This window comes from Metabacillus idriensis, from assembly GCF_050483325.1.
GTDB classification, from domain to species: Bacteria; Bacillota; Bacilli; order Bacillales; family Bacillaceae; genus Bacillus_P; species Bacillus_P idriensis_A.
The window spans coordinates 115,344-173,014 of the sequence record NZ_JBCMYF010000030.1 but is presented as its reverse complement, the minus strand read 5'-3'; the positions used below and the strand labels follow the sequence as shown (position 1 = coordinate 173,014).

The following is a 57,671-nucleotide window of genomic DNA, read 5'->3' as shown; positions in this document are numbered from 1 at the left end:
AATGACGACTTTAACACTGTAATGAATCGGAATTGTGCTGAATTTTTTATCCCAGTCATCTTTCACATTTACCCAAACCTTTGGATATTTAATTCTTAATCGATTACCAAAACCTCCCACATCAACCTCATACTCTTCTTGCATTTTCTTAATTGTGTTACCTATCAAGCCCTTGATTTCCTTTTCAATTTCTTTTTCAAGCTGCTTTATATCTTTATTTTGAAATAACCTGTACGATTTTTTCCAATTTTCAGCGATTCTTCCTTCTGTTTCAATTTTTACTTTAAATATAATTTGATTCCCTTTTACAGTAGGTTCAATTTTGCTTTTCATAGACTCAACTTGATATTGTATGGGTTCTTTAGTTTTGGCTTTTACTGACCCGCCTTTACTTTCTCCAGTTAGCCAATTAATCCCTTCCAGTTCTTCTTTATTAAAGAAACCAACTAATTTGTTCGTTTTCCCATCTATGACAGATGCACCATCAAATTTAACACCTCCTTCTGCAGAGCCAATTCTTTGGATGAGAAAGCTTGAATCAGCCTCCATCTTTGCCAAAATATTAATTAAAGAGGTTGGCTTCAGAACTTTTGTAGTTAACTGCTGATTGGCTATTTCCAATATGCGAAAGGATGGAATAATATTTGGCTCTTGCAATTCAAGTGTTTCTTCCGCTCTTCCATTTGCGATAAAGATTAACGTATTGCCTCGGATATCAATATCCCGGTAATAAAGATCAATTAATTCCCTAATACTGTTATACCTGGCCAAATCCTCACTAATAATGACTACTTTTTCATGGGCTCCAAATATAATGCCTTCCCTTGTAAGCGTGGTCTCCCAGCCAATCGGTTCAAGGGAATCACCTGTCGCACTGACATTAATATATGGTTTTTGTGCCCCCCCGCCAGTGTCCTGGCCTTTATTGTTTGATTGTGGAAGGATAAGCTGGAGAGTCGATTTTATCTTTCCATCTTCCCCTGAATCAAGTGATGCCCCTGCAACAAAACTCAAGTCTTCAATTGTGTTATAACTCCAGCAGCCAGCAAGGAGAAAAAGAATAAGAGTTTGCACCAAAGATAAGTAAAACATTTTTATTATTCTACGTTTTTTCATGCTTTTTTCCTTTCACAATTGATCCGAACAGCAGCAAGATTGGAACCGCGCTAAAAAAATATAGGGCAAAGTTACCAAGCAATGAACCCATTTGAAACATTTCATTGCTATTCTTAGGTATCATTGAAAAGATAAAAATAAATGGTGCCAAACCAAAAATAACCGTTTTCATTTTTTTATTAAAAAGCTGCGAAAGCCCTATTGCCGCTGCAAAATAACTGACCGTAAAGGTTGCAAACAGCTGCATGATCCATATGACAAGCAGAAGAGAGTCAAATCGTTCAACAAAAAGACCGGGATATTCAAAACTTCGTATAAATGTCAAAACAGGCCATGTCTGGGTTACTACTCCATCTGTTGATAAAGAACCCACCACCATTACAAATGTAATGACATAAAAGAGCAAAGGAAAGATAATTCCAATTAAAGTGGCTTTAACAGCGTGTTCCGGATTTTTCATAAACATTAAAAGAATCATGATTACTTCAAACCCAATAAATGAAAGTGATGTTGTAGCGAGTCCTTTCATAGTTGGCATCATTCCCATACCAAGTACGGGTCTTAAATTATCAATCTCAAATATTTTTAACCCCAAAAACATAACAAGAATAAAAAAAAGGACCGTGACTGGAAATATTAATTCAAACATTCGGGCAATCGAATTAATCCCTCCGACAATTAGATATATACCGATCCATATAAACGGCATAATAATGGCCCAAATGGGTGTTCCCTGAAGTAGAAATAATCGTGTTGTTTCTGCCATTGCCCTTATTTCGAAGCTAGAAAGCGTAAGATAGTAGAGAATAATGCATAAGCCAAGGACCGATCCTATCCACTTTCCTGCTATATCTTGGCTGAATTGATAAATACTTTTTCCTGGATGCCTTTGAGCCAGTTTAACTATAATGATAGCCATGATCATGACAATAATACCGCCCAAAATAATCGTGATCCATCCATCAGGGGTTTTCACTTTCTCGGTAACCGTTCTAGGCAAGGTCAGGATGCCAATGCCCAGAATAAAATTAGTTATCATCACGACCGCTTGAGGTGTAGTAATTTGATCAATTGGCCTTTGACTCATGAAAAATCTCCTTTCAGAACGAACTCAAAAATGCACCTCTATGTTTATTTTTTTCTTAATGAATTTTGAGTCTGCATTAGCTTAGGCCGGCGTTTCATAAGTGAGATTGGCGCGCGTATCATAAAATCTTTCCAATCACTTAGCTGATAAGGTACTGCAGGACTTAAATATGGGACCCCAAAGCTTTTCAGCTTCACAAGATGACTGCAAAGCAGCAAGAAAAACAATACTACGCCATAAAGTCCATAAATAGCTGCAAAAAACATTGCTATAAAACGAAGCATTCTTAACGCTATTCCAGTACTATAGTGAGGCAATGCAAAAGAAGAAATGGCCGTTACTGCCACAACAATTACCATAATCGGACTGACAATACCTGCTTGTACAGCTGCCTCACCAATTATTAATCCGCCTACTATCCCAATGGATTGACCTACTGGTTTTGGCAGACGAAGTCCTGCTTCACGTAAAATTTCAATTGAAACTTCCATAATCAAGGCTTCTATTAGCGGAGGGAACGGAACCCCGTCTCTGCTTGCAGCCATTGAAATCGCAAGTTTGGTAGGAATAAGCCCTTGGTGAAATGAAATAAAAGCAATGTATAAAGAAGGGGCAAATAAAGAAATAAACGCTGAAAAATAACGCAATATCCTAATTAAGGTCCCTGGTATCCAGCGTTCATAGTAATCCTCTGGAGACTGCAATAACATATTAAATGTTACCGGCACAATTAATGCAAAAGGGGTTCCATCAAGCAGGATGGCTACCCGGCCTTCTAGCAATGCGCTCATGACACGGTCGGGACGCTCTGTATTTTGAACTTGCGGGAAAGGACTCAAATAGTTATCTTCAATTAGCTGCTCAATATAACCTGATTCTGGAAGGTCATCAATATTAATCTTTTTTATCCTTCTTATGACTTCTTTTAATAGTTCAGGATCAACAATGTCGTCAATATATGTAATGACTAAGTCTTTTTTAAATCTGTCACCTACATTAAAGTTAACAATCGAAAGCTTTTTCGTTTTAGCAAGTCTGCGCAATATGGCAGTGTTATCCGTTAGATTTTCTATGAATCCGACTCTTGGACCTCTGACTAAAGCTTCAGAAAGGGGTTCTTCAATATTTCTTGTTTTCTCTTTTGAAGCACCTAATAGAACACCTTCCTGCGACCCTTCAATTAGTAATCCAATGGACCCGGACATCACTCCGGAAATTAGTTCAGCTACTGATTGTACTTCATATACATGGCTAAGGGGCAGGAAATTTTTCATAATAAACTCTTTTACAGATTGTTTTGATACTGCCTCTTCTGCCTGACTGTCCCAAAATTCAAATGACATCAAACCGTCTAAAATTTTATCGTTTATAAGTTCCGTATCTGCAAAACCAATCACAAAAACAATACAGGCTTTGATGTTTGTTTTTCCAATCTTAAATTCACGAAAATGAATATCTGAGTTATGGCCTATATCTTTGCGGATTCGAATTAAGTCCTGTGCGAAATTCCCAGTAAAAGGATCCTCTGTTAGAGAATCAGCTTCTTTAGCCCACTCATTCATTAAACCTTGTCGTTGTATCTGTTTTTTTGAGATCCACCTTTTCATGCTTCTCACACTTTCTCTAATGAATGAATCCAGTCAAAAAACTTCATAATGCCAAATGGGACCAAAAAACAAATCATTCCTTGCACAAATACAATTAAATCAGGTAAGAAAGCTAAAATTTTGTTTAGGATTTAGGTTCCCTCCATTTATTGCTATTTCGTTCAGGAATATATCTTTTTTTATTCTTTCCAGTACTGGAAATATTAAACGAAGAATCGTTTTCAATATAAAACTTAAAATTGCCTTATTTAGTGAAATGGAGGGACAAAAAATTCTTCTCTTTTATTTTATCTTTCATATCTATGAGTACATTTGGAAAAACATTATTTTGAAAAATCCGCTTTGACTAATCAGCGATGAATTTTTTTAAAGAAGCAACACAAATGAAATGAAGCCTTAATTTCAATAAAGAAATTAAGGCTTCAAAAATGTCATAACATTTATAAAAGATATTCATACCTTTTCTCAAGGTAATTTTGGACAACAGTTAAAAGGGAACAAATTCCCCAATAAATGAGGGCAACAAGAATATACATTGTCATGTAATCAAGCTCTCTGCCGCCGACAATTTTAGCCTGCTGAAATAGCTCAGGCACTGTGATCATGGCAGCGAGTGAGGATGCTTTCGTCAGATCAAGCAGCACGTTTGAGAGCGGAGGCAGCGCAATTCTGAATGCCTGCGGCAAAATAATCCCTCTCATCGTCTGCCAGTAGGAAAGTCCAAGCGATTTGGACGCCTCCCACTGTCCCCGATCGACAGATGCCAAGGCGGAACGGTTAATTTCTGCCATGTAGGCGGCACTGTTAAGGCTGAAGCCGATTAAAGCAGCCGTAATGGCTGTAAACTCGATGCCGATGATCGGAAACCCGAAATACAGAATGAAAAGAATAACAAGGATCGGAACACCGCGCATAAATGAAATATATATTCTTGCAGGCCATCTGAGAAACGAGTATCTTGAAGTTCGGCCGAGTGCCAAAAAAAAGCCGAGCACTAAGCCGATTGCCATGCTGACCAAGGAAATGAGCAGAGTGTTCCAGATCCCCTGGATCACATATGGAAAAGATTCCACAGCAAGTTCATAATTAAAGACGTATTCCCACTGAATATCTCCCATTGCACTCACCTTCTTTAGTTACCAGTTACTCACAAATCAACATCCGGTTTTTTAGACACATCCGCTCCATCAAAGAATTTCTTTGAAATCTCGGAAATCGTTCCATCCTCAAGCATTTCTTTAATTGTTGCATCGATATTCTTTTTCAGATCGGTATTCCCTTTTTTCATAATGATGCCTTGACTGTTTGGGTTGAATTTGATGTCAGGATGAATTGTAATGTTCAGGTCAGGAAACGCTGCAACGGCAAGGCGCTGAAGGTAGTAGTCATTTAAAATAACATCTGTTCTTCCAGTTGAAACATCTCTTAAATATTGATCATTTGTAGCATTGTCATAAATGACTTCTTCTGCTCCGTACTTGCGTGCAACCGCCATGTATGTAGTCGTTGCTTCTCCAGCTGCTTTCTTCCCTTTTAAATCTTCCAATGATTTGATGCCTGAAAGATCATCTTTGCGGACCATCGCAGTTCCATAGGAGAATTTATAGGGATCGGCAAAATCGAACTTTTCTTTTCGTTCATCATTAATCATAATATCGTTTGCGGCGATATCCACTTTTCCGCTTTGGATAGACGTCAGCATGCCGTCAAATGCCATCTCTGAAAATTCCACTTCCAGATCCATTCGTTTCGCCATTTCACGGACGACCTCTACCTCATATCCGGTCAGGTCATTTGTTTCTGAATTGTGATAAGACGTCGGATAAAGCGTGCCAGAAGTCGCAACCGTGAGCTTGCCTTCTTCTTTTATTGTATCCCATGCCGTTTTTTCTTCTTTTTTCTCAGAAGAACTGCTGCATCCGGCAATAACTAATGCAAATGCCATCATCAGCAGCATGGCACTCAGCTTGTTTGCAGTAAATAATCTAGTCATACGAATCCACCTTTTTTTCTATAATCCTATAAAAGATAGCATTACAGCAGGGATTTCGCAATTTTTTTGTTCAAAAAAAGCTTACAGCAGCTGTAAGCTTAAGCATTCATTATCTTTTGATCGATCTCTCTAGAGCATAAAGATCTTCTTCCATCGTCTGCATTCTTTGTTCAACTAAACTTTTTGCATCTTTGATTGCCTGATTATAAAAGTGCGGTCCGATGGATTCTTTAATGAACTCTAATAGATTTTCAGCAGCAAGCTCACCAATTTCATCGCCATTTTCCCGGTAGTAATAGCGCTGAATATCTTCAATCATCATCATTTTTTCTTCTTTTGTAAATTTAATAAACATGTTCATCAGCCTTTCTTGTTCAATTCTTTATTGATCATAACAAGAAAAAAAACAGAAATGCAGACTGGTATTTTCAAAAATTGTGTGTACAAAAAGCGACGGGACTGCTAAACGATTTCCTCGATAATGGACTCGCCCTCTGTCTGATCCCGGTCAAACCACTGCCATTTTTCATGCAGTCTGATACTGCCGTCAGGCAATACTTCTGGCCTGGAAAAACAATGGCCTCCCCTGATTTCATTGTTTACATTGACATGATTATACTTAAATTCCAGTGTTCCATCATCTTTTACAAGTCCGATTAAAGTTCCTTTAACGATTTCTCCCCCGCCATAGGCTGCTGTAAGAATTTGTCCATTTTGTTCATAATTGAAAACAGTTTTTGAGGAGACCTCCCCATTTGCAGTATTTTCTACTGAGACAAAGCGGCGGTTATGGTAATTAATCATACGGATTCTCCTTTTGAAAAAATGGTTGTTTTCTCTTAGACTGTTACTTTCGAATATTAATGTTGTCCGTTCCTTGCAGCGAGAGGAACTTGCTTTCCGCGGGGAGCGTGAAAGCCTTCTCGGCGAGCCTGCGGGGTCTTCCATTTCGCTCTATTTTCCCGCAGGAGTCAAGTTCCTGCAGCGTAGATCCACTTACGGTTTTAAACATTTAGTCTTAAAGCAACAATGTTTACCGAATGAACCTAGAAAATTTATGCCATTCTACCATATAAAATAAATGTTTCCAATTATTTATTTCAATTTTTCTAAAATTACGTATAATAAACAGTACTGAATGTATAACATATTGCACGTCTGCTGCATAAGGAGAGGTTTTTATGAAAGAAATCGTGATTGGAATTATCGCATCCATGTTTTTTGCCGTAACTTTTATTTTAAACCGGTCAATGGAACTTTCAGGAGGAAGCTGGCTATGGAGCTCGTCTCTCAGATTCTTTTTTATGGTTCCCTTTTTACTGGTGATTGTCATTTACCGCAAAAACATTAAACAGCTGTTCGCAGAAATGCGTAAACATCCGCTTCAATGGCTTATTTGGAGCTTTTCAGGATTCGTCCTGTTTTACGGGCCAATTACATACGCTGCTGCCTATGGTCCAGGATGGCTTGTCGCCGGTACATGGCAGCTGACGATTGTTGCCGGAATCCTGCTGACACCCTTTTTCTATGAAAATAGTCATTCAATTAAAACGAGAAGACGGATACCAATACAGGCTCTCTGCTTTTCAATGATAATTTTAGCAGGTGTTGTCCTGATTCAAGTGAAAAACGGGACCGATATCAGTGCTAATCAGCTGCTTGCAGGGGTCCTTCCAGTTGTTATTGCAGCTTTTGCCTATCCATTGGGAAACCGAAAAATGATGGAAGTATGCGGAGGAAGACTCGATACTTTTCAGCGGGTGCTTGGGATGACCCTTGCAAGTCTTCCCTTCTGGTTTATCCTTGCAGCCTATGGATTCATAAAAGCCGGCCCGCCATCTGCAGAACAAATCACACAGTCGTTTATCGTCGCCGTTTCCTCTGGTGTGATTGCCACTACACTATTTTTTATCGCGACAGATCGAGTAAGAAATGATGAAGGGAAGTTAGCTTCCGTTGAAGCCACCCAATCCACTCAAGTGCTGTTTGTTTTATTTGGTGAAGTGCTTCTTCTCGCGGCTCCGCTTCCGGATGGACTAACACTGATAGGTATTTTCCTCATTATGCTTGGCATGCTGCTGCACAGCTTTTTTTCCTCTCCTAGCCGTGTGAAGGTATTGGGCAAATCGAAGACTGCACCTTAAACTTTCAACGGATATAACCTATCAATTAGCATACTGATCCGCATAGGGGTCGGTATGTTTTTTTGTTGTCTATCAGGGTTACTATCCCGCTCCGCCACAACTTATTATTGGATCTATGCCCCGTTAGCGGAGTAACATTCAAAGCTGCTTTTTCAGATTAGCTTTCATTAATAATGAGATCTGCTGCTCATTTGTAGTTGAAATCTGGTCCAGCTGATTAACAATTAGCTCTTGTCTCTGTACAGGATGGTTTTGGCTTAACTTCGCTTTCCCTTCTATTTTGCTGATTTTTATTTTGAATCCCTGAACTCCCTTGTTCATACCTGAGAGATACTCCGAATCTACATTGTGCAAACGGTATGAACTGTCAGGAGTTTCGTACTTCGATACCATGTCATGCAAAGAGTTCATTAACTCATGTTCATCCTCTAATAGTTCGACTTCTCCGTACACATGAACGGTCACATAATTCCAGGTTGGCACTGCTTTATTCGTCTCATACCAAGATGGAGAGATATAACAGTGCGGACCATGAAAAATGGCTAAGACGGTTTGATTTTTGATATCCGTCCACTGTGGATTTGGACGGGCAAAATGTCCATATAAGGTTGAATTCTCCTTGTTCAAAATTAACGGCAGGTGTGTCGCAAAGGGCATTCCATTATGCTGAGAAAAAAGAGTCGCAAAACTATGCTCCCTCATTATGCCGAAGGAAATTGTTTCGTCTTTAATAGTAAACTGTGCAGGTATATACATCCTTTTTCCCCTCTCTAAATCTATACATATCTATTTCATCGGACGCATGGTCATTCCTTTACATCTTTATATAAGAAGAGGCAAAACTTTGTTAAGTAATCGCCCCCAGATGTTAACCAGCTAGTTAATGAATATCAATATTCCCTGCATATTGAGCAAATCCTCTATCAGTCTCCAGTTCTACCACAATCGCATATTCCCCTTTTTCCTTTGGCAAATAGAAGGAACGATTTTCATCTAATTTCAATTCAATCTTTTCTTCATTTTTCCATACTGAAACATCCAGCTCTTCCACCAAAAAATCTTCACTGTCAAATAGAAGGTCTATTCGCTGTCCTGCACTAAAGGACAACTGTTTTTGTTCTCTTGCGAATGAGAGAAAATCCTCTGTTTTTTTCTGCAGCTGCTTGCTGTTTTCACCTGTCCAATCTACATTCGCTTCTTTTAGCTCTTCTGATTGGATACTTTCAGAGTTTGAAAGAGTAACAGAAGGAGGAGTAAAATCATATTCTTCCGCTATACATCCTGTTACTAAATACATTAGAAAAACACTTGTGATTACCTTCAATAATTTTCCCATAAATCCTCCTTAGTTTAAAACCAGCAACTATTTTATTTTTATTACCAATTATTTCAAATAATCCTCAATTGCACAATGACTATCTTTAAAAAAAGAGGCCCACCTTATTATAGATAGGCCCATTCAATGGAATAACCCGCAACTTCTATGAGATCTGTTAATTGTAGTTCATTAAAAAGCCCATTGGTCTGGGATTAAAGCCACCTATTTTCAGCAGCTTCAGCTTCATAAAATGGTTTCATTGCAGGTTTTAATGTAAATATACATAAGATTATAGATAACATCATCATTATTAATACACCTGAAATGACAACTGTCTCAATTGAAGTGATCTGAGCTGCCACTCCCATAATGCCAGTGATTGTTATAATTAATATTGCTTGCAGTAAGCTATAGACACTCCCAATTCGCCCCATGACATCAACTGGTATATTGTTTTGATAAAATGTAAGAAAGCCTGTATTAGCAAAAGCGATAAAAAAGGCTAGTATAAAAAAACCTGCTGCTGCAGCGATAAAAGAATTTGAAAAGGCATATATAAGATATCCAGCTGATACTAATAAAGTACCTAAACCAATCAATAAGGATGTTTCCAGTTTTTTAACAATTAAGGAGTTAATGGCAGATCCGACTATAATACCAGCTCCTGCAATTGTGACCAAAAAGCCATACTCACTGTCTGACAAAAATAGCACCTCTTTGGCAAAAGTTGCTTCAAGAGAATCTGCGGCACTCGCCATGACCACCATTACACAATTAAACAAAAAATATATCAGCATGATGTAACGGGATTTCAGGCTAAATTCAACGACAGAAATCCAATCATTTTTTATTACTGCAATCGATAACCTATTATTTGAAGATGATGCAACTATATGTTTTTCAATATCAGGCATTAATCGTGTAATAATCCCTGATATAAATAAAGCTATTGCGTTTATATATATTGCAAATATCGGAGTACCAATAAAAAATAATAATCCCGCAACGGCAGGTCCTATTAAAAATGCACCTGATGTAACTAGACTATGCATGGAATTAAATTGTTTTCTTTTTTCTTGAGGAATTAACTTTGTTATATATATCATTGAAGTTGGACCAAACATAGAGCTCGCCATATTTATAATAAATACAACTGAATAAATTAGGGATATGGATGACATAAAAGGTAATAATGCGATAAATACAGCACGGAATAGATCAAGAAAAACCATAAGTTTTCGTTTGTTTATTCGATCAATCATACTCCCTGCCCAAAAGTTCGTAACCAGAGATGCCAATGGCTTAATCATATATAGCACAGATACGGCAAGGGGTGAATCGGTCATATCCAGCACGATTAAATTTAGTGCTATAAAATAAATCCATTCGCCAACAGTTGAAACTCCGATTCCCATTAATAGAATGAAGGGATATTTCCAAGAAGCAAGATTTTTAATCAAAATCATTCTTTCCTGTCTCCTCTCTTTATCAAGCAAAAACCCTTTATGCAACTAAGCGAAATACAAAAAAATCTCGTCCCCAAGACCTAAGTCTTGGGGACGAGATTTTATTATCGCGGTGCCACCCCAGTTTATTAATATGTCGCCATATTAATCTTATCAAGTACAATCATTCTATACCTTAGCTCTATAACGGGAGCTCCCGTCACACTATCCCCAAGAGGTTCCAATATGACACTCAGAGGCTTGTTTCAATAAATCATTCTTGCTCCTTCCCACCAAACGGAGCTCTCTGGAAAGAATGGACCTTATCTACTTTACTCTTCACCGCTTTTATTATTAAATCTATAATACTAAGATTTACATTATATGTAAATGAAAAATTCTAAAAAACAACATTTAATTAGGTAAGGTATACATACCTTTATGTGAACAAACATCCTTATGACATTTAACTTCCCATGTCATTGTTCTATTCAAACCTCCCAATTTCTAATTTTCGCTTCCTTTTCACCTGGTACAGAAAACTCTATACTGTCTCCTGGGGTTATGTTAACTATTCAATCTCACTTTGGTCAAGAGGGAGGAATGCAGCTATTCTATTTATTTTTCAACAATTTGTTCGTCAACGATATGGAGCACAAATCCCTTTAACTCGCTGATTATAGATTGCCCGATAACTAATTGATAATTTCTTGCAAGACCGTTCAATATAGCAAGGTACTGGCTTTTCACTTTATACTTAGAGGGAATTTTGAATAAACCAATCTCTATATTTTACTTCCTGGATAACTTGAACAGCTGACTTTTGAGGAAGTACTAAACACAGTGAAATAAATAAATATAAAATAACAAGACACTACTTATTAAACATGACACCAACCCTCCATTTCCAATTTAATCAAATTACATAAACCGATGCTTTGTTGGAGATTCTTATAAATGGTGTAAGGAATTTTTAGTATTGATGATTAAAACAAATTGATAATTAAGGAGTTGCAATATGTCAAATGTTAATCTTGCAGTAATCTATTATAGTTCAACTGGAACAAATTACCAACTGGCAAAATGGGCGGCTGAAGGTGCCCAAGAAGCAGGAGCAGATGTAAAAATATTAAAAATACCAGAACTTGCCTCTGATTCGGTAATAGCCTCAAATCCTGCTTGGGCAGCTCATGTAGAGGAAGCCACCTGTGTTCCACCTGTTTCATTAGTTGATTTAGAATGGGCAGATGCCATTATTTTCAGTGTCCCAACACGGTTTGGGAATGTACCAGGTCAAGTTAAGCAATTTTTGGATACAACTGGTGGACTCTGGTTTAGTGGAAAGCTTGCGAATAAGGTAGTGAGTGCAATGACTTCTGCACAAAATCCACATGGAGGACAAGAAGCGACTATTTTATCCTTATATACAACAATGTATCATTGGGGAGCTATAGTGGCTTCACCAGGCTACACTGACCCCGTAGCATTTTCAGCAGGTGGAAACCCATATGGAACAAGTGTAACCGTTGATCAAAACGGAAAAATGGTTGAAGATGTACAGGCTGCAGTTAAACATCAAGCTAAACGTACAGCAACTGTTGCCGAGTGGGTTAAAAAAGCAAACCAATAAACAAATAGTTTTTATCACTCTCCTAATTTCACTAGATGACTTCGGTATTTCTTCCGAAGTCATTATTTGATTTCTTTATATAATTAACAATTTAATGTGTCGAACAAATTTTATAATTTTATTGTTTGGGTCACCTACAAATGAATCTCATGTTTCTCCTTGTAATAACCCATACGGGTGAATATTCAATGAATGAATAACGCAGTTTATTTATAGTGGAGAAGGATAATACACTTCTGCATGTGAACTACTGTAAATAAACAATTCCTCGTGTCGACTTTTTTCACTTTTTTCCTGATTCATTCTTCCCAAACAGAAATAGCTTTGTTAAGTTTCCACAGGAATATTAGCAGAGTGCTCAGCAGGATGCCTGGACCTCAGTAATCTATGCTTGGTTTGTCATCCATATCGTAATTTGGCTTATCTATAAAATCCTTGATGATAAAAGTTTTGATTTAATTGCGTTCATGATTTTTTTGGAAAGATAACTTGAAATTGTTTATCGGTTTATGTGATTTTGTATTTTCCCTCACTGTTTTTGGTGGAAATATCGAAATCATTCAGGTGTAGTTGTTTTTTTAGTAATTGGTAATAGTTTTGAAGTTAATGGAGGTCAGCGTTAATTAACAGGATTGAGTTTTTGGGAGAATGGTTCTTCCCCTTATTTAATTCTGATTAATAGAGAAATTAGAAGTTATTTGACGTACTATAACGCTTTTTCAGATATCAATGGAACTAAAAGAAGATGATCTCTGTTTAGTACAGAAATCATCTTCTCCATGTTGCATGATTTTTTAAAAATGTCCTTTACAAAGGGTATATTATATATTTATTGTTGACATTTTTAAAATCATTTTATTATAACGGTAGCCGAAGCAGAACATAGCACCCGTGGAGTATGATCAAGAGTTCTTTGCGCTAATTAACCAACAACATTCGATATTACTTCGATATTGCCGCGAGTTGCTTTGGCATATGGGCAAACTTTATGAGCTTCTGCAACGATTTCCTCAGCCACGCTAGTTTCTAAGCCTTTAATAGTGATGTCCATAGTAATTGCTAGGACATAACCGTCGTCCGCATCCTTGCCGAGGATAACTTGAGAAGCAATTTTTATACCTTCGGTTTTAATATTCCTTTTTCTAAGAATAGTACCCATCGCACCTTCGAAGCATGCCGCAAATCCTGCAGCGAACAATTGCTCCGGATTCGTTCCAGCTCCGTTACCACCTAATTCCTTGGGATATCTCAAGTCCACATTAAGATTCTGATCGCTGGAAACCGCTTTACCTTCTCTTCCGCCTTGAACGTTTACAGTAGCCGTGTATAATTTCTTTTCCATTTTAATCATTTTTAGGACACTCCTTGTTAATACTGAATTATTTTATATTCTTCTTTGTACGCTGATTAACCAACAACGTTCGATATTACTTCGATATTGCCGCGAGTTGCTTTCGCATAAGGGCAAACCTTATGAGCTTCTGCAACGATTTCTTCAGCCACGCTAGTTTCTACGCCTTTAATAGTGATGTCCATAGTAATTGCTAGGACATAGCCCTCGTCCGCATCCTTGCCGAGCGTAACTTGAGATGCAATTTTTATACCTTCGGTTTTAATATTCCTTTTTCTAAGAATAGTACCCATCGCACCTTCGAAGCATGCCGCAAATCCTGCAGCGAACAATTGCTCCGGATTGGTTCCAGCTCCGTTACCACCTAATTCCTTGGGATATCTCAAGTCCACATTAAGATTCTCATCGCTGGAAACCGCTTTGCCTTCTCTTCCGCCTTGAACGTTTACAGTAGCCGTGTATAATTTCTTTTCCATTTTAATCATTTTTAGAACTCTCCTTTTTATACTGGATTATTTTATACGCTTTGTGCGCTGATTAACCAACAACGTTCGATATTACTTCAATATTGCCACGAGTTGCTTTCGCATAAGGGCAAACCTTATGAGCTTCCGAAACGATTTCTTCAGCCACGCTAGTTTCTACACCTTTAATAGTGATGTCCATAGTAATTGCTAGAACATAGCCGTCGTCCGCATCCTTGCCGAGCGTAACTTGAGATGCAATTTTTATACCTTCGGTTTTAATATTCCTTTTTCTAAGAATAGTACCCATCGCACCTTCGAAGCATGCCGCAAATCCTGCAGCGAACAATTGCTCCGGATTGGTTCCAGCTCCGTTACCACCTAATTCCTTGGGATATCTCAAGTCCACATTAAGATTCTGATCGCTGGAAACCGCTTTGCCATCTCTTCCGCCTTGAACGTTTACAGTAGCCGTGTACAATTTCTTTTCCATTTTAATCATTTTTAGGACACTCCTCTTAATACTGGATTTTTTTATACTCTAGCCATACCGCTTTTGCTTACCGAATAGGCTGAATAGGCTTCATAAAAATTAAAGTTCACTTTACTTACTTACTAGAAGGTAAGTTTTATTTATAAAATAAACCGTTCTTATGATTTTGCTAAGAAACGGTTTAACTGGTTTAGTACATCGACTAATACATCCTCGCCCAGAACACGTCGATATAATAATGCTCCCTTAATGCTGGATAATATAGTTACAGCTAAGAACTGAAGGTCTTCAGAATCATTTATGCTTTTTTCTTTTTGCGCCTCTGCAACAATTTCTTTAAGAATTGAGAGTTCTAATTTACTGACTTCCTTAATTTTATTTTGAACAATATATGGCAGAGATTCATAATCAGTCTGTAAAGATGAAATCGGACATATTTCAGTCCACTCGAACCGTTCAGCCTGTTGTTGAATGAATTTTTTTAACTTCTCTTCTGCAGAAACCGAAGAATTTTTAATTGACAACAAAGAGTTTTGTAAGCGAATAGTAATCCGTTCGGTAATGGCAACCCCTAAATCCTCCTTTTTCTCAAAATGATAATGGATACTTGCCTTGGTCACGCCTAATTGTTTAGATATATCATCATAGCTAAACCCTACATATCCTTTTTGTTGTACTAACTTTATTGCTAAGTCTAAGATTTGATTTTTTCTATTTTCCATATCCACATATTAACTTACTAATAGGTAAGTGTCAAGGTGAAAGTTCGCAGGTGAGCTGAAATAATTTATTTATAACCAATTTTCATTATAAGAGATTATGTTGGATAACAACATTTCATTATTTAATACCTAATAATTCATTAAAGACACCCACATTGCATTTATTCACATGAGCAATCAATAATTCAATAAAACCTTTTGCGGCTGTCCCAATGTATTTTTGTTTATGGTGCACAATGGTGACTTCCCTAATAATAGCTGGATTTTTAATCTTTATTGCCTTCAATACCCCTTCATTTTCCAGAGTAAAAAGTGTACTAGATATAATAGTAGCACCTATCCCTTTCTTTACTAGATTCAAGATTGACTTTGAATCAGTTGATTCAATGATTGGTTGGATATGAATTCCTGCAGCACTACACGCAGCATCAAGTGATTTCCTAAAACAGTGACCTTTAGGATTTAATATTAAGGGTATATGCTGAATCTCTTTAAAATCTATAGCGTTTCTATCTGACCAAACATGATCCCTTCGTACAGCTAAGAAAAATTCTTCTTCGTATAATGAAATATTTGTTAACCTTTCATCTTTTCCTGGCATAAGCGTCAAGGCTAAATTAAATTCATTCTGTATAACCTTTTCAACCACATCATCTAAAGAAAAAATCTGTATTTGTACATCAGGATATTTGAAATGAAATTCCAATAATACTGTGGATGCAATATGATTTAAATCTCCTGACAAGGCTCCGATTACTAGTTTTCCTCTTTTTACATTTTGAAGCTCTTCTATCTGTTCTTTAGCACTTTCTAAATTAGCGAATACCTTTTTGCAGTGTTCATGGAGAATTTTTCCAGCTTCTGTAATTGCTATTTTCTTCCCTAAACGATCAAATAAACGAACACCAAGTTCGGCTTCTAATGCTTTCATTTGGTAGCTTAAAGTAGGTTGCCCAATTCTTAGTTTTTCAGCAGTCTTTGTAAATTGCATTTCTTCACAAAGTGCCATAAAATGTTCTAATTGTCTTAATTCCAATATTCACCACACACCCCTTAGATATCTGTAAATCCATTTTAAAGTGAAATTCATATAATATACTATTAGAAATATTTTACAAAACTCCCATTTAACAGTTTAAAACTTACAATCTGATTTCTAATTAAAGAGACAGTTCACCTATCCTTAAATACGTGAACTGTCCCTAATCAAACTATAACTTTTCTTTTGACTTAATAAGTTTCAAACTGACAGCTTTATTTACTTTCATATGAAACGACGGAGCGAATCATCGGATTGGATGCATCTAAACCTGCTGCAAATGGTCCAATCACCGACCCTTCCTCTACTTTAAACCAGTCGCCTTTGTAAAGCTTCCAAAAGCGGTCAGAGAATGGGCTGCTCAGATCAAAGCCAAGGGTCGGCACATATGGGTCTGGACCTTGGGTGCTGTATACAAGGAAATATTCCTTCGGTACGTATATGGAGTAAGGGCTAAGATCTACTCTGACCCAGCCAGGAACAACATCCGATTTTGCAGGAATGGATTCCGTTAATTTCTTTCCAGGCCCTCCTTCAGGTCCAGTCGCATCATATACATCTACTTGAAAATTTTCCCCGCCCGGATTCCACCAGCGTGGGTCGATATAAAACAGGCCGGCAGTCAGCAATGCTTGTTCCTGTCCATCCTTCAATGACATTTTTAATGCGGCCTCGTCCTCACCAGAGATCAATAAGACATTTTCAGCCGAGCCATCATCATAGCTGATTTCACCTTCTGTACCGATATAAGGCTTTAAGTGTATATCAATTGAACGGATGGAATTGCCCTTAATTTCAATCCGTTCCCGGTAGGTATGAAAATAGGGGGCACTCACTTCAAGCGTATATGTTCCTATAAAAGGGGTAAGCGAGTATTTGCCGTTTGCACCTGTTCTTACCGGGGCGACAGCGGCGTCTTCAATGAGTTTCACCGTGGCTCCCTTAATCGTTTTTTTGGATTTGCTGTTCTTGACTGTTCCCTTGACGACACCTTTATCTAATGGGGATAACTGTATAGCTGCATGGGTCAATGCATCTTTCGTCACTCTCGCCGTTTGAATCTTTTGCTTAAAGCCATAGGCCTCGGCTTGTAGGTGGTATTCGTCTGCTGGGAGCTTCATGCTAAAGCTGCCATCAGTTGGATCAGTCGCTAAAAGCCTTCCATTTTCAACAATCTGTATGTGCGCGCTAAGTGGGATGAGAACTTGTTTTTTATGGGTGCCTTGTTGCCTTGTAGCCTCCTCTAAGGGTTCAAATGCAGTCGTTGATTGGGAGGGTTGATAGACGTCGCCGGAAGGCTTGGCTTCTATGGCCGCATCGTCTAAGTACCACCCTAAATTTTTCCCACTACTGTCTGAATGGAAACGGTAAGCTACATAAACAGTTTTCCCTGAGAAGGAAGACAAGTCGACCGAAACGGCTTCCCATTTTGTCTCTAAATGCCCTTCGTTTGTTTTCGCCACATGCCAGTTCTTCATGTCTTCAGAAACGAGCACTTGGCCCCAATCATCCGTCCCTCGGACGGGCCAGGATGGAAATCCAAAGGTCTGTTTAAAGTTAAGGAATACCGCTTCTCCTTTCTTGACTTGGATAGGAGGCATAGTTAGTATGGATTCCTCGTTATAGTTATAACTCCAGTAATTATCGATGCTATCTCTCCAGTCCGGGATCGAGGTAGCGTACGCTTTGGTCCCGGAAGGCACTTTCAGGACAGGTGTCATGACCTTCCCCCAATTCCACGAACTGTTTCTACCGGTACTGTACCATCCTACAGGTGTTGTTTCAAAGTCTGTTGCATACCCGACCGACAGCCCTTTCTTCAGGGGTAGGCGAACAGGGACGGTTTTCGTACTGTTTCCGGCATAGTCCGTAATTTTCCAGTAATACGTCATTTCTTTCCCCCTTATTTGTTCTAAAGGGAGTTCACTTGAATAGGAACCGCTTTTAAAGTTGCCTTGAAAAAGTGTGCCAGTTGATGTTTGCTCTGGTGCTCTGTCGACTTGGTAATGAAGTTCCACCGCGGAAACGGCAAAATCGTCAGAGGCTTGTACAGAGAGTTTTAAAGGCGCATTCGCATAAGCATAGGGAAAAGGCTCATGGCTGGCTGCTGGTTTCTTTTTATCGACAGCTTTATAACCTATTTTTCCTGCTAGACTGCCGACGCCGTTAGAACCGCTCTTAACTATACCTGTCAGGTCAACAATCCCTCTCCCATAGGCGTCATTTGGGGAAGATGGATACTGTGAATCAGATAACGGAATCAATCCGGCATACAAGGTTTCTTTCAGCTTGTCGATTGGCATGTTTGGCTGCATTTGCTTTAAGATGGCAATGGCTCCTGATACATGTGGTGCAGCCATGGAAGTCCCATTTGACAACCCGTATTCGTTATTTGGAAGGGTTGAAAGAATCCCTTCCCCGGGTGCAACCAAATCCGGCTTTATTTCACTGCCGCCATACGGAGAAGGCCCCCGTAAGGAAAACCATGAGATTCGGTTGGCTGAATTTGTTGAGCCAACTGCAATGGTTTCCGGGTAATTAGCTGGATTGGTTATAGAACCTGGCCCGACGGGCGTCCATTCGCTGTCGTTTCCTGCGGCAAAAACCGGTGTAATGCCGGCAGCCTCCCATGCCTTCACAACCGATCGAAACCAGTCATTCAAGGTAGAACTGCTACTCCATGAGTTATTAATAATGTCCGGTGCCATCTCTGGATGAGGAGTACCCTTTTCATCCAGTGGGGCGAGAAGCCATTCTCCTGCTTTTAGCAAGTCTGTATCCAGCGCGCCGTTTTCTGAAAATGCGTTAACTGCAATCCAGCGTGCTCCTGGTGCCACTCCGGTACGCGTGCCTGTTTCCGGGTCATAGCCAACCATTGTCCCTGTCACATGTGTACCATGTCCAAGTGAATCAATTGGAGCAGGACTATCCCCAACCAAGTCCAGCCAATTGAAGGTGTGTGTAAAGGTGCCGTCCGCATTGAGTCCTCGGTATTGCTTCTTAAGCGACGGGTGGTTTACGTCCACCCCAGTATCAAGCGTTGCGACCACTACGCCCGATCCATCCAACCCATTTTCCCATGCTTTTTTTGCCTGAATTTTTTCCAGGTTCCAAGGTAGCTCATTTTTCACTTTTTGGACTTCAGATGTCTTCGGTTTCGGCAAAGCGTGTCGTTCGTTTAAGTAAATATGGCTGACTTCCGGAAAGGCGGCAATTTCCTGCAAAACTTCTTTCGAGGATGTAAACGAAACCGCATTTACGATGTAGTATGATTGATCATCCTTCAGTTTGCCTTCCGCTTTCTTTTGACGGATAAAATTCTTGATATGATCCTGTGTTTGTTCAGCGTTCGTTTGTAGTCCTGACACGACAGTTGAACGGACGCGAAGTTTCTCTTGATAGCGGGTAGCCTTCACTTTCTTAGCTTCTTCCCGAGCTTGATTAGCGATTTGTCCAACATCCGCTTGATTTTTTAACACGACAATCACAGTCGTGTACTTGTTTTTTTCAAAGGCCTGTATGACCTTTGGATCCACCTTTCCTTCCATTGGGGTTGGATTCGATCCACCGTTTTGAACCGCACCGCCTTTTACAGGGAAGAATGTCCCTAGTAAAAGAAAAATCATCAATAATGCTACTAAACTTTGTTTTCTCCTTTTTAACCCTTTCATTTGAATCCTCCTTGTATAAGCGTTGTAAACACACCATTCAAAATTACTATAAATTCTGAAAATATAAACCATTCACTTTCTTCTTTTTCTAGCTAGTTATTTGTCTAGAGATATCTGTTTTAATAGAAAATTAACGGCCTCTAAATTCAAAGATTACTGAATAAATCAATTCCTAATTTGTAAAACATCGCTGTCTTTTAATATCTTTCATTCTCATAATCAACCTGTTTGTCCCAATTAACAAAATAGCATAAGGAAATCTTGAAGAGAGAAAGACAGGATCTAAGATGATGTGAACTCCTCTCAATATTAAATTAGTTAAATCTACTTAATGGTTTATAACTTGATTCAAATCCCTTCTTTAGAATTTATAAACTACTAGTCACAATAGTATTAGTATTCTGAAATGTTGACAATACAACTTTTTTGATCGTATCAATCAATATTATAAATGGATAATAAAGGATGATCAGTCCATATAAGAAATAAGCTTTTTACTATACTAACGATGTGTTTTTTTTATCCCTTAACAGCGTTATTTAACAACTATATTTGTAATGGAACATCTTAACAGCAGCTGACATCAGACTTTCAACAATCGAAAAGAGCAGTTCTCACTGCTCTTTTAAAATATATTTGCTGTTTATAATTAAAACTAAATGATAAGGAATTGTTGAACAACTGAAGTCAGAGAAAGAGCAAAATCGATAGGTAAACACATGGGTGTCCTTCACAACCAAAAAAGAATAGAGAAGAAGCCTTACGACTATATAATAGTAGAAACACGAATGGATTAAGTGTGAAAGACATTGTGACACCCTAAATTGGGATTGTGCCCGATTGTTGAAAATTGGAAAATGCGAAAAACTTTAATAATAACACCTTTTCTATAGGACCTTCATAGTTTAAGTACACATAAAAAAGAGCTGCCCTCAGCAGCTCTCGCATAGATTTTTTTGAAGTTCATTATAGTAAAAATATAGTTGAGTCATTCATTATAAGCAAAAAATATTCTAGGTTGTTTGCACGTTTCTTTTAATTTCCACATAAAAAGTTGCTTTAGACACACCAGTGACGAATCACTCACTTACCGAAAAATCGCGATTAAATTTGACGGAATACATTAGCACATAAACAACAATGAGTGCCGCAAACAAATTTAGCACGATCAGCGAAAAGTTTAAATTGAAAAATTGAGTAAGCGCTCCGACTCCAATAACCGGAACGATAAATCCAGAATAAGCGCAAAAATAAAAAGCCGAAATGACTCGTGGCCGCGCTTTTGGTTCCGGTAACTGTCCGGCAAATCGTAACGCAATTTGAAAAGTCCATCCGCCGCCGATAGCCTGGATGATAATGCCTGTCCAGAGTAATGCCAAACTTGATGTAAGACCAGAAGAAACAATAACCCATGACCCGATCGCAAGAAGCAGGGTGCCAAATCGGATACGTGTAACTGGATGACTCGGCCAAGGTATGAATTGAGCTAAAGCCGCTCCACTGAGAAGCACGAAAATGATCAATCCAGAAACGGAGAGGTTAGAAGTATGAATGACATTTTTGACGAAAGTAGGAATAAGGGAAAACGCTATTCCTTGTATTGTGAAAACAGTAAAGATAGGCAATCCGACCATTGACCAAAAATGAGAACGAATATTGCTAGGTACACCAAGTGATATCTTCGTTATTACACGTGTTTGCTCATGGGAAACAACATCTTTTGGAATTGTTTCCAGGATGATGAGCGTAATAATGAGCAGGACGAGCAGAATCCCAAATGGCAATTGAAGTGGCTGAAGCTGTAAATATTGCAAGATTAACCCTGCGATAGCTGGTCCCAGACCAAAACCAACGAGAATCGTGACTCCCGATAACTTGATAGCTGTACTCACTTTATTTGGAGGAGTTAGCTTCATGAGAAAAGCAACAGCTGTACCTGTAAAGGCTCCGTAAGCGATACCCTCCAGTAACCTGGCGACATAGAGCATCCAGTCATCTATGCTTCCCAGGAAGAATAAGGTAGATATGATAGAAATCCATATGCTGCTGCGAACAACCCTCTTTAATCCCCAAGTGCTGCCTTTGTTTCCAGTGACAAGCAAAGTCGGCAACAGGAAAGCAGCATAAATGGCAAACAAAATCGTGATTTGCAAACTGTTCATTTGATAAGTCTCACTATACAAAGGAAATAATGGAGTAATAAAGGTAGCCCCACTCGACATCAAAAGCGAAACCAATAACATTCTTTTCATTACAGTAATCCCTGCTTTCGATAATGAATTTTTATATAATCAATTTATAGATACACTGAATTTTTATTATGGTCGATAATGGAATGAAGATTTAAACATTTTACCTGCACATTAAACTTATACTCATTATCAGATTTCTCACTTACTAGTAGATAAGTTTTTGAAATAACAGGTTCTCATGAGTTTTTAAGCACCGATTTTTTTGGTTTAGTATAACAAAGAATACATCATCGACTAGAACACTTAGGTATAGTAATAATCCCAAATGCTGATTCTTTGTCAGATAAATTTCAGTGATTTTTTAATACCTTCAATGTACTGCGCCCCAGCCCGCACGCAACGATTTCCATGTATTTAGAAAGAATTGCTGATTCATGAATAATCAAAAATTTAATTGACAAACTATAAAAAGAAATTTGATCTTTAGGGGGTATAAAAATGAACGTAAATGAATTAGGTTCCCTTTGGTACTTACAATCAAGTTCAAACATGATCAATTTATTAATAAAATATCTTATTGAAACTTCAAAGGATACTGATTTAAAGAATATTTTAAATGAAATGTATAAAATTTCTACATATCAAGAACAAGAGGCAACTCATTTATTGTCTGAAGAAGGTTATAAAGATACACCGTTTTTCAGTGAAGATGATTTATATAGTTCAACAGCAAAGCTATTTTCTGACCAATTAATTATAGAGATCTTAAAGCATATAACGAGTAATGGATTGCGAGCGCTAGCTGTTCAATATGTTGAATTAACAGATTATAAAGTAAAAAATTTTTATAAAAAACTGCTCAATGATGTAGTTCAATTAGATTTTTCTTTATTAAAATTGCTTGATGAAAAAGATTTATTACAAAAAAATTCCTTCTCTTACAAAAAAACAGATGAAAGGAATGGGAAACTATTCAAAGTTGCATCAACTCAGCAACGGCCACTTAATGCGGTAGAATTGGCAAATATGTTCAGTTCCCTTCAATGTAACAATGTTGGGGTTGCTCTTTGTATCGGTTTTTCTGAAGTCGTAGAGGATATGGACACAAAGAAATTTATACTAGAAGGGAAAAAGTTGGCATTTTATCAATCAGCCTCTTTATCCGATATCTATAGGGAAAATGGAATTCCAACTACAACTGGACTAGAGGCTCACGTTAATAAAGTAAAGGAATCACCTTTTTCAGATAAATTAATGGCAAACTTGATAATGTTTCTAAATCCAGTAGGTATAAGCAATCTACAAAATGCAGTGGTATCCAGTTATAAAAAGGATCATATTGATTCTTTAAAGGAACTAATCAAAATGGTTGAAGACTACTCAGAGAAAGGGCTGAAGTTATTAATAAGGAAAAATTGGTTGAATGAACCACCAGTGTCTAATTGGTCACATAAATAGAAACGGTGACAGGTACAAAGAAATGGTTACTTTTCGGCACATACTTAGGGATGATAACTATCAGAAAAATGGTATTAAATATATTTATAAGAATTACAACAAATATTTTGCCAGCTTGCTTCTCATTTAGTACCTTATTCACCGCTTCTGCGGTATCGGTGATTGGCACACGGCGCAGGGTAAAGTAAGCGTTCCTTCCGTTTATGAACTTTTTATCATTCGTTTTTTAAGAAATAAAGGGATCGTTGTGACGAGGATAAACACGGTCACTGCAATGATCAAGTATAGCGTCTTTCCTTGAAAAAAGCTGGAACCGAGAAAATTATATGCAAACGTACCAGGAATGATTCCCAGTAGTGTACCGAACAGAAATGCCCAAAACTTCACTTTCGAAATACCTGCCGCGTAGCTGACCAGATCAAAGGGGAATACGGGAATCAGTCGAAGCAGCAAAATATAGAGAAAGCCCTTCTCCCGTAATTGTGTTTCAAGCTTCCTCCATTTCTCCAGCCTTACACGGAACAGGTTTTCACCTAAAACTCGGGCTAACCCAAAAGATAGCACTGCGCCAAGCGTGGCGCCAATGATCGTATAAAAGGTTCCCCAAATAGGTCCAAAAGCCAATCCGCCTGCTAACGACATGATAGAGGCTGGGAAAAGAATCAAAGGACGTATTGTGTAAATAAGGATAAACAATACGGGAGCAGCAGAGCCAAAGGATAAAATCCAACCCCTTATCTCTTCTGGAGCCAGATGCAAAACCTTATGACTAAACCACACTAACCCTACTACTATTGCGCTACACAATAATGAATTGATCAGCCATGATTGTTGTTTCATTCTAATCTCCTCAAATGCTTTTCTACTATTGTTATTTATCAAATAAAGCAGTCAAATATAGTTTTTGACTGCTGTTTTTGTATTGCATAATCAATAAAGGCTGGTGTTAAAACCTTCAGGGACTACCATACGATTGTCCTAAGACCATTTTGAAAGCAGGTCTAGAAATCAATCATGTTCAACATTATATTAGTGATATACAAAATCTCTTCTTATTTTTATATCTCCTCATGTTTACAGTTATAATTTAATCATGAAAAAGTAAAAAATATTGAGGTACTATTTTTTAAATAACTTCATATAATCGGTATATCCATTTTCTTCAAGCCTGCTTTTCGGAATAAACTTCATAGCCGCTGAATTAATGCAGAACCGCTGTTCGTTAGGGTTTGGCCCATCATCGAACACATCGCCGAGGTAGGAATCAGCATTACGGCTTTTAGCTACGGTTTTCCTAGAAAGGAATCCTCTTTCCTCTTTTAATACAACATTGTTTCCATCTATAGGCTTTGTAAAACTAGGCCAGCCCGTGCCTGCATCATATTTATCCTTTGAGCTAAACAAAGGCTCGCCTGAAAGAATATCAACGTAAATACCTTCTTCTTCATTGTCCCAATATTCGTTTTTAAACGGCAACTCATCTGCGCCCTTCTGAGTTACGTTATATTGGAGTTTAGTCAGCGCCTTGAGCTTTTCTTCTTTGTTAAAATCGTCACTTGTTTTCAATTCGCTACCCCCTCTAAAATTATCCAAATGATTACAATTATATTTTTCGTCATGAAACTGTAAATGATACTGCTGGTACTATTTTTTAAACAGCTTTAAATAATCGTCATATCCACTTTCTTCAAGTTTATCTTTTGGTATAAACTTCAATGCCGCTGAATTAATGCAGTACCTTAGTCCTATTGGTTTCGGTCCGTCACTAAACACATCACCCAAGTAGGAATCAGCAATAAGGCTTCTTGCAGTGGTTCTCGAAGAAAGGAACCCGCTTTCTTCTTTCAATACAACATAACCTCCATCGATAGGCTTTGTAAAACTAGGCCAGCCTGTACCTGAATCAAATTTATCCTTGGAACTGAACAAAGGCTCGCCCGAAACAATATCTACGTAAATACCATCTGCTTCATTATCCCAATATTCGTTTTTAAACGGCGTCTCATCTATTTCGTTTTGAGTTACGTTAAATTGGAGTTTAGTTAGCGCTCTTAGCTTTTCTTCTTTGTTAAAGACGTCATACGTTGCTTGCTCGTCGCTATAAGTTGCTTTTTTGTCACTAATTTTCACTTCGCGTTCTTTCCCCCAAGCATCATCCAAAAATTCATCACGCCCGGATAAAAGCTCACTCATTTGGTAGCTCAACGAACTTTTTTCATAATAATTTTGATGTTCTGACTCGGCTTTGTAAAAAGTTGTTGCAGCATCGATTTTCGTTACAATTGGTTTTTCAAACCGCTTTGAATCTTCTAACTCTTTTACAGATGCTTCGGCAGCCTCTTTTTGTTCATTGTTCGTGAAAAAAATACCGGATTCATAAGGGGTGCCGCGATCACCAAATTGACCGCTTGCATCTGTAGGATCGATGTTACGCCAGAAAGTCTGTAGCAACTCGTCATACGATACAACATTAGGGTCATAATGAACTTCTACTGCTTCGAAATGTCCCGTAGTTCCGGAACCGACTTCATTAAAGGTTGGATTTTTCACGTGCCCTCCCGTGTAACCGGTATATACTCTCTCAACCCCTTTAAGCATTTCGAATGCCTCTTCCATATGCCAGAAACAGCCGCCAGCAAAAATAGCAGTGTCAGTAGACGAATTCGAATTTTCACTAGTTAAAGTATTTTGAGCCTTCGCTATCTCGGCTTGTTGATTCGAACCGTAGAAAGAAAATCCAGCAAGTACTACTAGTGCACTTGCTAATAAAAATAAAGCACTTTTTTTCATTTTCATTCATAGTCAACTCCCTATCGGAAATCGTGGACGCTACTTAATACCAAACACTAAATCCTCAGGTAAAATAATTTCGATCCAATTCGTTTAGCTTAACTGAATAATTCCTGATTACACAGCAGGTTTTTTCTTCTCGAATAATATTATTCCGTTTGCGATTTTGGTGTCTTTCACCTCCTTTTCTTACACTTGCATAATAACAAGAGTCCACCGGATCCTGAATCTGTAATAATGTATTTACCATATTATTTAAACGCCAAGGCATGATGAAGTTCACGCTTCATTTTTCAATTAAATTATATTACCGAAAAAATTTACTAACTAATAGGTAAGTTCCGCTCGCAAAAACCGATTTTAAGATTTTCTTAAATTAAGGTTTATTTGATCTATTACTCCGGCTAGGATATCATCGCCCAAAGCACGTCGGTATAATAATGCTCCCTTAATGCTAGATAATATAGAAACCGCCACAGATTGTATGTCATCAGTATCGTTTAAGATTTTTTCAGTTTGGGCCTCTGCAACAAGTTCTTTCATTATTGAGAGTTCTAATCTGCTGACTTCCACAATTTTTTTTTGTACGATATCTGGTAAAGAATTAAAATCCGTCTGCAATGAAGAAATTGGACAAATTTCAGTACATTCGAACCGTTCAGCCTGTAGAATAAACTTCTTTAGCTTCTCTTCCACCGAATCCGATGCATTAATCAATAAAAAGGTTTGCAAGCTTTTCGCAAGATGTTCGGTAATGGCAACCCCTAAATCCTCCTTTTTTTCAAAATGATAATGAATACTTGCCTTGGTTACGCCAAGTTGTTTAGATATGTCATCATAGCTGAACCCTACATACCCTTTTTTTTGTACTAATTTTATTGCTAAATCAATAATTTGTTTTTTTCTATTATCCATATCCGAATATTAACTTACTAATAGGTAAGTGTCAAGTTATTGTCCTCAGGCGAAATTAATTTTCTTACCTCAAAAAAGGAATTTAAATAGGATTTATCAGCACTTATCTCTCTCTATTCTTTATAAAACTTTCTATTATTGTTTTTACAATAAAAAGGAAAGGAATATATACATAAATAAATCCGAATCCTACATCGGAGGTAAAATTACTGAGCTTTTCTATACTTTTAAATTCCTTTAAGCTTACTGCAGTAATAATTAATATAAAGAGAAAAAGCACTAGAGAAACTTTAGGAGGAACTGAAAATGTTCTTTTTGCTATTCTTGTACATGCCCATAATGATATACACATTGGAGGGATAATTACGAATACCCAAATAAATATAAAGACATATTCAAACCTTTCCATAAAAGAAAATTGAACGATTTTCACCATCATCAGAGTAGCCCACGGTAGTTGTTGTATTACCTCTTGATTAAAATAAAGAAATGATACAAATGTTATAATTAAATAAACAATAAGAGTATATAAAGTTCCTAAATGCGCCCATTTAGAAATTCCCTTTGGATTTTTAATAAAAGGGTAATACATTAAAATCCATTCAAAACCTAGAAATAAAAATGTGGAAGCTTTGGCGGAAAGCAGCAGCTCCCCGAAAGAATGGCTGAAAACCGGCTGTAAGTAAATAGGATTCATATGTTTTATGGGGAAATAAATTAGGACAAATAAGAAAGATGGTATAACCACTCCCCAAAAACTAAAACCAGCTAAAATTCGAAAACCACTTGATACTAAGTAATAAAGCGTAATTCCAAATATGATGCAAAGCTGCCAGGTTTTTATTGTAGGATACACCCAAACCTGAATTACCTCGATGTAAGTTCGAAAAACTGTTAATGTAGCCAACCAAAAATACACTAGCGCTAAAATAGACAATAAATTGCCTATTATCTTTCCAAAACAATGTAAATTAACAGCTACTAAATCATTGTTATTATCATCTAACAGCTTAAAGATAATAAAGAGTATTATATGAATTGTAATTCCAGATATAATTAGAGAAATCCAAGCATCCTGTTGAGCATCCTTACTAATTTGGCTTTGGAAGCTTAAAATACCAATACCAGTCTGTGAAGCATGAATTAAAAAGAATGTAAAGAAAGTCGAAACTTGAAATTGTTCTTTTACTTTAATGTTCACTATTTTCCAACTCCAGCTTGTCTAATTATAACTTTTGTATTTACTTCGAACGTCATTTTAGGATATATATTTTCATAAAAATCATTCTCTGACCAGTTTTTATGTTTAGTCCTATGTATTCTACCTAAACCAACAGGATCCACTTCATTTGCTTGGAAAGTCCTAAGAAGTGATTCAGCTTCGCTTGAAATTGATTTCTGTAAGCTATATTTAAGTGATGTATAATCATTTTCTTTTTTCAAAACAACCCAATCGGGTAATCCTTCAAGTTCTATATTTAGAACAAGGTTTATTTTTGCCTTTTCTTCATGATTTTCATTAATAATATTTGTTTTATGTTTTCCATAGAGAGTCTCTACTCCAATATTGGTATTATGATCATTTTTGCTTAGATTAAAATCGTATGTGCCTCTTTTGTTTTTATCGGTCAGTAACTTCAATAATAATGCCTCTTTATCGGATATCTTATATTGCAATTTATTCTTCTTAAAAATCGCCATCCCATCAACTATAATCTTTCCATCAGAATCTAAATTAAGGTTTGGAAAGTACATATCTATCCCGCTGCCAAAAAATTGATCATACATTGTATGAAGGTCAGTAATTGGAATTCCTTCACTCTCCATACTTTCGTCAAGTAAATCTATTAAGTAGAGTGGACTCTCATTAAGTGTTTTTTCAAGGACATCTTTTGAAGAGCCACTTGAAATTGCAATCCTTGCAATACCAAACTTTGGATCTTTGCAGATTGCGTCTAACATTTGTGATAAACCATATCTACTAAGTTCATCTCCGAAAACAATTACCCTCACTTGGCCCATTTCGACATTATATTGAGATTTATGACCAAGCTCCATTTTCAAACTAGATGGGTTCCTAGCATTTGCCGTAATTAAGGAAGAATTATTTTTCTGAGCATAATTAGGATACACGACAACTCCCTTTAACATGCTATTTTCTCTATCAAATCCCACATAATGCATTAATGAAACCTCATCAACAATACTTTTAGGTATACATCCTGATAGGAAAAAAAATAGAACAACACAACCAATTCTAATTAATGTGTTATTCGTCATTTATATCCTCCCTTTTTTCATTCCTTTTTTTAGGAATATATTTTAATTTTTTTTCAGTTTTTAAAAAATCAGCCCTTACGTTTAATTTTTCATAAGGTGATCTAATAAAACTGTCGTTAAAACTTTTGATTCGAAATGGATATAAAGGAACCATGTAAGGGGTATCAAAAGACTTTAATTTAAACAAATGGCATAGCATTAAAATAATACCTATCATAATACCCAACCCACCTAGAATGGATGACATAACAATGAATGGAAATCTTAATAATCGAATGGTGTTAGACATAGTTACAGTTGGTGTCGTAAATGAAGCTAGAGCTGACAGGGCTACAATTATTAACAAGATATTACTCGTTAGTGATGCCATAACTGCTGCTTGTCCAATTACAATACCTCCCACAATCCCCAATGTTTGTCCTATCTTTGTAGGTAAACGAGCTCCTGCCTCTCTCAATAGTTCGATTGTTACTTCTAAAAAAACAACTTCCAATAAAGGTGGAAACGGTACATTTACTCTGGACTCAATTATTGGCCCTAATAAATCCACTGGTATTATTTCGTAATGAAAAGTTACTACCGAAACATAGAGCGATGAAGAAAATATCGAAAAGAAGATACAAAGTATACGAATTAAGCGGAAGAATGAACCAATAACCCAGTTATAATAATAATCTTCTGACGAGACAAAAAAATCGAGTATTGTAGAAGGTCCTGAAATTGCGTAAGGCGAGCCATCACTGAATATAACTACCTGACCAACAGTAAGAGCATAAGCAATTCTATCTAACCTCTCTGTAGATAAATAAAGAGGAAAAGGAGTATTAGAATTATCACTAATTATTTGATCTAAAGCCGTCGTATCCCAGACAATATCAAAGTCTATTTCATTTAGTCTTTTTCTGGCCGTTTCAATGTGTTTTTTATTAGTTACTCCATCTAGATAGACAATCATGATTCTTGTTTTGGACATTGTGCCAAGAACTAATTCTTCAGTAACAAGTAATGGTGATTTTACTTTTCTGCGCAGAATATTAATATTAGTATCTAAATTTTCAACAAAGCCCACTTTAGGTCCAATAACACTAAACTCATTTTCTGAATCATTAAATTCCCTAGCACCTTTAGATAAATTACTTATGTTTATTAAAAGACATTCATCTAATGTATTATCAAACTTAATCAATACGTAGCCATTATGAATCTTATCTTCAATTTCTTTTACATCAATAGTTTTAACTACATCCTCAAGAGGTAGATTGTTTTGGAATTTACCTATATCTAGAAATGAATCCTGATTCTTTTCGTATTCAGTAATATAAGGAAGCAAGACTCGCTGCATTGTCTCACCGTTAATTAATGTATTAAAGTAATATATGAATATCACGGATCCTAATACATGTTTTTTTATTTCTGTAAAGTCATTGGATTTTCTAGCACAATTCATCACATCATTAAATGTATTGTTGTTTACTATGGGCTTCTGATCATTTTTTTTCTTAAACATCCACATGTTTCTCCCTATAAAGTGTCGGCATTTATCATACTTACTATCAAAAAATGTATTCACACTACGTTAGATTCTTAATTCTTGGTGTGACATGCTTTTAGCTGGAACATTCTTATCTTTTATCAAAGCAAATGTAGCATTAAGGTGATTGTCATTGTTAAAAGTTATTACAAGTACATAGAAAATTCTCCAAAAGTAAACTATATTTTTATTTTCCTTAAATTATTATTCCACTTTGTTAAGCTTATTATTTGTTTTTTTCTTCTTTAATGATTTTTTAATCTAATTGAAGTTTTATAACTAATTGAAATATAGTTCACCCCAACTGTCTTATCTCTAGTAGTATGCAAATAAAATGATCACGTCTATGTAACAATGGAGGTATTCGAGTTACTCATCGGTTTAAAAGCTAAAAGAAAATTCAGAAGGAAAAAGTATTTGTTTAGAAACTGAAGAATAGGACATTTTTATTGAGGAATGATAACTGGAATTCGCAAAATTTCTGTCTTTAAGCATCAATAAGGTATTACATAAAAAAGCGCAATCCATATTCTAGGATGTGCGCCGGTTTAATATTAAATTTTCTCTAGGGACAATAGTTATTTGATTTGTTTAATTCGCAACATTTCCCATAGAAATAGAAATCCTGTTCCAGTTATTAATTTGATTGATTAAAATAACAAGATTTACATATTCCTTTTCATTGAAATGTTCCCTTACACGATTATAAAGTTCATCAGGAACACGCATATTCGAAATCAAAGTCACATGTTCAGTCAGCTCTAGAGCAACCTTTTCTGCATCTGAGTAAAACGTACATTCTTGCCAAGCACTGATACAGTATAAGCGCTGCTCTGTTTCCCCCATTTTTCTAGCATCAGCTGTATGCATGTTAATACAGTATGCACAGCCATTTATTTGAGATGCCCTAATTTTTATAAGTTCACGAAGTTTACGGTCAATTCCTGAAGTTTTAGTATATTTCTCCATTTCCATTAAAATTTTAATTGCTTCTGGTGCTACATTATAATAATCAATTCTTTCCACTCTAATGACCTCCTAAATTTATCAGTGTTTTTATGAATTAGTTTCTTATCTGAAAAAATAGCGCAAAATTGTCGCTAGTTAATCTAATGTTTTTAATTTCGATAAATGCGTGGCAGCTTCTTCAGCTTCTTTGTATGCTTTTTCTAAAATCTCATCGCGATTCAGCACTGCTGTCCCTTGGACCCTAATTATTTGATAATCTTCAAGTCCCATGAAGTTGAACATTGATTTCAGATATTTATGAGAGTATTCAACCTCAGTATACCAATCGTTATTTGTGTACACTGCTCCGCTTGCTTGTATAACAAGTATGCTTCGGCCATCTTTTAATAAACCCACTGATCCATTTTCCGTGTATTTAAAAGTCTCGCGAGCAATAAGAATGTTATCCATATAATCTTTTAGTTTTGAAGGTATGTTGAAGTTATGCATTGGCATAACGATGACATACTTATTTGCGCTTTTAAATTGATGTAATATCTTAGTCATGCGCTCAGTTATTCTTTGCTCTTTATCGGTAATCTGTTCACCTTTTGCTAACTTTCCCCAAGCACTTAAAACAGTATGGTCTACTGAGGGAACATCTACACTGTAAAGATTAATTTTTTCAATTTTCTCCGTTGGGTTTTTTAGTTCCTTATAAACCTTCAAGAAATGTTTGAATACCTGCAAGCTAAAAGAAGATGTTGAATCACCATTCGGATGAGCATTAATTACAAGCATTTTATCCATTAATACTTCTCTCCTTAAAAGTAAAAAGTTGAACGCCTATTGTCGACATATTTAATCGACGATTGACCATATCGACAATATACACGTTTGACTCACTTTCGTCAAACCCAAATTATGGATGTGCTAAGAAAGGAACTGTTTGACATTGGAATTCAATACTCCTAAGATTATATTAATTACTATTTAGACTAGGAAGCAGGTGTTAACATGCAGTATAGTGTTGGAGTTGAATATGGCCTGCATTGCCTTGTATATTTAATTGATATTCCACCAGATTCAAGTATCGGAATAAAGGAGCTTTCTGACTTTCAAGGGATTTCAGAGACATATCTCTCAAAGATTTTCGGCAAATTAGCTAAGGCAGGTATTGTAAGTTCAGTACCAGGTGTAAAGGGTGGTTATAGATTAGCGAAGTCACCAGAAGAAATTTCTTTTTGGGATGTAGTTAAAGCAGTTGAAGGGAAAAAACCCATATTTCAATGCAAAAACATAATTAATAATGGCTATCTGTATCGAGATAAAGAATGTTCTGCCTGTTCTTCAGGTACTTCCTCTTGCACAATTAACTTAGTTATGCTCGAGGCAGAAGAAAGTATGCGGAATTTTTTACGTAAAAAGACATTATCATGGCTGAATGAAGAGCTAGATCGCGCTTTACCTAAACAAATACGGAAGGATACTAGTGCATATTTTTCAAAGAGTAAAAGGTAATATAAATATGTTTTAAAATGCTTTTAAGGAATTTACAGAGAGATTTAGCGGTACGCATTTCTGTTACTTGAGGAGATTAAGACCTTAATAATAGGGAGAGCCATCAAAAAAAAGCTGAAGATTGTCTTCAGCTTTTTAAATTAAAGTGTGGAGAAGTACGCAAAAAGAATACTCTAAATGATATGTTGAAGCTGCCTACCATAGTAGGAAGGGTACCAAAAATACTTAAACTGAGAATCGTTAATTAAGGATATTTTTCAATACTATTCCTTAATTTTTTTGGAAGTTACTCATTAAAAAATAATAATAAGTAGCAGTGGCTGGTTGGGTCTTGATGTTAACGATACTATGGGAACAACTTAGGCGATTCATAGCAATAATGGTCGGAATAAAAGAAAATACAAATGTGGTAATAGTAGATTCATATCATCCGTTTGAGACGATTTCATACAAATGACGGCATTTAAAATTTGAAAAATTAAAAAAAATATATACAAATACATCATGATTACCAGTGCTGAAAATGAGAATATTCCATATCTCTTGTACTTTTTCCTTTGGATATTCCGGTAGTTGCTTTTTAATATTTTTTTCGAAATATTTTTGGGATTAGAAAAATTACTAAGGTTATTATAGCTATTTTTAAGTTCATTTAGCCTATTAATAATCTTACCATCTTCCATAAACCACCCTCCTTCGCATTACATATAACCACAGATATTGTCGAATTGTTGCATGGGATTAAAGATATTTCTTTTTTTCTTTTAAAACTTGATTAATTAAGGTTAAAACGTAAAATACATCTTCCCCTAGAACATGTCGTTAAGTAGTTTATCTAATTGTTCACTTCATAAATGGGTTTATTGGATCTGTGAATCTTTATAAGCAACTTTAATAAGTAGCCGTTTATGTTTTTTGAGTAACTCTGAAAAAGCAATTTCATTTCCTTTCTGAGCTTTTACGACCGAGTTAATAAAAATTCCCCCTTTCTTCGCTCTTTATTCTAGATGATTTGTTACTTGATTACTTACTTCAACAGTTTCATAATGCATGGTATTTAAACCTTTAAATAGCTTAACCCTATACTAAAAACATGACTTTATTTGACTGATTTGATTTTAGATTATTTTATTTGTACTTTTATATTTTAAGAATGATGAGGTTTAATTTCCTCCCTAATTTTTACAACTAAGTCAGAGAAACTGGAGTTACTCATAGATAAAAATAAGAGAAGACAGCTTGTCTTCTCTAGATGGCAATACTATACAATTATTAAAGTGGTTCCATTTGGAATAGTTTGATATACCCATTTTTAAAAATGATACCCCATCAACCCTATTGAGCCCCACCAATACTAGGGTTTAATTGAACTCCGCGAGAAACAATCCATTATTTTGTTTCACTTATAAAGTTTTGTTCTTTTATATTTACAATTACCATATCATTCATTCCAATTTTCCCGAATAAATTGTGCTCTTCCAGAACCTTCTTTGTAATTATTATAGTGGTAGGAATGTTTTTTATAATAGTGTTGATGATTTTCTTCTGCTGGATAAAACACAGAGGCTTCTTTAATTTCTGTTACAATTGGCTTTTGAAATTTTTTACTATTTTCTAATTTTTGCTTAGATTCTTCTGCTAAATGTTTTTGTACCTTATTATGATAGAAGATGGCTGTTTTATAGGACTCCCCTCGATCATTAAACTGACCATGTGCATCAGTCGGATCAATTTGCTGCCAAAAAAGCTCTAACAGCTTATCATACGGAAAAATGTTCGGATCGTATGTGATTTGGACTGCCTCATAGTGGCCAGTTGTATTAGAGCATACTTCATTATAGGACGGATTGTCCTTATGCCCTCCTGTATAACCAGAAACTACTTTTATAATGCCAGGTAACTCATCAAATGGTTGAACCATACACCAAAAACATCCACCAGCAAAAGTAGCTAATTCATAATTTTTTGACATAAATATATACCCCCAATTCAGTAATTAATAGAAAGACCCCCCAATAATGTGTAAGGGTGCTGAAGAGACCTCATCCTAAATTTCTTTTGGTGTTTTTTGCTTTTCTCCAAATAGTTCGTATTATTTAGATTAACAAAATCTATATTTGTATCCTTTTGTAAGAAAGCGCCCCATTCAAGTACCTTCCTTTTGACCAATATAATTTCTATTGTTTTCCATTAATTCTCAAATATACATATTTACAAAATAGATATTGAAGTACATAAAAGGCCGGGAATAGTCAATTTATTCAAACATTAAGAAGGGCAGTCATAACAACTGCTCTAAATTAAACTATGGTTTTTGTAAATATTCTTCAAGGGTGATGCCCAGTTGGTGGATTTTCTTAGCATGTTCAACACCAACGTATCTTAAATGCCATGGTTCATAGTTATAACCTGTAATATCTTCTTTCCCTTTCAGATAACGAATGATAAAACCATATTTATGTGCATTCTCAGCTAACCATTTACCTTCTTTTGTATCTCCGAATGCCTCAGTAAGTTCATAATTAACTTCTGGTGATGTTACATCCATGGAAAGGCCTGTCTGATGTTCACTCTGTCCAGGTTTTGAACTGGTTTTATTGGCTAGTTCTTCCCCTTTTTGTTCAGCGTTAAAAGCAAAAATAGAATCTTGAGTATCATACGAGCGATAACCGGATTGAGCAAGAAGTTCTAAACCCTTATCTTCAGCCACCTTAAACATCACTTCTAATGAAAGAGCTGCTTCTTTTCTCATTTTTTTCTTTGGCAGGTCCTCTTTAAATGGAAACGGTACACCTGGTGTAACTAAATCGGTTGGCTCATAATCTTTCGGTAAGTTTCTTTCCTTATTCGCAACGATTAATAAATCATCCAGATTTTGAACGACTGCCTTTCCATCGGCTGAGACTGTCACTGTTTCTTCTAGCCAAGGGAGGTCTTTCTGAGTTGGCTTCTCTTTAGATGTCTCCTCATCTTTTGATTCATCTGGGTTGGGTGTCAGTTGATCGTACAGGATTTCTTTCCATTTCCCTTCCTGAGCTGTTTCATCATTAAAAAAGGCATTCCATTGTTTTTCAGCCCAGTCAACCGGTTTGCATCCAGAAAGGATTAGCACTGTTCCAAAAATCACTGAAGATAGAACATATTTACTCAAAACACAATCATCCTTTAGTTTGTTTTATCGTTTTCCAGCTAATTCTTATATCGTGTACGTTAAATACCCAACAACGTATGTTACTTGTTCGATATTGCCATGAGTTGCTTTGGCATAAGGGCAAACCTGATGGGCTTCATCGACTATTTCCTTAGCCACGTTGGTTTCTACGCCTTTTAAAGTAACGTCCTATTAATTGTCAGTACATAGCCGTCGCTCGGATCCTTGCCAAATTTAAAGTTATTAACTTACTAACTAGAAAGTAAGTTAAACGTAAATTGTTGACGGTTCTATCTAAGGAATATCAAAGAGTAAATGATGCTTCCCATGCAATCATAAGTGTAATCCAAAAATATTTGTTGGATTTTCTAATCACTCCTTTCGATAATTTCCTATCTGAAAATTTATTTACTAACTAGTAGGGAAGTTTTACTCTCAAACAACCGAACTTATGATGTTATACTAGTTCATTACCTCGATTAATCTATCATACAAAGCTCGTCAGTATAATAATGCTCCTTTAAAACAGAAAAATATAGCTACCGCCACCGATTAAATGTTATCAGTATCTTTTAGAATTTCTTAGGGCATTTGCAGCAAGTTCAGAATAATTATATTTCAGTTGCTATATTCCCCATTGCAATAGAAATTCTATTCCATCTGTTAATTTGATTAATTATTAGTTCAAGGTCCACATATTATTTTTCACTGTACCCGACCTCGCCCTTTATCATGCAGGAGTTTATTTCTTCAGATAACACCGTTAAGTGTTGTAAACGCGGTCCTATTACTTCCAAAACTTCTAACATAATTTTATATACTCCTCATCAAATTAATTACCTACTACTAAGTAAGTTTTTTTTCATTTTACTATTAATAAATTTGGAAATTCTGCTCCACAATTTCTGGTCAGCCTCAACCCTTTCATAGCGTGCGGTCGGTAAACGGCAGGCCCGACGTCGATAAAATATGTATTTTTCAACAACATGCATTGGCCTTCCAACTGACTACGACATTTATAAACTAATAGACACAATAGTATCAGTATTCTGAAATGTTAACAATAGCACTTTTTTCCACTAACAAAGAAAAAAAATTATTTCTTCTATAAACCTCTCATCCATTTATATTCATAATTGATTATCAAATTTTAAATAGCCTTAAAATCCTCTTGTTCTTCATCATTATTTGGTAATAATTACTCACAAAAAAAGTAGTCGCATATGACTTAGTTATCAATAACTTGAGGCACCTAAGAAGCACCACTTTTGATACTTCGTAAAGTTATCATTCGTAATTCGATAAAAAAAAATATGCAAATGCAACCGTTACTTTAAGTCCCATACTTTACAATCTCTCCATACAATTAACATAACTAGCCAGTTTCTATTAAAGTGAGTTACTCAACAAGCTGGCCCGATTGTTGAAGATCATTTATATTGTCTCCTCTAAGAATAACGCCCTTTAATTGAATAACATAGATGGAATTTTATAATCAACATAAGATAATATCACTTTGTTCAAAAATTACTTTCTTGAAGTTTAAATATATGTCGGCAATAGGATTGCAAAGTGAGAAATGAACCACCAAATAATTATATCTTTCTAAATCAAGAAATAATGATTCATTGAAATGATAGAATAGTGTCATCAGAATTTTTCAGTTCCTTTTTTATCCATTTATTATTCGTGCAACGTCACAATTACTCCATCCATGTTGTTGCCTGAAATCTCATAATTGAGATTCTCTGGTACTTTAATTTGACTGCTATGAGAAATGGAGTAATAAGAAACAGTATATTTTTTCTCATTGACACTAGCAGAAATGTTCTTTTCTTCTTTTAAATAATCCAAATATTCTTCCAAAGCCAAATTCTTATCCTTCATAATCATACTGTGAGGCAGTCCAACATAGCGGATATGCCACGGTTCATATTGAATTCCTGTGACATCAGTTTTATCCTTTGGATAGCGTAAAATAAAGCCGTATTTCCAAGCGTTTTCTTCTATCCACTTTCCTTCTGGTGCTTCACTCATCTTCATTTGAGTAGATCCTACATCAAGCGATAAACCCAGATTGTGTTCGCTATAGCCTGGTGGCAATGCATAGTCAGAGCCCATTTCTTGGTATAGTACACTTTGCTCATCAAATCCTCGAAAGCCACTACTAATTGAAAAATGAAGAACTCCTTCTTTTTCAGCAGCAGTTGTCATCTCTGAAAATTTACGTGCGACATCCTCTGACAATTTAATATCACTATTCAGTAACTCATATCCCTTTATCAATTCTTTATGAATAAATAAATTTACGACATCTGCTTTTATACTCTCTTGGTGAACAGGATATTCCTTGTTGACCAAGAGTAGATTGCCTTGATAGACCTGATCTTTTGCAATCTTATTGTTTTGGATACGTTCAGAAGTTCCTAGGTAATTTATATTCTCTTGATGATTTTGAACATTTTTTTGAAACCCTACTTTATCTTGAAACAACGGTGTTATATTAGTGATACCAAATCCCAAACACAATATTAATAATAATAAAAATCCCCACGTCTTCATTTTTGGTTTCCTCCTTGATCTTACTTGCTTATAGAATAGGAGAAACTACTTAAAAAAAGAGTAGGGTAAATATTAAATTTTTCTTAAATCATTTAATTGGATATTAAATTTGATCATTTGGTACACTGTCCTTCGGTAAACGAACCTCAAATATCGTACGTATTAAACTACTTTCAGCAGTAATCGTTCCATTATGTTGCTCCACAATATTCTTCGCAATGAACAAGCCAAGACCTGTGCTATTTTCTTGTTGAGTTCGTGCTTTGTCACCGGTATAAAACATATCAAAAAGATGCGGCAGTTCATTTTGGGGAATTTGATCGCCGTAATTCACCACCTGTACTACGACTTCATCAGCATCTATAGATCCTTTAATATCCACGAACTGGCCATCATATCCATAGCGATTGGCATTCGTCAGAAGATTTTCAAACACTCGTGCCAACAACTCTCCGTCACCAACAAATGGTAAATGAGTAGGAATGTCCACTCGGGCCATCAAATGGTTTTTCTCGAAAAGCGGGTACAACTCTTCCGTTAATTGATGGAGCAGGTCAGATAAATTAATTCGCTTTTTATTTATGGGCACCTTGCCATAGTTCATTCTCGTTATTTCGAATAATTCATCTATAAGTCGTTCTAAACGCTGAGATTTTGAAAAAGCAATCGTTAAAAAATGTTTAACCTGTTCTTGCTTCAAATTCTCTTCTTTTAGTACCAAATCCAAATAGCCTAAAACAGAGGTAAGCGGTGTCCTTAAATCATGTGCCAAATTGACGACCAACTGATCCTTGCTGCTTTCCGAAAAATCTCCTCTTTCTACAGCTTGTTTCAATTTTTCACTTGCTAAATTAATATCATCGGCAATATCTCGAAATTCATCATTTGACTTAATTTGAATTTGATGTGAAAAATCTCCCCGAGAGAGATAATGGATTCCGGTTGAAATCTCGTTAAAATAGCTAGAATATCGCTTCGTGAGTAAGTAAAAGAACATAAACGAAAGCGGGATAAATAGTAGTAAAAAGACGTTAATGTCGCCAATTTGTTTCATACTTTTCCGATAATATTCCAGTCGGTCACCATACTGGACATTCGAGTGATAATAGAATTGGAGTGATTTAAAAACTATAAACGTGATAATTCCAGACCAAATCATACTTAAACCAAATAATAGCACCATCTTTGAACGAAAGCTGTGTACCATTTTAACCATTGAAGGAATACCCAATTCCCCACACGGTTTTAATCCATTTGTGGTTCTGATTCCCTTCTTCAAGTTTTTTCCGCAACGTACGAATATGTACCATGACAGTATTGCCACTTTCAAAGTATGCTTCTCCCCACACATTTTGAAAAATATTTTCCACACTATAAACCTTCTTTGGGTGACTCGCAAGTAAATACAAAATGTCAAACTCTTTCGGCGTAAGCTCGATGGTTTTACCGTATAAAACAACGGTCCGCTCCTCAGGGGATATCACAAATCCGCCAAACTCCAAACTCGATTTAATATCTATCTTGGGTTGATTTAACTTCATAAAGCGCCGAAGCTGCGCATTTACACGGGCCACCAATTCAATGGGGGTAAATGGTTTTGTCATATAATCATCGGCTCCAATCACCAGTCCGTGTACTTTATCAAAGTCAGATGTTCTAGCACTTAAAAAAATGATAGGCAAATTGTATTGTTCCCGAATTAGGCGCGTTACTTCATATCCATCGATTTTCGGCATCATAATATCTAGAATTAGCAAATCAATCGATTGAGTCTGGATAGCATGAATGGCTTCTTGTCCATCAAATACTTTAATGACATGGTATCCTTCTTTTTCTAAATGGATGGCAATCAAATCAGCAATCTCCTCCTCATCATCAGCTATTAAGATCGAAATACGTTTCATCTACTCCACTCCTATATAAAGATGCATTAAGTTAATTTATAATCTATTGATTAAACTATACGCAGTTGAGCGCTTCAAAAAACCTTGCTGTTTTTGGTGGGATGCCTTATCAGCATTGACCTTAATTAGCATGGCAGTTAATTGAATAATTTAGAGCTTCTTTTTATTTTCTAATACTCTAATTTAGCCATCCTTGAACTTTCACGAATACTAATAGAATCTTTGGCTACTCGTTTAAGTTCTTGAATTTTACTGAGTCCAACTTCACGCTTTACCGCTTTTCTGAGGTGAGTGAGGATCTCTTGTTCCTCTACTATCTTTAACTCATATGGTAATACGTTTAACTTTAATATTTGTAATGCTGCTTTTCCTTCCCAATCATTAAACACTGTAAGGAATTCAGGAAAATATCGATCTAACCAGTTATGAATTTGCCCCTGCACAGCTTGTAAGTCAACAAATAAGAGATCGCGTATTTTCTCCTTGCCACACGAAGTTCGGCATATCTTGCATCTTTGACTAGCTGTGCAATGACTCTTGCGTCCTTTACGTTATTTTTGGTTGGAGAATTATCATCTAATTCTTTAGATTTCTTCACATGCATAGGATGCTTGTACTTCGCAAAATCTACACCTATTCATATTGAATGCCTCCTGGTATATATGTTTTGTCCTTTTCGCTGCCCAGCTTCAGGACACTCATATCATACCAAGAGGTTATTTTTTTGTTCAAACCTCAATTTTCTTCATTACAGGAATGCTGCCCAAGTCTATAATAAAGATAGAGCGATCCATCTTATGCTATCTAAATCAATAATATAAGAACTAAGCTTAACATTGTTTACAAAAAACACATCCGGATAATCAAGCGAACTCAAGCCATACCTTCAAACCTTGGTTTCGATGGAAAATCTTCATTAATCGCTGCCTTCAGTATCCCTCAAACAAGGGAGTTAGACCTCAAAATATTCCTCTATCGCTTTCATAATTTTAAATGGTCCTGTACTTTTGTTTGAAGGGATTGCAAGTTTAATCCCGGACTCAGGATATACCGCTGAATGGAAGCTCACCCCAGGATCGTATCCCATTACATGATACTTGAATATGGTATTGTTCCGCTTGTTGATCCAAATCCCATACCCGTAATTGACCCCCTCTTTTACATGAATGTGTGGAGTCATAAGCAGTTCAGTATATCTTTCACTTAATAGACGATAATCCAATAATGCTTTCCAAAGTTTCATCATATCCGGTGCAGAGATATAGGCTCCTCCATCAGCACCACCTTTAATTGGAATCGAGTAGACATTCGTTTTCCATGTCCCATCTCCATAGTCGATGTATCCGCAAGCTGTGTTTTTGGGAAGCCGATCTAATGAAAAGTATCCTGAATCATTCATTCCGCATTTTTCAAAAAGATTTGTTTCAATATAGTCGGTAAAAGAATGGCCTGTTTTTTGTTCAACAATCAACCCTAATAGAAGGAATGCAGCATTATTATAATGAAATCTCTCTCCAGGTTTGAACAACATTTTTTCATTTTTAAACAATGGAAGGAAATCGTTTAAATTCTTTAACAGATACATAGGTGTTCGTTTCCAAAGATCTTCAAAGTTATCCATTGTCTCTTCGTCAAAATAGTCTGGAATTCCAGAACTATGGGTTAATAAATGATGAATCGTAACATTTTCATCAAAATGCGGAAATACTACATCCAAACAGTCATTGAGTCGCGTATCAAAGGATAATATTCCGTTCTCAGCGAGTTGACAAATCGCGATCGCAGTGAACAACTTACAGCCTGAAGCAATCCCAAAACGTGTATGTACGGTATTCAACCGTTCTTCAGCCCGATTGGAATAACCAGACGCTGTTTCGAATAGGACTTCATTGTCATCCTTAACAAAAACAACTCCTGAAAACCCCTCATTGTTTATGACTTTTTCTAGCGATTCACTTACCTTTAAACCTTTACTAGCCAAGTTACACACCCCGTTTTAGATGAAATATATTTCTTCGAAGCCCCCTCTTCTAATGAATGGTCAAATGTATATTGCTTAAACATTGCAATTTCAACTGTACATCCTCTATAGTTTCGATTTACCTTTTTATATTTCCTTTTTATTCTAGAAAATGGTCCTTAACGTAAAAAAGAGCACAATCCCTGTTGCAGAATTGCGCCCGACTGCGGAACATCAAAAAAAGCATATTTCTTATACATAAAAATCAAGTGTTGAAAAATCAGTATCTATTATTCTGTAATTAATTGATACTTTTTTAAAATATCTAATGTGATGTTTTTTGCTATTGTACCTGTACTATCAATGTTAGCAGCAAAAACATAAGAACGATCGTCCACTTTTATAAATCCAACAAACCATCCTAATCCAGAATCAGACAATCTTGTCCCTGTTTTTCCGTAAAGTGTGTAGTGATCCCCTTCCGCCTGGATCATCATTCGTTTAACCGTTTTCATTACAGGTCTGTCAAATGGAAGCTCTTCTTTATATAACTTCTCCATAAAATCTACTTGTTCATAGGGACTGATTTTCAAAGAGCTGCTTAACCAGAAACGGTCGATGCCGCCACTCATATCCTCGTTTCCATACGAGATTTTTTCTACCCAATCATTCATGCGCTGCTCTCCAATATCCCTGGCCATTTCCTGGTAATACCAAATAGCTGATTCACGCATGGCAGACCCAAGTGTATGATCACGGTTCCATGTATCAAATTCACGTTTGACACCGTCCCAGCGTTTTACATCATACTCATCTCGAACAGCTTTGACTTGTAATCCAATTTATGCATTAGGGACCTTAAATGTAGATTCCGGGGTTTGTCTTGTATTAGCTCTTTCCTGATTGTATACAAAGTTTTTCCCGGTTTTAACATCACGTAATATAAACGTCCCATTATGGCCAGCGAAAAATTCAGCGACATCTAATTTTTTCCCATTAAGTTTTTCTTTAGAAACAACTTCTTTGCTTGGTGTTTGGGCTTGAGCTGTAAAACCTATTATTCCTGTAAACAATACAAAAATGGAAAGGTAAATCAATTTTCTCATTTCAGACACCTCGTTAAATTATTTAACAGGTATATTCTAATGGTATTTTTCGGAAAATTCAATAAAAAAGAAACAATAATACGATGATAACCCTCTTGAAATAGAATAACGGTTATTTCCATTTTGCTATTTGATGTATGAATTACAGTTCGTAACTGGTTGAAGTTTTTCAATATAGTATCCCATTTGACACCATTCATCAATTTCTCCCATCGCTTGGTTCATTGGATCTATTTAACAGTTTCCAACTAGTTCTTTTGGAATTTTTTATTTAAATTCTGTTTTATCCCTTCAGAGCCGGGTAAGAAAAAAACGTAGTTAAAATCCAAAATCTTAGGAGGAATGTATGATGGCTAACCAGAACAATGGCAAGATGAGCCGTGAAGAAGCAGGACGGAAGGGCGGACAGGCTACAGCAGACTCTCATGATAAGGAATTTTACCAGGAAATCGGACAAAAAGGCGGACAGGCAAATGCCGCTCAGCAAAATCAATCGAATCATAACAGCAGCAGTTCTGACAATAACGGGAAAATGAGCCGGGAGGAAGCTGGACGCAAGGGCGGACAAGCCACCGCTGATTCACACGATAAGGAGTTTTACCAGGAGATCGGACAAAAAGGCGGAGAAACCAGCAGTCGTTAAGATGGACGCCAAACACCCCTTCTTTTTTAGGAAGGGGCTGTTTGGCGTCATATTTGTTATAGTGCTATTTTATTTATTCATATCTTATGTACCCAATCTCTTCAACAATCTGCTGACCCTGATGCCCTCTCATCCAATCCAAAAACGGGTCAATGTTTTTATTGGGATTTGATTTTAAGCTGATGGCGTAAAGATTTGCGGTAAAAGGATACTCCCCGCTTGAAATATTCTCCGGATCCGGCTTCACGCCATCAATTGCAAGAAGCTTTATATCTTGATTTTCCTTCATTCCCGTTGCAAAAAAACGGAAAGAAAATCCGATGGCGTTCTCATAATTCCGATAATCCGCGACTTGCTCTATGATGCCGCCCATTCCTTGAGGCACTTCCTCTTTTAATGGTTTTTCTATCTGTGTATTCCCCATAATCTTCTCAAGCAGTGTCTGGCTTCCAGAGTTTTTAGGCCTTTGAAAAGCAACTATCTTTTCAACCTTGCCACCAAGCTGAGACCAATTATTGATTTCTCCTGAATAAATGCTTTGAATGTCAGATACAGATAGACTTTCAACCTTATTGCCGGGATTGACAAAGAATACAAAAGCCTCTTTTCCAATCGGTGTCATGACAAGCTCTTTCCCTGCCTCCTCAGCCATCAGCCGCTGTTCTTTCGATGGCTCGGCGCCAAAATATAGATCGACTTCACCAGAAAGCAGCCGTTCATAGGCATAAATGGTATTGGTGAAACTGACAACTTCCTTTTCTGTCGAAACGACAGACCGGACATTTTTGTAGGTCGCTTCTGCAAATGCTGAATATACAGGAAAGGCAGCTTCAGCCCCGTCGAGAACAGGCATTTCACTTGAGTTTTGAATCGTAAATTCTGAACCATTTTTCAATTTTGGCAGCTTGTTACCAGGGTTTGTCACGTCATAAGGTGAGAGATCCGTACTTGAAAACCCGCCGCCATACTCAAAGCCATATGAAGGGAGCACTGTTTTATTCCGATTCATTTGAACAGCAGCTCCAGTGCCGATTCCTATTATTATAATGGAAAGAATAGCGATCCCTTTTTTAAGGGAAAAAGCGGACACACGCTTATTTACTAACAGGGAAATCAGCACCGGCACCAGTATGGCCATTTCAAAAGCAAGAGGTGCCCATAAAAAGGTTCTTCCTTCTCCTTCAAAAGATGAAAAGAAAAAAACCGGTGCATAGGCCATGTGAAAAATTCCGTAATAAAGCCACGCGCCGTCCCCTGTAAATCCTCCGCTTACGAGCATGTACACTGCCCATAGCAGCGCTGTATACGCAAGCGGCAGGGAAACGATCAATAAATCATTTTCATTCGGCTTTTTGGATTTCAGACATCCTGCCGCAAACCCACCCGCGATAAAGACAATGAGTGAAGCTATGAATATACTATTTATCACAGCACTTAATAAAACAACTGATAAAATGGATAAAACAAATGGAACTAATCCGAAATATAAAAACCATTTAAAAAACATTCCAGCACACTCCCTGTTCTTTCTCGCATGGTGTAATAATACACTTTTATCCTTATATTAACAATAGTTTTGTGGGATTTATTACAAAGAAAGGATTATTTTGCAGCAAAAACATACATGCAGGTTACATTTTTGCAAATCAAGTTTATAATTTGGATTATCATCCTATATTGGAGAAAAATCTTATGAATCTAATGCGTTTTTTTACCTATCAATTCATCTTATTCAGTGCAGTTATTACCTTCAATCTATGTATTGATCCGTATTTAGGCAAACCGTTTACTTTAGTAGATTTCATCGTCATCGTTATTTCTGGAGCATTGTTTTATTTCGGTTATAAACTGATTGAAAAAGAATATAAATTGTTCAGTAATATCCGCTTTTTGATGAAAATCTTCGTTTCGATTCCTGCTTTCCTGTTAGCAGGTGCCGTTGTTGGATTAATTAGCAACCTGTTATTGCACTAAAAAAAGAGTATCCCTTGAAATGAGGGATACTCTTTTTTAACTAGACGATTAATTTATTTTGTTTTGCTTTTGATAATTCTCTTTATCAACAAGTTCTGATGCAGGGACATCAAGGACCGTAGAGAGTTTTAAGATGGTTTGGGTGTCAGGCACTTTTTCACCGGATTCATACTTTTCGATGGTTTGGCGTCCAAGACGCGCTTTAAAAGCGAGTTCTTCCTGACTCATGTTTTTCAGCTTACGAAAATGTTTTAATTGTTCACCAAAATGTGCCATGCTGATTCCTCCCTAAAATCATCCAATTTATACTTTTAGTTTATCATTTCATCAGCTTTATGCATCATTGTAAACGTGAACATTATGTTAATGATTATGAATCTTTTCTGTATGTAAGCAGATCATTAAATAGGAAATAACAGCTGATCCAGGAGCTCCTTTGGTCTCTTCTGAACAGACTCGTCTTCTCCATTTTTAAGGAAATCGACCGCATCTGCATATCTCAGCCATGTTTCAATACTTGAGACCACGATTCGTGCTTCTGCGGTAATTACTTCTAGTCCAAGAACCGATATCTTCGCAAAAACATCAATGACAATGCCCTTATCAAAAATTCTGTCAATGACTTCGACAAGGCTTGATCCATCATTGTTTTTTTTTTGACATGCATCCTAATCCCTTCTCTTATCACGATTTTCAATTGCCTATGACAAATCCGCTTACATCTTCGATTCTGCATCGCAAGTAGGAAGAAGAAGGAACCTGGCTTCCTTTTATTTGGACATTTTTCAAATGAATATATACTGCAGCTTTGTGGTCTCCAGCCCCTTTGCTTGCTTCATAAAATTTCTCACTCAGCAATTTCGCTTCATCGTCTTCATTATTTTCAAATCGCTTGCCGCATTCCATTAGGTATTCTTGCTGAGGATATAGACGCTGCAGCAGAGAAACTGCTTCCTTATTCGACCTGAACACATGTCCGAAGCTAAATGGAAAGACAGTATCACTTGTTTCTAACAGGGAGCCAATAATTTTCTGGTGCATAAGCAGGTTTTCTTTGAATGGTCTTAGATTGAAAGGAACAATTGCAGCCGCAAGCACCATTTCCCGGTAAGGCAGGAAAATCAAATCACGTTCCCTGCCTGCAAAATAAATGCTCTCTGATTTCCCGATGCTCTTATTCTCAGCGATGCAAAATATGTACAATCCATTTTTTTCTGGAATTACTCCCAATGCCCTGTCTCCCCCCTGTTCTTTAAATAGATGCGCGAATAAGAAATGACTTCATTCTCGCTGTTTAGCTTCACCTCATAAACTCCCACCATTTCATCTCATGCGTATTTCCTCATATATTCGTTTTCTTCAATAATTTCAACGACAGCCCTGTACCCGTCATCAACAGGTTCAACTGAAGGAATTTTATGTGGCGCAGAAAGATGCTCAGTAAAAAAATGCTGGATTGTTTCCAGTGTTTCTTTCATATTTCCAGTCCCTTTCTTTCCATCCTATTTTTGTTAAACTTTCCTCATTTATGGTTTTTATGAATTCAAAAGAAAGCTTTCTTTTTTCTACATAAGTTCTATCTGATCTGGAAATAGTAAAAACAATGTAAATAGAAAGGAGTTTTATCATGTATAAAAAATGGTTATCCCTGCTTATGGGTGTATTGGTCTCAGCTTTCCTTCTTGCTGGGTGTGCAACGAATGATGATCAGGATCCGGCACCTCCTGAAGAAGAACAAAATGAGGAAGAACCCGGCATGGATGAAAATGAGAATGGAAATGATGAAGTGCCAGGTGTAGATGAAAATGATACAATGAATAAAGATGATGAAAAAGATGCAGATCCAGACCCTGAAGATCCGATCGAAGATCCTGAAGATATGAATGATCCAGACAGAAAAGATGACTGATAAAAAAACTGCACCCCAAACGTTAGACATGATCTAACCTTTGGAGGTGCAGTTTTTTTATGGGCCAAAATTAAAGGTCGGGGGAGTACCTCAATCCGATTTAATGTGGTTAAAAAAAAGCATTTCATTCTCTAAAACAAACTGTTTATACATACGAATCAGCGTTGGGATGGCCATGACTCCTGCATTTTTCTGATTTGAATCATTTGACCCGTATGATAGGCGTCGTGAAGAAAGATATCCAGCAGTTTCCCTTCAAGACCATTTTTGTCAAGTTCTTCAACGGAAGTTTCACTTAGGATCTTTCTTAAATTGCGATGAGCGGTTTCAGCTCGTTCAACGACTTTTTTCCACTCCTTCTCGTCATTTGATTGTTCCGTGAGATAGAAGTTTTCGTCCCCGCTGAGATTTAGTGCCCAGTCACGGCCTTCCATGTTTGCGACAAGCCTCTCCTTGTAGTAAATGAGATGATTAACATTCTCCCAGATTGTTTTAGCTGCCTCTTCGGGGGGTCTCCAACTTGCTTGTTCTGCTGTGATTCCTTCCATTGCATGTTTAAGCGGAGCATACCAGCTCTCCTTATCAAATGTTGAATCGAGCACTTTTATAAGGAATTCAATTCGGTTCAATATTATCTCCTCCGTGAACTGTTATCATTTATTAAAACAGTAAACTTATAAAAACCGATTTTTTCTATACCCATCACTTCTATAATAAAAAGCATTTCTCCTCCATAAAGTGTCCTTGATTGTGGATATTACATTTTGTGTGTAAAAATAAAAAGGGCTGCCGATTCGACAAAACCCTAAACAATTTTTTAAGTATTGATTTCTAATTAAAGCCTTTTACATCTTTTTGCTTTGCTGAAGAAGTTTAGATTCTCCCGTACGTTCCCATTCTTCAACTGTTTCATATGCTTTTTCAGGGGAATACCCTTTCCCTACAAGAACTCCCATTAAAATAAATTCTTGAAGAATGTGCAGAGCATTTATTCCTCTTTTCACGTCCTCTAACCCTTCTTTCACTAAAAATTCCGTGTACTGTACCCATTCATCTGGAGTCTTGCCGTAAACAACTGTACTTCCATTGCTATGACCGCTATCCTTCTTCCGCAGCCTGTGCATCTGCTTTGGTCACATGAACGGTGCCAAATGGATGATTAGGTGGAGCATAAATCGAATATAGTTTCAGCGGTACATTCCCTGTATTGGTTACATTATGCCATGTTCCCGCAGGAATGAAGATCGCATCATCATCCTTAACATTCCTTTTAAAATTCAAGTCATTTCTGCTCTTGCCCATTTGTACGATCCCCTGCCCCTGTTCAATCCGGAGGAATTGATCAACGTCAGGATGCATTTCCAAACCGATGTCTTCACCAGCATTGAGACTCATTAAAGTCACTTGTAAATGGGTTCCTGTCCATAAAGCCGTCCGATAAGTATTGTTTTGCTTTGTTGCTTCATTGATATTTACGGTAAATGGGTTTGGTCCATAATCGGTTAATAATATATTCCGGTCTCCCCCATAAGGCTGAAAAGAATCAAATCTATTCTCATGCATGATTTCATTGGGATACATCCAGTAAACAGATTGTCTGCCATAGGTATTCGCCGGCCCATTCACATAATATGGGTATTGATTTGGATAATGATATGGATACATATAAGGGGCATAGTGCATTTTTCTCAATCCCTTCACAGTTTATTAAAATATCCTATGCACTTGTAAAGGGAGTGTACTTAGATCGGTACAGTTTCAACAAATAAGCAAAAGGATTTTTATAGACCATCGACTTACAGATTGATGCGCACTTCACCTAACTTTTTCTATATCTTCAATATTTCCCGAATATCCTCCTCGGTAAGAGCTGTAGACTCTTTCTCCTCAGGATCAATCATTTCTTCAATCAGCTGTCTCTTTTTCTCTTGCAGTTCATTCATTTTTTCTTCGATTGTCCCTCTGCTGACAAGCTTTATGACCTGTACAGAATTCTTTTGGCCAATGCGGTGGGCGCGGTCTGCAGCTTGCGCTTCGACTGCAGGATTCCACCAAATGTCATAGAGGATTACGGTATCGGCGCCAGTCAAGTTGAGACCTGTACCGCCTGCCTTCAAGGAAATGAGGAAAAAATCACGCTCGCCTGCATTATATCGATTGCAGATTTCCACACGTTCTTTTGAAGGAGTTTGTCCATCCAGATAGAAAAAGGGAATCCCTTGAGCAGATAAATTTCTCCCTATAAGCTCAAGCATTTTCGTAAACTGGGAGAAAATCAGCACCCTCCTTCCAGAAAGTCTGGATTCTTCTACAATCTGCTTCAGCTGTTCAAATTTCGCTGAGCTCCCTTTATAGCCATCCACAAATAAAGCGGGGTGACAGCAAATCTGCCGCAGCCGTGTCAATCCAGCCAGAATCTTGATCCGGTTTTTCCTGAGACTGTCTCTGTCCAGGTGTTTAAGTGTGTCATGCCGCAGCTTCGCCAAATAAGCAGCGTACAGTGTCCTTTGTTCAGGGTTCAGCTCCACTGAATCCGCCGACTCGATTTTTTCAGGAAGCTCAGCAAGAACATCCTCTTTTAATCTGCGAAGCAAAAAGGGACGGATCCTTCGTGCAATCTTTTTCCTTGGGAGGTTACTGTATTCCTTTAATCCAAGGAACAGTTCAGGAAAGATAACGTGAAAGATGGACCACAGCTCCTCCAGTGAATTCTCAACCGGTGTACCAGTGAGAGCGAAGCGACTTTCTGCCTTTATCTTCTTCACCGCTCTCGCTGTTTGTGTCACAGGATTTTTGAATGCTTGCGCCTCATCAAAAAACACTGTGTGAAAGGCTTTTTTCTCAAACATATTGATGTCTCTGCGCAGCAGCGGGTAGGAAGTAATGACAACATCCATATTCGCAGCGTGCTTTTGAACTTTGATCCTCTCTGTTTTATTGCCATCTATGACAACAGCTTCTAGATCCGGAGCAAATTTCATGATTTCACTAAGCCAGTTATACGTCAAAGAAGATGGACAAACTATAAGAACCGGGAGCTTTTTTTTACGAATGTCAGGAAGCTCAGATAGAATGTAAGTGATGCTTTGAATCGTTTTCCCAAGACCCATATCATCTGCAAGAATCCCTCCAAACCCGTAACCGGCAATGGTTTTCATCCATTGAAAGCCTTGCTTTTGATAGTCCCGCAAGATTGATTCTAAACTCTTTGGCACCTCATATTCCAATTTGCCCGGATTGCGAAGGTCTTCCATGAACTGAAGAAATGATTCTTCTAGTTTGAATGCATGATCTTGGGCAGAATCAAGAAGCTGAAGACCTTTGATAAGAGGAAAATCCAACCCGTTTTCCAGATTTTCATTTTGGACCGGCAGTGCATTCAGAAACCGGTTGATCTCTTCAAATTCCCTTGTTTCAAGTGACATGAGCGATCCATTCCGCAAACGATAATACTTGCGTTTTTCCTCCAGAGCCATTAATATCTCACGAATTTGTTTTTCAGAAATGCCATCCATTTCAAATTTAAACTCAAGCCAATTGGTCCGCTCTTTTTTTACTCTTACCCTGACTTTGGGACGTGAATTCTCTCTGAAAATCCGGTTCCTAACAGCAGTAGTTGCATATAGCTGAACAGACTTTTGAAGTTTGGGTACGGCATGGTACAAAAACTCATACTCAAGCTCTTCATTATGCAGAAAATATCCGCCGTCTGTTTTTGCAAATAAGCTATCCTCCATTATCTCGAGAATCTCATCTTCTTTCTCCACATCCCTTATAATCATAGAGCCTGCAGGAAGTTCACGCCTTTCCAATGGGTTAATGACAAAGTGTTCATAATGAAACTCAAGTCCCGCCAGCAGGCGGTTTTTCACACGATCCAAATATAGCTTGGGTATTAAAGGTGTTTTTATTAACTTCTTTGAAACCGCATCAGAGATCTGGACATTCCCCAGTCTTCTCAAACCTGGTACCGCTTTTCCCATAAAAAAATCTAATTGCTCAAGTGGTATCGGAATTTGATTCGTTCCCGAAGCGTCAAGCATCTGTTTTAAGTCTGAAAGACGTTTACAGTCCTCTTTTTTCATCTGGACTAGCTTTCCTTCATATAGAACAGACCTATATGAATTCAGTATAACCATTCGTTTCAGCCCATTGATAGTCAATTGAAAGCCTTTGCCCTCCGCTTCAGAAAAGGCAAACTGTAAAGAAAGTGGTTCGTTCATTAAACGAAGGCCCTCATATATATTCCCGTTATACTGAAGCTTCACTATAGGCGCTTTCGCAAGTAAAGGACGAAGCCTGTCCCATGAAGACGGTGGAATCAGCAAGATCTCCTGATTGGTTAGATCATTTGATTTTCCGGGCAGCTCATCCATATACACCTTTTCATCATAAATAACTTGTATGAGCTGCTGAATCACAGCATCTGTATCATTTTGAAAACAATGAAGGTTTGGATCATACTTGAATGATTTTGATAGCAGGCAAGGCATACCAGCTTTCACTTGCTCAAGAAAATGACGGATATTTTGCACTTGTTCCGGACCGATCTTAAGCTGTATTCCAAACATGTTTTCGTTTTCAGATATCTTGATGGGTTTACAAACAAACTCCGCACCAAGCACCTCTCTTTTTTCAAAGTGAAGCTGATGCCTGCTTGACCGGATAGGGTTATCATTAAATATGGTCAGCAAGCCCTCTGTCAGTGCTTGATTTCCTAAAGAATCAGAGTGCAGAACACTTGATTCAGCAGGATGTGTTCCTTGTCGCTGATGCTCATAAATCGCCAGTAAAACGGCAGCAATATGCTGACAATCCTTTTGAAAGGAAGCAAGCGCTGGACAGCTGCACTTTGCCTGTAAGTCTCCGCTCTCATCCTTTTTAATCACCACATGAAAATCTTCCTTACCTGTAACCGTGGCTTTACAACCATCCAGGTCATAATGATCAAATTTCACATGATTCCCGCGATAAAAAGAGTCTCCTTTTTTGAAGGAGACAGTTCCACATCGATCTTTAATGATTTTTTCATTTAATTTACTATTCAAATGCTAAACTCCTTCTTGAAGGTAATTCTCATTTATAATTAAGGATTGTTTATTTGGAATGATTGTTTAAAGAAATTTACGTTAAGAATTCTTTGTTATAATCAATTATTATAATTGTATCATTTTGCAGGAGTGTTATCATGCCATGTCATGCTATAAGAAATAAATTCTCTCTTTTCGAAACTTCCTTTTTTTTTTATAAACAGTTTTTTCAAAATGCTGTTTTGGCATAGATTGTTTTAAATGATTAATGTTTTCCGTTCCTTTCCGCTTCACTTATGGCTCTAAACATATCTGTTCTTACAACAACAAAGTTTCACTAAAAAGAGCCATTCAAAATGAATTCATTAACATGATCGGATAATTCCTTATACCGCGTCCAATGGAGATAGTGGTGTCCTTCTAAGATAACGAGTTTATTTTCAGCAGCGTTTCTTAATTGCGTTTGGTAAAACGTTTTATTGGATCGGCCTTCTTCATTTGCTTCCTTTTTATCCGGTGTAAAGATCATGACTGGAATAGTCGGAGGAAATGCCAGATCCTTTGTTTTTTTTATATTATTCCTTATTTCATTTGCTTCATTTACGACACTTTGATTATAGCCTTTCCAGGCAGAAATGGTTTTGGTCAACTTTACATTTTCTTCAGAATAAGTCCCTTTATGTGCTATCGGCAGGAACTCATCAGGAGTTATAGATAATGCCAGTCTTGTTATACCAGTCCGGGCAGCAAAGCTCGTATACTTGGGCAAGGTTGGAGGAGATTCATTGAAATACTCAAAAGCCTTCGGCAAAGTTAAATCGATCCCTATAATCCCTTTAATTTCTTCTGGATATTTATTGGCGTAATACATCGTATAGATTCCGGAAACGGAGTGGGGCATTAATATATAGGGTCCTTCAATATTAGCCTTCTTTAGAGCTATTCTTAATTCTTCAACTATGTTTTCCACTGTCCGCTTCTTAGTTGTCAGATCACTCCAGCCGTATCCAAAAGGCTCTGCAACTACAATTTTGCTGTGCTTAGCCATCTCATTAATCAAAGGTTCAAAATCCAGCACTGGTGCCGCCGTTCCCAGGCCGCTTAATAAGACAATGGTATTTTCACCCTCACCTTTTGTATAGACATGCATGTTCATGCCGTCCACTTCAACCAATTCCCCTGGTGCTTGGTACTTTTTCTGCTCAAATAGAGTCATAACATGATGGAAAATAAACCAAAGAAAGAGAACTGCTGCTATGATTAATAGAATATTTCTCGTTATCTTTTTTATTTTCATATTTTTCACTGCTTTCTTATTAGATCTATCGATTATAATTCCGTACTTAATGCAGGATTTCTTTTCTAATCTGATCGTTTAATTATCCATCCTCCTTATCCTTTTTCATGTTTATTTTACAGAATGAAGGTTAAAATCAGGTTCTATCAAAGGTTAAATTTCATTTAAAAAATGGTTAAGTACAGCGCTTTCTATTTTTGTATTTACTGTAAATTCATAGATTCCATATCTAAAAAAATTTAGGATCATTCAGATTTAGGGGAAAAGAGCAGCGATAAAAAGACTAACTGGTTCAGCCGATAGGTGCAAACCGCAAATAACATATCAACAAAAAAGCATACTAATCCGCAAAAGAATTGGTATGCTTTTTTGTTGATATATAAGGGCTTACTAGTAATTCCTGTGCATATTTAACGCTGTTTATTACCCTGTGTATTACAACACAATAGAAAAGGAACTCCACCTTGATATGGAGTTCCCTCAGTTCTTCAATTATCGCGCCCGTTTGTTGAAAATTCTTAATTCAAATTTATTAAGTAATATATGCTTTATTTATCCCGCTTTTTTAAACAAATACTTAATCTTATCTATTACATACTTTGGATGAGGCTGGCTGTTAATTAATAAAAGTAATTGAATGATGACAATTGGCAGGAAGGATTTTTTGTATGCTAAATACTTCGGTTCCCACGTGCAGGCAAATTTACTTTTAAATTCTTTCAGCCCTTTAAATTTATAAAATGAATTTCCGTGAAGAAAGGCTACCCGTGCCAACTTTTCTTTTTTAAAAGAAAATGGACTATCCCCGACATGTGCAAGAGGCGCCATCCCTAAGCTGCAGTGCTGATAGCCTCTTTCTTTCGCCCATTTAAAGATGTGAATAAATAAAACATCCATCGTTCCATGAGGGCTGTTGAAAGACTTCCTCATTAAATCAATAGTCATAGTTTTCTTATAATCGTTCGCCAGTGTCGCGAACGCTACGATATTTCCCTCTGGGTCCGATAACAAAGCAATTGGAAAACAAGAAACATACTCATCACTAAACGATACGACTGAAAAACCCTTTTCCTTTTGATTCCCTAGCCATGAATCCGAAATCACTTTAAGCTTCGACAGCAATTCATTGGAATATGGCGGATTCATAACCTTAAATGTGTAAGAATTTCGGTTGAATTTATTAAGCCTCGTCCGCAGCTTTGCCCCCTGTTTTCCTTCAAGGGTAAATGCATCGAGATTGACAATCGCCACTTCCCCTAATTTGAGGAACCGATATCCTGTGTCATGATAATAGTGCATGAATCGAGGGCTAATTTGATAAAAAACAGGTGTAAGTCCTAAGCTTTTACTATACATATTAAATTCTCTAATGGCCGCTTGAATAGATGATTCTTCGCCAATCGGGTCACCGAGAATAACCAACTTATTTCCAATTTCCTTATATGCAATTAAAACTTTTCCATCCTGCGCCCAGTACACATCTTTATCTTGCAGCAAGATGAGGTGTGACAGATGGTTTCCGCCTTTTTCTTCTAAAAAAGGAATAATCCGCTTCATTTCAAGCTCTTCGTAAACTGAAGAAAATCTCTTGTTAACCCTATATAAAAAATAAATTACAAAACCAATAGTTAAAATAAAGAAAAAAATTGTCGTTTCAATCATTAAGGTAAACCTCCTGATAAAATTCACCTTTATAAAGATAACATACAATTACTTGAATAAATAGAGAATTTCTTTTCTGGAAGTTTTAACATTCTGAAAATATATAAGTATCTCAATAGTTATGTGATATTTTGGGAAAATCCTCAATTTCGGAAATTCTTAAATAAATGTTATCAAAATGTTATATTTTTGTTCAAACCTCATTTTTACTTCGTTACAGAAATGCTGCCCGATTCGCCAATAAGAAAAGGCGATCCACTTTGCAGCAATCGCCCACGATTGTTAAAGATCCTGAACTCTATGAGTTATCTTCTACCCATACTATTGAACTCATTAACTTCCTTCCAAGTTCTATTATTTTCGTTTTAAATTCAAGGTCTAAATCTTCCACTTGATCTTGAGTTTTACTAAGTTCTTGTTCTAGCTCTCGTTCTAGTTCTTCAGAATCTTCTTCTATGCACCTTATATTTAATTTTATTGAACGGAGATATTCCTCTATGCCTTTGATATAAAGCAAATGAAGTTTTTGAATTTCCTGAGACTTGATTTGATAAACTTTCAGTTCTTTAAGAAAAGGCTGGTAACTTAAAATAGTATCTCTAGCTATTTCTTTGAATTCTTCATCCTCAATATGATCATCATCCAATGTATCTTCATATGCGGTTGATAGTAAAGCATCTATGTTATTCCACTCACTTACAACTTCTGCATACTCCTCATACTCTTTTTGCTTATCTAAGATAAATCTAAGACCTTTT

At 36.8% G+C, this 57,671-nt stretch carries 47 protein-coding genes, 8 pseudogenes and 1 other annotated feature (2 of these 56 cut by a window edge); of the genes and pseudogenes, 8 read left to right on the top strand and 47 right to left on the bottom strand.

Annotated elements, in window-relative coordinates; all coding sequences use genetic code 11:
• The 7 genes from ABEQ24_RS17275 to ABEQ24_RS17245 form a co-directional block, all read right to left on the bottom strand.
• Nucleotides 1–1,116, bottom strand: the 5' portion of a protein-coding gene (locus tag ABEQ24_RS17275; protein WP_430007942.1) for a Ger(x)C family spore germination protein. Its footprint begins 30 nt before the window's first position; the window shows 1,116 of its 1,146 coding nt (coding positions 1–1,116); its start codon is at nucleotides 1,114–1,116; its stop codon lies off the left edge, out of view.
• On the bottom strand, nucleotides 1,103–2,203 hold the full coding sequence (locus ABEQ24_RS17270) for a spore germination protein (RefSeq protein ID WP_430007941.1): 1,101 nt from the start codon (nucleotides 2,201–2,203) through the stop codon (nucleotides 1,103–1,105). Before ABEQ24_RS17270 ends, ABEQ24_RS17275 begins: the two co-directional genes overlap by 14 nt.
• Before the next feature lie 44 nt (nucleotides 2,204–2,247).
• Nucleotides 2,248–3,810, bottom strand: a complete 1,563-nt coding sequence (locus ABEQ24_RS17265) for a spore germination protein (protein ID WP_430007940.1) — start codon at nucleotides 3,808–3,810, stop codon at nucleotides 2,248–2,250.
• Nucleotides 3,811–4,250: 440 nt separating this feature from the next.
• On the bottom strand, nucleotides 4,251–4,928 hold the full coding sequence (locus ABEQ24_RS17260; RefSeq protein ID WP_430007939.1) for an amino acid ABC transporter permease: 678 nt from the start codon (nucleotides 4,926–4,928) through the stop codon (nucleotides 4,251–4,253).
• 29 nt (nucleotides 4,929–4,957) lie between these two features.
• On the bottom strand, nucleotides 4,958–5,803 hold the full coding sequence (locus ABEQ24_RS17255) for a transporter substrate-binding domain-containing protein (RefSeq protein WP_430007938.1): 846 nt from the start codon (nucleotides 5,801–5,803) through the stop codon (nucleotides 4,958–4,960).
• A gap of 109 nt (nucleotides 5,804–5,912) precedes the next feature.
• Nucleotides 5,913–6,158 carry a DUF2164 domain-containing protein gene (locus tag ABEQ24_RS17250; protein ID WP_070875558.1) on the bottom strand — a complete coding sequence of 82 codons (246 nt, stop codon included), beginning with the start codon at nucleotides 6,156–6,158 and terminating at the stop codon, nucleotides 5,913–5,915.
• 107 nt (nucleotides 6,159–6,265) lie between these two features.
• The gene (locus tag ABEQ24_RS17245; RefSeq protein ID WP_430007937.1) at nucleotides 6,266–6,607 is read right to left on the bottom strand and encodes a n-acetylglutamate synthase; all 342 of its coding nucleotides are present in this window, start codon (nucleotides 6,605–6,607) and stop codon (nucleotides 6,266–6,268) included.
• 377 nt (nucleotides 6,608–6,984) lie between these two features.
• On the opposite strand from ABEQ24_RS17245, the gene ABEQ24_RS17240 reads away from it, so the two are divergent.
• Nucleotides 6,985–7,947 (top strand): DMT family transporter, encoded by a 963-nt coding sequence (locus ABEQ24_RS17240; RefSeq protein ID WP_430007936.1) that lies wholly within the window; start codon nucleotides 6,985–6,987, stop codon nucleotides 7,945–7,947.
• Between the two features lie 138 nt (nucleotides 7,948–8,085).
• Here ABEQ24_RS17240 and ABEQ24_RS17235 read toward each other — a convergent pair whose 3' ends face one another.
• From ABEQ24_RS17235 to ABEQ24_RS17225, 3 genes are all read right to left on the bottom strand, one after another.
• On the bottom strand, nucleotides 8,086–8,703 hold the full coding sequence (locus tag ABEQ24_RS17235) for an FMN-binding negative transcriptional regulator (RefSeq protein WP_430007935.1): 618 nt from the start codon (nucleotides 8,701–8,703) through the stop codon (nucleotides 8,086–8,088).
• 124 nt (nucleotides 8,704–8,827) lie between these two features.
• Nucleotides 8,828–9,283 carry a hypothetical protein gene (locus tag ABEQ24_RS17230; RefSeq protein ID WP_430007934.1) on the bottom strand — a complete coding sequence of 152 codons (456 nt, stop codon included), beginning with the start codon at nucleotides 9,281–9,283 and terminating at the stop codon, nucleotides 8,828–8,830.
• Nucleotides 9,284–9,477: 194 nt separating this feature from the next.
• Nucleotides 9,478–10,725 (bottom strand): MFS transporter, encoded by a 1,248-nt coding sequence (locus tag ABEQ24_RS17225; RefSeq protein ID WP_430007963.1) that lies wholly within the window; start codon nucleotides 10,723–10,725, stop codon nucleotides 9,478–9,480.
• Nucleotides 10,726–10,817: 92 nt separating this feature from the next.
• Nucleotides 10,818–11,062: a binding site (T-box leader), on the bottom strand.
• Between the two features lie 666 nt (nucleotides 11,063–11,728).
• Here ABEQ24_RS17225 and wrbA point away from each other — a divergent pair.
• Nucleotides 11,729–12,340: an NAD(P)H:quinone oxidoreductase gene (wrbA, locus tag ABEQ24_RS17220; RefSeq protein ID WP_430007933.1), complete on the top strand. Its 612-nt coding sequence runs from the start codon at nucleotides 11,729–11,731 to the stop codon at nucleotides 12,338–12,340.
• Nucleotides 12,341–13,262: 922 nt separating this feature from the next.
• Here wrbA and ABEQ24_RS17215 read toward each other — a convergent pair.
• The 7 genes from ABEQ24_RS17215 to ABEQ24_RS17185 all read right to left on the bottom strand — a co-directional run bounded on the left by ABEQ24_RS17215 (nucleotide 13,263) and on the right by ABEQ24_RS17185 (nucleotide 22,332).
• Entirely contained in the window at nucleotides 13,263–13,691 is a 429-nt protein-coding gene (locus ABEQ24_RS17215) for an organic hydroperoxide resistance protein (protein ID WP_430007932.1), read from the bottom strand.
• A 56-nt stretch (nucleotides 13,692–13,747) separates the two neighbouring features.
• The gene (locus ABEQ24_RS17210; RefSeq protein ID WP_430007931.1) at nucleotides 13,748–14,176 is read right to left on the bottom strand and encodes an organic hydroperoxide resistance protein; all 429 of its coding nucleotides are present in this window, start codon (nucleotides 14,174–14,176) and stop codon (nucleotides 13,748–13,750) included.
• 52 nt (nucleotides 14,177–14,228) lie between these two features.
• The gene (locus ABEQ24_RS17205; RefSeq protein WP_430007930.1) at nucleotides 14,229–14,657 is read right to left on the bottom strand and encodes an organic hydroperoxide resistance protein; all 429 of its coding nucleotides are present in this window, start codon (nucleotides 14,655–14,657) and stop codon (nucleotides 14,229–14,231) included.
• Between the two features lie 149 nt (nucleotides 14,658–14,806).
• Nucleotides 14,807–15,370 (bottom strand): TetR/AcrR family transcriptional regulator, encoded by a 564-nt coding sequence (locus ABEQ24_RS17200; protein ID WP_430007929.1) that lies wholly within the window; start codon nucleotides 15,368–15,370, stop codon nucleotides 14,807–14,809.
• A 118-nt stretch (nucleotides 15,371–15,488) separates the two neighbouring features.
• Nucleotides 15,489–16,406, bottom strand: a complete 918-nt coding sequence (locus ABEQ24_RS17195) for a LysR family transcriptional regulator (protein WP_430007928.1) — start codon at nucleotides 16,404–16,406, stop codon at nucleotides 15,489–15,491.
• Between the two features lie 218 nt (nucleotides 16,407–16,624).
• Nucleotides 16,625–20,080 (bottom strand): S8 family serine peptidase, encoded by a 3,456-nt coding sequence (locus tag ABEQ24_RS17190; RefSeq protein WP_430007927.1) that lies wholly within the window; start codon nucleotides 20,078–20,080, stop codon nucleotides 16,625–16,627.
• Nucleotides 20,081–21,159: 1,079 nt separating this feature from the next.
• Nucleotides 21,160–22,332 carry an MFS transporter gene (locus ABEQ24_RS17185; protein WP_430007926.1) on the bottom strand — a complete coding sequence of 391 codons (1,173 nt, stop codon included), beginning with the start codon at nucleotides 22,330–22,332 and terminating at the stop codon, nucleotides 21,160–21,162.
• A gap of 438 nt (nucleotides 22,333–22,770) precedes the next feature.
• On the opposite strand from ABEQ24_RS17185, the gene ABEQ24_RS17180 reads away from it, so the two are divergent.
• Complete coding sequence (locus ABEQ24_RS17180) at nucleotides 22,771–23,730, top strand: DUF3231 family protein (RefSeq protein ID WP_430007925.1); 960 nt, start codon at nucleotides 22,771–22,773, stop codon at nucleotides 23,728–23,730.
• Nucleotides 23,731–23,931: 201 nt separating this feature from the next.
• On the opposite strand, the gene ABEQ24_RS17175 is transcribed toward ABEQ24_RS17180, so the two are convergent.
• The 9 genes from ABEQ24_RS17175 to ABEQ24_RS17135 form a co-directional block, all read right to left on the bottom strand.
• Nucleotides 23,932–24,570, bottom strand: a complete 639-nt coding sequence (locus ABEQ24_RS17175; RefSeq protein WP_430007924.1) for a TVP38/TMEM64 family protein — start codon at nucleotides 24,568–24,570, stop codon at nucleotides 23,932–23,934.
• A gap of 279 nt (nucleotides 24,571–24,849) precedes the next feature.
• Nucleotides 24,850–25,296 carry a peptide-methionine (R)-S-oxide reductase MsrB gene (gene msrB / locus ABEQ24_RS17170; protein ID WP_430007923.1) on the bottom strand — a complete coding sequence of 149 codons (447 nt, stop codon included), beginning with the start codon at nucleotides 25,294–25,296 and terminating at the stop codon, nucleotides 24,850–24,852.
• Between the two features lie 78 nt (nucleotides 25,297–25,374).
• Nucleotides 25,375–26,526 carry a peptide-methionine (S)-S-oxide reductase MsrA gene (msrA, locus tag ABEQ24_RS17165; RefSeq protein WP_430007922.1) on the bottom strand — a complete coding sequence of 384 codons (1,152 nt, stop codon included), beginning with the start codon at nucleotides 26,524–26,526 and terminating at the stop codon, nucleotides 25,375–25,377.
• 354 nt (nucleotides 26,527–26,880) lie between these two features.
• A complete protein-coding gene (locus tag ABEQ24_RS17160; protein ID WP_430007921.1) occupies nucleotides 26,881–27,435 on the bottom strand; it encodes a TetR/AcrR family transcriptional regulator in 555 nt (184 codons plus the stop codon).
• Nucleotides 27,436–27,538: 103 nt separating this feature from the next.
• Nucleotides 27,539–28,636: a GerAB/ArcD/ProY family transporter gene (locus ABEQ24_RS17155; protein WP_430007920.1), complete on the bottom strand. Its 1,098-nt coding sequence runs from the start codon at nucleotides 28,634–28,636 to the stop codon at nucleotides 27,539–27,541.
• Nucleotides 28,636–29,715 (bottom strand): Ger(x)C family spore germination protein, encoded by a 1,080-nt coding sequence (locus tag ABEQ24_RS17150; protein ID WP_430007919.1) that lies wholly within the window; start codon nucleotides 29,713–29,715, stop codon nucleotides 28,636–28,638. Before ABEQ24_RS17150 ends, ABEQ24_RS17155 begins: the two co-directional genes overlap by 1 nt.
• Nucleotides 29,705–31,222 (bottom strand): spore germination protein, encoded by a 1,518-nt coding sequence (locus ABEQ24_RS17145; RefSeq protein ID WP_430007918.1) that lies wholly within the window; start codon nucleotides 31,220–31,222, stop codon nucleotides 29,705–29,707. Before ABEQ24_RS17145 ends, ABEQ24_RS17150 begins: the two co-directional genes overlap by 11 nt.
• A 615-nt stretch (nucleotides 31,223–31,837) precedes the next feature.
• Nucleotides 31,838–32,272 carry a carboxymuconolactone decarboxylase family protein gene (locus ABEQ24_RS17140; protein ID WP_430007917.1) on the bottom strand — a complete coding sequence of 145 codons (435 nt, stop codon included), beginning with the start codon at nucleotides 32,270–32,272 and terminating at the stop codon, nucleotides 31,838–31,840.
• A gap of 78 nt (nucleotides 32,273–32,350) precedes the next feature.
• Entirely contained in the window at nucleotides 32,351–33,004 is a 654-nt protein-coding gene (locus ABEQ24_RS17135) for an FMN-dependent NADH-azoreductase (RefSeq protein WP_430007916.1), read from the bottom strand.
• Between the two features lie 207 nt (nucleotides 33,005–33,211).
• Between ABEQ24_RS17135 and ABEQ24_RS17130 the strand changes: the two genes are divergently transcribed.
• Complete coding sequence (locus tag ABEQ24_RS17130; RefSeq protein ID WP_430007915.1) at nucleotides 33,212–33,715, top strand: RrF2 family transcriptional regulator; 504 nt, start codon at nucleotides 33,212–33,214, stop codon at nucleotides 33,713–33,715.
• A 1,444-nt stretch (nucleotides 33,716–35,159) separates the two neighbouring features.
• On the opposite strand, the pseudogene msrA (ABEQ24_RS17125) reads toward ABEQ24_RS17130, so the two are convergent.
• From msrA (ABEQ24_RS17125) to blaOXA, 9 genes and pseudogenes are all read right to left on the bottom strand, one after another.
• Nucleotides 35,160–35,687: pseudogene (gene msrA / locus ABEQ24_RS17125) on the bottom strand (peptide-methionine (S)-S-oxide reductase MsrA); the annotation flags it as partial.
• Between the two features lie 333 nt (nucleotides 35,688–36,020).
• A complete protein-coding gene (locus ABEQ24_RS17120; protein WP_430007914.1) occupies nucleotides 36,021–36,866 on the bottom strand; it encodes a M15 family metallopeptidase in 846 nt (281 codons plus the stop codon).
• Nucleotides 36,867–37,477: 611 nt separating this feature from the next.
• Nucleotides 37,478–37,564: pseudogene (locus ABEQ24_RS17115) on the bottom strand (carboxymuconolactone decarboxylase family protein); the annotation flags it as partial.
• A 985-nt stretch (nucleotides 37,565–38,549) separates the two neighbouring features.
• The gene (gene vanY, locus ABEQ24_RS17110) at nucleotides 38,550–39,428 is read right to left on the bottom strand and encodes a VanY-A/VanY-F/VanY-M family D-Ala-D-Ala carboxypeptidase (protein WP_430007913.1); all 879 of its coding nucleotides are present in this window, start codon (nucleotides 39,426–39,428) and stop codon (nucleotides 38,550–38,552) included.
• 103 nt (nucleotides 39,429–39,531) lie between these two features.
• Nucleotides 39,532–40,644, bottom strand: coding sequence for an ATP-binding protein (locus ABEQ24_RS17105; RefSeq protein WP_430007912.1), 1,113 nt, complete (start codon nucleotides 40,642–40,644; stop codon nucleotides 39,532–39,534).
• Nucleotides 40,637–41,332 (bottom strand): vancomycin resistance response regulator transcription factor, VanR-F/VanR-M family, encoded by a 696-nt coding sequence (vanR, locus tag ABEQ24_RS17100; RefSeq protein WP_430007911.1) that lies wholly within the window; start codon nucleotides 41,330–41,332, stop codon nucleotides 40,637–40,639. The genes ABEQ24_RS17105 and vanR overlap by 8 nt, the downstream gene beginning before the upstream one ends.
• A gap of 176 nt (nucleotides 41,333–41,508) precedes the next feature.
• Nucleotides 41,509–41,942: pseudogene (locus tag ABEQ24_RS17095) on the bottom strand (IS110 family transposase); the annotation flags it as partial.
• Between the two features lie 342 nt (nucleotides 41,943–42,284).
• Nucleotides 42,285–43,313 carry a serine hydrolase domain-containing protein gene (locus ABEQ24_RS17090; protein WP_430007910.1) on the bottom strand — a complete coding sequence of 343 codons (1,029 nt, stop codon included), beginning with the start codon at nucleotides 43,311–43,313 and terminating at the stop codon, nucleotides 42,285–42,287.
• Between the two features lie 269 nt (nucleotides 43,314–43,582).
• Nucleotides 43,583–44,398, bottom strand: a pseudogene (gene blaOXA / locus ABEQ24_RS17085) (class D beta-lactamase).
• Between the two features lie 349 nt (nucleotides 44,399–44,747).
• Here blaOXA and ABEQ24_RS17080 point away from each other — a divergent pair.
• Both ABEQ24_RS17080 and ABEQ24_RS17075 read left to right on the top strand, forming a co-directional pair.
• Nucleotides 44,748–44,871: pseudogene (locus ABEQ24_RS17080) on the top strand (KGG domain-containing protein); the annotation flags it as partial.
• Between the two features lie 59 nt (nucleotides 44,872–44,930).
• A pseudogene (locus ABEQ24_RS17075) lies at nucleotides 44,931–45,038 on the top strand (KGG domain-containing protein); the annotation flags it as partial.
• Between the two features lie 76 nt (nucleotides 45,039–45,114).
• Here ABEQ24_RS17075 and ABEQ24_RS17070 read toward each other — a convergent pair.
• Nucleotides 45,115–46,548 (bottom strand): substrate-binding domain-containing protein, encoded by a 1,434-nt coding sequence (locus ABEQ24_RS17070; RefSeq protein WP_430007909.1) that lies wholly within the window; start codon nucleotides 46,546–46,548, stop codon nucleotides 45,115–45,117.
• 185 nt (nucleotides 46,549–46,733) lie between these two features.
• Here ABEQ24_RS17070 and ABEQ24_RS17065 point away from each other — a divergent pair, with 185 nt between their 5' ends.
• Complete coding sequence (locus ABEQ24_RS17065) at nucleotides 46,734–47,015, top strand: hypothetical protein (protein ID WP_430007908.1); 282 nt, start codon at nucleotides 46,734–46,736, stop codon at nucleotides 47,013–47,015.
• A 48-nt stretch (nucleotides 47,016–47,063) separates the two neighbouring features.
• Here the strand turns inward: ABEQ24_RS17065 and ABEQ24_RS17060 are convergent, their stop codons facing one another.
• From ABEQ24_RS17060 to ABEQ24_RS17045, 4 genes and pseudogenes are all read right to left on the bottom strand, one after another.
• Complete coding sequence (locus ABEQ24_RS17060; RefSeq protein WP_430007907.1) at nucleotides 47,064–47,291, bottom strand: helix-turn-helix domain-containing protein; 228 nt, start codon at nucleotides 47,289–47,291, stop codon at nucleotides 47,064–47,066.
• Nucleotides 47,292–47,416: 125 nt separating this feature from the next.
• A pseudogene (gene gvpA, locus ABEQ24_RS17055) lies at nucleotides 47,417–47,671 on the bottom strand (gas vesicle structural protein GvpA); the annotation flags it as partial.
• Between the two features lie 37 nt (nucleotides 47,672–47,708).
• Nucleotides 47,709–48,245: a GvpL/GvpF family gas vesicle protein gene (locus ABEQ24_RS17050; RefSeq protein ID WP_430007906.1), complete on the bottom strand. Its 537-nt coding sequence runs from the start codon at nucleotides 48,243–48,245 to the stop codon at nucleotides 47,709–47,711.
• A 98-nt stretch (nucleotides 48,246–48,343) separates the two neighbouring features.
• A complete protein-coding gene (locus ABEQ24_RS17045; RefSeq protein WP_430007905.1) occupies nucleotides 48,344–48,493 on the bottom strand; it encodes a hypothetical protein in 150 nt (49 codons plus the stop codon).
• Nucleotides 48,494–48,642: 149 nt separating this feature from the next.
• On the opposite strand from ABEQ24_RS17045, the gene ABEQ24_RS17040 reads away from it, so the two are divergent.
• Nucleotides 48,643–48,924, top strand: a complete 282-nt coding sequence (locus ABEQ24_RS17040) for a hypothetical protein (RefSeq protein WP_430007904.1) — start codon at nucleotides 48,643–48,645, stop codon at nucleotides 48,922–48,924.
• 158 nt (nucleotides 48,925–49,082) lie between these two features.
• On the opposite strand, the gene ABEQ24_RS17035 is transcribed toward ABEQ24_RS17040, so the two are convergent.
• The 7 genes and pseudogenes from ABEQ24_RS17035 to ABEQ24_RS17005 all read right to left on the bottom strand — a co-directional run.
• On the bottom strand, nucleotides 49,083–49,553 hold the full coding sequence (locus ABEQ24_RS17035) for a DinB family protein (RefSeq protein ID WP_430007903.1): 471 nt from the start codon (nucleotides 49,551–49,553) through the stop codon (nucleotides 49,083–49,085).
• 216 nt (nucleotides 49,554–49,769) lie between these two features.
• Entirely contained in the window at nucleotides 49,770–49,928 is a 159-nt protein-coding gene (locus tag ABEQ24_RS17030; RefSeq protein ID WP_430007965.1) for a hypothetical protein, read from the bottom strand.
• A 63-nt stretch (nucleotides 49,929–49,991) separates the two neighbouring features.
• Nucleotides 49,992–50,607 (bottom strand): annotated as a pseudogene (locus tag ABEQ24_RS17025) (cupin domain-containing protein); the annotation flags it as partial.
• A gap of 146 nt (nucleotides 50,608–50,753) precedes the next feature.
• The gene (locus ABEQ24_RS17020) at nucleotides 50,754–53,972 is read right to left on the bottom strand and encodes an SNF2 helicase associated domain-containing protein (protein ID WP_430007902.1); all 3,219 of its coding nucleotides are present in this window, start codon (nucleotides 53,970–53,972) and stop codon (nucleotides 50,754–50,756) included.
• A gap of 319 nt (nucleotides 53,973–54,291) precedes the next feature.
• On the bottom strand, nucleotides 54,292–55,251 hold the full coding sequence (locus ABEQ24_RS17015) for an alpha/beta hydrolase (protein WP_430007901.1): 960 nt from the start codon (nucleotides 55,249–55,251) through the stop codon (nucleotides 54,292–54,294).
• A gap of 552 nt (nucleotides 55,252–55,803) precedes the next feature.
• Nucleotides 55,804–56,913 (bottom strand): phosphatidylglycerol lysyltransferase domain-containing protein, encoded by a 1,110-nt coding sequence (locus ABEQ24_RS17010; RefSeq protein ID WP_430007900.1) that lies wholly within the window; start codon nucleotides 56,911–56,913, stop codon nucleotides 55,804–55,806.
• A 298-nt stretch (nucleotides 56,914–57,211) separates the two neighbouring features.
• A protein-coding gene (locus tag ABEQ24_RS17005) for a hypothetical protein (protein WP_430007899.1) crosses the window boundary here: on the bottom strand, nucleotides 57,212–57,671 show its 3' portion. 8 nt of this gene lie beyond the right edge of the window; 460 of the gene's 468 nt are visible here — the last part of the coding sequence; its start codon lies off the right edge, out of view; its stop codon occupies nucleotides 57,212–57,214.

What these genes read in the sequence shown, in the direction of transcription:
- ABEQ24_RS17270 (WP_430007941.1), bottom strand. Translation starts at nt 2,203, where the DNA reads ATGAGTCAAAGGCCAATTGATCAAATTACTACACCTCAAGCGGTCGTG.
- ABEQ24_RS17265 (WP_430007940.1), bottom strand. Translation starts at nt 3,810, where the DNA reads ATGAAAAGGTGGATCTCAAAAAAACAGATACAACGACAAGGTTTAATG.
- ABEQ24_RS17260 (WP_430007939.1), bottom strand. Translation starts at nt 4,928, where the DNA reads ATGGGAGATATTCAGTGGGAATACGTCTTTAATTATGAACTTGCTGTG.
- ABEQ24_RS17255 (WP_430007938.1), bottom strand. Translation starts at nt 5,803, where the DNA reads ATGACTAGATTATTTACTGCAAACAAGCTGAGTGCCATGCTGCTGATG.
- ABEQ24_RS17250 (WP_070875558.1), bottom strand. Translation starts at nt 6,158, where the DNA reads ATGTTTATTAAATTTACAAAAGAAGAAAAAATGATGATGATTGAAGAT.
- ABEQ24_RS17245 (WP_430007937.1), bottom strand. Translation starts at nt 6,607, where the DNA reads ATGATTAATTACCATAACCGCCGCTTTGTCTCAGTAGAAAATACTGCA.
- ABEQ24_RS17240 (WP_430007936.1), top strand. Translation starts at nt 6,985, where the DNA reads ATGAAAGAAATCGTGATTGGAATTATCGCATCCATGTTTTTTGCCGTA.
- ABEQ24_RS17235 (WP_430007935.1), bottom strand. Translation starts at nt 8,703, where the DNA reads ATGTATATACCTGCACAGTTTACTATTAAAGACGAAACAATTTCCTTC.
- ABEQ24_RS17230 (WP_430007934.1), bottom strand. Translation starts at nt 9,283, where the DNA reads ATGGGAAAATTATTGAAGGTAATCACAAGTGTTTTTCTAATGTATTTA.
- wrbA (WP_430007933.1), top strand. Translation starts at nt 11,729, where the DNA reads ATGTCAAATGTTAATCTTGCAGTAATCTATTATAGTTCAACTGGAACA.
- ABEQ24_RS17215 (WP_430007932.1), bottom strand. Translation starts at nt 13,691, where the DNA reads ATGATTAAAATGGAAAAGAAATTATACACGGCTACTGTAAACGTTCAA.
- ABEQ24_RS17210 (WP_430007931.1), bottom strand. Translation starts at nt 14,176, where the DNA reads ATGATTAAAATGGAAAAGAAATTATACACGGCTACTGTAAACGTTCAA.
- ABEQ24_RS17205 (WP_430007930.1), bottom strand. Translation starts at nt 14,657, where the DNA reads ATGATTAAAATGGAAAAGAAATTGTACACGGCTACTGTAAACGTTCAA.
- ABEQ24_RS17200 (WP_430007929.1), bottom strand. Translation starts at nt 15,370, where the DNA reads ATGGAAAATAGAAAAAATCAAATCTTAGACTTAGCAATAAAGTTAGTA.
- ABEQ24_RS17190 (WP_430007927.1), bottom strand. Translation starts at nt 20,080, where the DNA reads ATGAAAGGGTTAAAAAGGAGAAAACAAAGTTTAGTAGCATTATTGATG.
- ABEQ24_RS17185 (WP_430007926.1), bottom strand. Translation starts at nt 22,332, where the DNA reads ATGAAAAGAATGTTATTGGTTTCGCTTTTGATGTCGAGTGGGGCTACC.
- ABEQ24_RS17180 (WP_430007925.1), top strand. Translation starts at nt 22,771, where the DNA reads ATGAACGTAAATGAATTAGGTTCCCTTTGGTACTTACAATCAAGTTCA.
- ABEQ24_RS17175 (WP_430007924.1), bottom strand. Translation starts at nt 24,570, where the DNA reads ATGAAACAACAATCATGGCTGATCAATTCATTATTGTGTAGCGCAATA.
- msrA (WP_430007922.1), bottom strand. Translation starts at nt 26,526, where the DNA reads ATGAAAATGAAAAAAAGTGCTTTATTTTTATTAGCAAGTGCACTAGTA.
- ABEQ24_RS17160 (WP_430007921.1), bottom strand. Translation starts at nt 27,435, where the DNA reads ATGGATAATAGAAAAAAACAAATTATTGATTTAGCAATAAAATTAGTA.
- ABEQ24_RS17150 (WP_430007919.1), bottom strand. Translation starts at nt 29,715, where the DNA reads ATGACGAATAACACATTAATTAGAATTGGTTGTGTTGTTCTATTTTTT.
- ABEQ24_RS17145 (WP_430007918.1), bottom strand. Translation starts at nt 31,222, where the DNA reads ATGTTTAAGAAAAAAAATGATCAGAAGCCCATAGTAAACAACAATACA.
- ABEQ24_RS17135 (WP_430007916.1), bottom strand. Translation starts at nt 33,004, where the DNA reads ATGGATAAAATGCTTGTAATTAATGCTCATCCGAATGGTGATTCAACA.
- ABEQ24_RS17130 (WP_430007915.1), top strand. Translation starts at nt 33,212, where the DNA reads ATGCAGTATAGTGTTGGAGTTGAATATGGCCTGCATTGCCTTGTATAT.
- vanY (WP_430007913.1), bottom strand. Translation starts at nt 39,428, where the DNA reads ATGAAGACGTGGGGATTTTTATTATTATTAATATTGTGTTTGGGATTT.
- ABEQ24_RS17105 (WP_430007912.1), bottom strand. Translation starts at nt 40,644, where the DNA reads ATGGTTAAAATGGTACACAGCTTTCGTTCAAAGATGGTGCTATTATTT.
- vanR (WP_430007911.1), bottom strand. Translation starts at nt 41,332, where the DNA reads ATGAAACGTATTTCGATCTTAATAGCTGATGATGAGGAGGAGATTGCT.
- ABEQ24_RS17070 (WP_430007909.1), bottom strand. Translation starts at nt 46,548, where the DNA reads ATGTTTTTTAAATGGTTTTTATATTTCGGATTAGTTCCATTTGTTTTA.
- ABEQ24_RS17065 (WP_430007908.1), top strand. Translation starts at nt 46,734, where the DNA reads ATGAATCTAATGCGTTTTTTTACCTATCAATTCATCTTATTCAGTGCA.
- ABEQ24_RS17060 (WP_430007907.1), bottom strand. Translation starts at nt 47,291, where the DNA reads ATGGCACATTTTGGTGAACAATTAAAACATTTTCGTAAGCTGAAAAAC.
- ABEQ24_RS17045 (WP_430007905.1), bottom strand. Translation starts at nt 48,493, where the DNA reads ATGAAAGAAACACTGGAAACAATCCAGCATTTTTTTACTGAGCATCTT.
- ABEQ24_RS17040 (WP_430007904.1), top strand. Translation starts at nt 48,643, where the DNA reads ATGTATAAAAAATGGTTATCCCTGCTTATGGGTGTATTGGTCTCAGCT.
- ABEQ24_RS17015 (WP_430007901.1), bottom strand. Translation starts at nt 55,251, where the DNA reads ATGAAAATAAAAAAGATAACGAGAAATATTCTATTAATCATAGCAGCA.
- ABEQ24_RS17010 (WP_430007900.1), bottom strand. Translation starts at nt 56,913, where the DNA reads ATGATTGAAACGACAATTTTTTTCTTTATTTTAACTATTGGTTTTGTA.